The 54,894-nt window shown below is 71.4% G+C and carries 59 protein-coding genes, 1 pseudogene and 1 riboswitch (1 of these 61 cut by a window edge); of the genes and pseudogenes, 26 read left to right on the plus strand and 34 right to left on the minus strand.

The window, feature by feature from the left end:
* Positions 1-173: the final stretch of an MFS transporter gene (locus AB0G10_RS39570; protein ID WP_360934374.1), read on the plus strand. It extends 931 nt beyond the left edge of the window; only the last 173 of its 1,104 coding nucleotides appear in the window; its start codon lies off the left edge, out of view; it ends in the stop codon at positions 171-173.
* Here AB0G10_RS39570 and AB0G10_RS39575 read toward each other — a convergent pair.
* The 4 genes from AB0G10_RS39575 to dusB form a co-directional block, all read right to left on the minus strand.
* Positions 165-863: a response regulator transcription factor gene (locus AB0G10_RS39575; protein ID WP_360934377.1), complete on the minus strand. Its 699-nt coding sequence runs from the start codon at positions 861-863 to the stop codon at positions 165-167. The genes AB0G10_RS39570 and AB0G10_RS39575 overlap by 9 nt on opposite strands.
* Positions 860-1,996 (minus strand): histidine kinase, encoded by a 1,137-nt coding sequence (locus AB0G10_RS39580; protein ID WP_360934380.1) that lies wholly within the window; start codon positions 1,994-1,996, stop codon positions 860-862. Before AB0G10_RS39580 ends, AB0G10_RS39575 begins: the two co-directional genes overlap by 4 nt.
* Complete coding sequence (locus AB0G10_RS39585) at positions 1,993-2,232, minus strand: hypothetical protein (RefSeq protein WP_360934383.1); 240 nt, start codon at positions 2,230-2,232, stop codon at positions 1,993-1,995. Before AB0G10_RS39585 ends, AB0G10_RS39580 begins: the two co-directional genes overlap by 4 nt.
* 66 nt (positions 2,233-2,298) lie before the next feature.
* Positions 2,299-3,432 carry a tRNA dihydrouridine synthase DusB gene (gene dusB / locus AB0G10_RS39590; RefSeq protein ID WP_360934386.1) on the minus strand — a complete coding sequence of 378 codons (1,134 nt, stop codon included), beginning with the start codon at positions 3,430-3,432 and terminating at the stop codon, positions 2,299-2,301.
* A gap of 19 nt (positions 3,433-3,451) precedes the next feature.
* Here dusB and AB0G10_RS39595 point away from each other — a divergent pair, with 19 nt between their 5' ends.
* Together AB0G10_RS39595 and AB0G10_RS39600 are read left to right on the plus strand one after the other, a co-directional pair.
* Positions 3,452-3,940 carry an XdhC family protein gene (locus AB0G10_RS39595; protein WP_360934389.1) on the plus strand — a complete coding sequence of 163 codons (489 nt, stop codon included), beginning with the start codon at positions 3,452-3,454 and terminating at the stop codon, positions 3,938-3,940.
* Positions 3,941-4,038: 98 nt separating this feature from the next.
* Positions 4,039-5,310 carry a vanadium-dependent haloperoxidase gene (locus tag AB0G10_RS39600; RefSeq protein ID WP_360934392.1) on the plus strand — a complete coding sequence of 424 codons (1,272 nt, stop codon included), beginning with the start codon at positions 4,039-4,041 and terminating at the stop codon, positions 5,308-5,310.
* Positions 5,311-5,367: 57 nt separating this feature from the next.
* On the opposite strand, the gene AB0G10_RS39605 is transcribed toward AB0G10_RS39600, so the two are convergent.
* The 3 genes from AB0G10_RS39605 to AB0G10_RS39615 form a co-directional block, all read right to left on the minus strand.
* On the minus strand, positions 5,368-6,747 hold the full coding sequence (locus AB0G10_RS39605; RefSeq protein WP_360934395.1) for a glycine--tRNA ligase: 1,380 nt from the start codon (positions 6,745-6,747) through the stop codon (positions 5,368-5,370).
* Positions 6,748-6,817: 70 nt separating this feature from the next.
* Positions 6,818-7,312 (minus strand): hypothetical protein, encoded by a 495-nt coding sequence (locus tag AB0G10_RS39610; protein WP_360934398.1) that lies wholly within the window; start codon positions 7,310-7,312, stop codon positions 6,818-6,820.
* A gap of 16 nt (positions 7,313-7,328) precedes the next feature.
* Positions 7,329-7,670, minus strand: coding sequence for an antibiotic biosynthesis monooxygenase family protein (locus AB0G10_RS39615; protein ID WP_360934401.1), 342 nt, complete (start codon positions 7,668-7,670; stop codon positions 7,329-7,331).
* A gap of 33 nt (positions 7,671-7,703) precedes the next feature.
* Here AB0G10_RS39615 and AB0G10_RS39620 point away from each other — a divergent pair, with 33 nt between their 5' ends.
* The 7 genes from AB0G10_RS39620 to AB0G10_RS39650 are packed head-to-tail and all read left to right on the plus strand — an operon-like array spanning position 7,704 to position 11,952.
* On the plus strand, positions 7,704-7,964 hold the full coding sequence (locus AB0G10_RS39620) for a DUF6703 family protein (RefSeq protein ID WP_360934404.1): 261 nt from the start codon (positions 7,704-7,706) through the stop codon (positions 7,962-7,964).
* Between the two features lie 33 nt (positions 7,965-7,997).
* On the plus strand, positions 7,998-8,921 hold the full coding sequence (locus AB0G10_RS39625; protein ID WP_360934407.1) for a metal ABC transporter substrate-binding protein: 924 nt from the start codon (positions 7,998-8,000) through the stop codon (positions 8,919-8,921).
* Entirely contained in the window at positions 8,918-9,703 is a 786-nt protein-coding gene (locus AB0G10_RS39630; protein ID WP_360934409.1) for a metal ABC transporter ATP-binding protein, read from the plus strand. The genes AB0G10_RS39625 and AB0G10_RS39630 overlap by 4 nt, the downstream gene beginning before the upstream one ends.
* Positions 9,703-10,566 (plus strand): metal ABC transporter permease, encoded by an 864-nt coding sequence (locus AB0G10_RS39635; protein WP_360934412.1) that lies wholly within the window; start codon positions 9,703-9,705, stop codon positions 10,564-10,566. The genes AB0G10_RS39630 and AB0G10_RS39635 overlap by 1 nt, the downstream gene beginning before the upstream one ends.
* A gap of 30 nt (positions 10,567-10,596) precedes the next feature.
* Positions 10,597-10,896 (plus strand): metalloregulator ArsR/SmtB family transcription factor, encoded by a 300-nt coding sequence (locus AB0G10_RS39640; RefSeq protein WP_127547046.1) that lies wholly within the window; start codon positions 10,597-10,599, stop codon positions 10,894-10,896.
* A complete protein-coding gene (locus AB0G10_RS39645) occupies positions 10,893-11,294 on the plus strand; it encodes a transcriptional repressor (protein WP_360934417.1) in 402 nt (133 codons plus the stop codon). Before AB0G10_RS39640 ends, AB0G10_RS39645 begins: the two co-directional genes overlap by 4 nt.
* 16 nt (positions 11,295-11,310) lie before the next feature.
* Positions 11,311-11,952 (plus strand): hypothetical protein, encoded by a 642-nt coding sequence (locus tag AB0G10_RS39650; protein ID WP_360934420.1) that lies wholly within the window; start codon positions 11,311-11,313, stop codon positions 11,950-11,952.
* Here the strand turns inward: AB0G10_RS39650 and AB0G10_RS39655 are convergent.
* Both AB0G10_RS39655 and AB0G10_RS39660 read right to left on the minus strand, forming a co-directional pair.
* On the minus strand, positions 11,885-12,394 hold the full coding sequence (locus tag AB0G10_RS39655) for a DUF6328 family protein (protein WP_360934424.1): 510 nt from the start codon (positions 12,392-12,394) through the stop codon (positions 11,885-11,887). The genes AB0G10_RS39650 and AB0G10_RS39655 overlap by 68 nt on opposite strands.
* Positions 12,395-12,425: 31 nt before the next feature.
* Positions 12,426-13,259: an alpha/beta hydrolase gene (locus AB0G10_RS39660; RefSeq protein WP_360934427.1), complete on the minus strand. Its 834-nt coding sequence runs from the start codon at positions 13,257-13,259 to the stop codon at positions 12,426-12,428.
* 10 nt (positions 13,260-13,269) lie between these two features.
* A riboswitch (TPP riboswitch) is annotated at positions 13,270-13,375 on the plus strand.
* A gap of 36 nt (positions 13,376-13,411) precedes the next feature.
* On the opposite strand from AB0G10_RS39660, the gene AB0G10_RS39665 reads away from it, so the two are divergent.
* From AB0G10_RS39665 to AB0G10_RS39690, 6 genes are all read left to right on the plus strand, one after another.
* A complete protein-coding gene (locus AB0G10_RS39665) occupies positions 13,412-14,002 on the plus strand; it encodes an ECF transporter S component (RefSeq protein ID WP_360934430.1) in 591 nt (196 codons plus the stop codon).
* A 3-nt stretch (positions 14,003-14,005) separates the two neighbouring features.
* On the plus strand, positions 14,006-15,436 hold the full coding sequence (locus AB0G10_RS39670) for an ABC transporter ATP-binding protein (protein ID WP_360934433.1): 1,431 nt from the start codon (positions 14,006-14,008) through the stop codon (positions 15,434-15,436).
* A 37-nt stretch (positions 15,437-15,473) separates the two neighbouring features.
* Positions 15,474-16,277, plus strand: a complete 804-nt coding sequence (locus AB0G10_RS39675) for an energy-coupling factor transporter transmembrane component T (protein ID WP_360934436.1) — start codon at positions 15,474-15,476, stop codon at positions 16,275-16,277.
* Positions 16,278-16,371: 94 nt separating this feature from the next.
* Complete coding sequence (locus AB0G10_RS39680; protein ID WP_360934439.1) at positions 16,372-18,078, plus strand: PHP domain-containing protein; 1,707 nt, start codon at positions 16,372-16,374, stop codon at positions 18,076-18,078.
* Positions 18,075-18,587 carry a hypothetical protein gene (locus AB0G10_RS39685; protein ID WP_360934442.1) on the plus strand — a complete coding sequence of 171 codons (513 nt, stop codon included), beginning with the start codon at positions 18,075-18,077 and terminating at the stop codon, positions 18,585-18,587. The genes AB0G10_RS39680 and AB0G10_RS39685 overlap by 4 nt, the downstream gene beginning before the upstream one ends.
* Positions 18,588-18,611: 24 nt before the next feature.
* A complete protein-coding gene (locus AB0G10_RS39690; protein ID WP_360934445.1) occupies positions 18,612-19,535 on the plus strand; it encodes a 5,10-methylenetetrahydrofolate reductase in 924 nt (307 codons plus the stop codon).
* A gap of 37 nt (positions 19,536-19,572) precedes the next feature.
* On the opposite strand, the gene AB0G10_RS39695 is transcribed toward AB0G10_RS39690, so the two are convergent.
* Complete coding sequence (locus tag AB0G10_RS39695) at positions 19,573-19,995, minus strand: PIN domain-containing protein (RefSeq protein ID WP_360934448.1); 423 nt, start codon at positions 19,993-19,995, stop codon at positions 19,573-19,575.
* Positions 19,992-20,219, minus strand: a complete 228-nt coding sequence (locus AB0G10_RS39700) for a type II toxin-antitoxin system VapB family antitoxin (RefSeq protein WP_360934451.1) — start codon at positions 20,217-20,219, stop codon at positions 19,992-19,994. Before AB0G10_RS39700 ends, AB0G10_RS39695 begins: the two co-directional genes overlap by 4 nt.
* Positions 20,220-20,330: 111 nt before the next feature.
* Between AB0G10_RS39700 and AB0G10_RS39705 the strand changes: the two genes are divergently transcribed.
* Both AB0G10_RS39705 and AB0G10_RS39710 read left to right on the plus strand, forming a co-directional pair.
* On the plus strand, positions 20,331-20,627 hold the full coding sequence (locus AB0G10_RS39705; protein ID WP_360934454.1) for an MTH1187 family thiamine-binding protein: 297 nt from the start codon (positions 20,331-20,333) through the stop codon (positions 20,625-20,627).
* Positions 20,624-21,448 carry an HAD family hydrolase gene (locus tag AB0G10_RS39710; protein ID WP_360934457.1) on the plus strand — a complete coding sequence of 275 codons (825 nt, stop codon included), beginning with the start codon at positions 20,624-20,626 and terminating at the stop codon, positions 21,446-21,448. Before AB0G10_RS39705 ends, AB0G10_RS39710 begins: the two co-directional genes overlap by 4 nt.
* Here AB0G10_RS39710 and AB0G10_RS39715 read toward each other — a convergent pair.
* From AB0G10_RS39715 to recO, 3 genes are read right to left on the minus strand one after another with little or no spacing between them, the layout of a single operon-like run.
* Complete coding sequence (locus tag AB0G10_RS39715) at positions 21,417-21,941, minus strand: phosphoglycerate mutase family protein (protein WP_360934460.1); 525 nt, start codon at positions 21,939-21,941, stop codon at positions 21,417-21,419. The genes AB0G10_RS39710 and AB0G10_RS39715 overlap by 32 nt on opposite strands.
* Positions 21,942-21,959: 18 nt before the next feature.
* Positions 21,960-22,742, minus strand: coding sequence for an isoprenyl transferase (locus AB0G10_RS39720; protein WP_360934463.1), 783 nt, complete (start codon positions 22,740-22,742; stop codon positions 21,960-21,962).
* On the minus strand, positions 22,739-23,515 hold the full coding sequence (recO, locus tag AB0G10_RS39725) for a DNA repair protein RecO (protein WP_360934466.1): 777 nt from the start codon (positions 23,513-23,515) through the stop codon (positions 22,739-22,741). The genes AB0G10_RS39720 and recO overlap by 4 nt, the downstream gene beginning before the upstream one ends.
* A gap of 107 nt (positions 23,516-23,622) precedes the next feature.
* Here recO and AB0G10_RS39730 point away from each other — a divergent pair, with 107 nt between their 5' ends.
* On the plus strand, positions 23,623-24,387 hold the full coding sequence (locus tag AB0G10_RS39730) for a DUF4097 family beta strand repeat-containing protein (RefSeq protein WP_360934469.1): 765 nt from the start codon (positions 23,623-23,625) through the stop codon (positions 24,385-24,387).
* Here the strand turns inward: AB0G10_RS39730 and AB0G10_RS39735 are convergent.
* From AB0G10_RS39735 to AB0G10_RS39770, 8 genes are all read right to left on the minus strand, one after another.
* A complete protein-coding gene (locus AB0G10_RS39735) occupies positions 24,346-25,404 on the minus strand; it encodes an acyltransferase family protein (RefSeq protein WP_360934472.1) in 1,059 nt (352 codons plus the stop codon). The two genes, AB0G10_RS39730 and AB0G10_RS39735, sit on opposite strands and share 42 nt — an antisense overlap.
* A gap of 83 nt (positions 25,405-25,487) precedes the next feature.
* Positions 25,488-26,408 (minus strand): GTPase Era, encoded by a 921-nt coding sequence (gene era / locus AB0G10_RS39740; protein WP_360934625.1) that lies wholly within the window; start codon positions 26,406-26,408, stop codon positions 25,488-25,490.
* Between the two features lie 398 nt (positions 26,409-26,806).
* Entirely contained in the window at positions 26,807-27,187 is a 381-nt protein-coding gene (locus tag AB0G10_RS39745; protein WP_360934475.1) for a cytidine deaminase, read from the minus strand.
* Positions 27,180-28,550: a hemolysin family protein gene (locus AB0G10_RS39750; RefSeq protein ID WP_360934478.1), complete on the minus strand. Its 1,371-nt coding sequence runs from the start codon at positions 28,548-28,550 to the stop codon at positions 27,180-27,182. Before AB0G10_RS39750 ends, AB0G10_RS39745 begins: the two co-directional genes overlap by 8 nt.
* A gap of 1 nt (position 28,551) precedes the next feature.
* Complete coding sequence (ybeY, locus tag AB0G10_RS39755) at positions 28,552-29,022, minus strand: rRNA maturation RNase YbeY (RefSeq protein ID WP_360934481.1); 471 nt, start codon at positions 29,020-29,022, stop codon at positions 28,552-28,554.
* Between the two features lie 24 nt (positions 29,023-29,046).
* Entirely contained in the window at positions 29,047-30,123 is a 1,077-nt protein-coding gene (locus tag AB0G10_RS39760; RefSeq protein ID WP_360934483.1) for a PhoH family protein, read from the minus strand.
* 127 nt (positions 30,124-30,250) lie between these two features.
* Positions 30,251-31,627, minus strand: coding sequence for a serine hydrolase domain-containing protein (locus AB0G10_RS39765; protein ID WP_360934486.1), 1,377 nt, complete (start codon positions 31,625-31,627; stop codon positions 30,251-30,253).
* Positions 31,624-31,971 carry an HIT domain-containing protein gene (locus AB0G10_RS39770; RefSeq protein ID WP_360934489.1) on the minus strand — a complete coding sequence of 116 codons (348 nt, stop codon included), beginning with the start codon at positions 31,969-31,971 and terminating at the stop codon, positions 31,624-31,626. The genes AB0G10_RS39765 and AB0G10_RS39770 overlap by 4 nt, the downstream gene beginning before the upstream one ends.
* A gap of 69 nt (positions 31,972-32,040) precedes the next feature.
* Between AB0G10_RS39770 and AB0G10_RS39775 the strand changes: the two genes are divergently transcribed.
* Positions 32,041-34,407, plus strand: coding sequence for a glycoside hydrolase family 3 C-terminal domain-containing protein (locus tag AB0G10_RS39775; protein WP_360934492.1), 2,367 nt, complete (start codon positions 32,041-32,043; stop codon positions 34,405-34,407).
* Here AB0G10_RS39775 and AB0G10_RS39780 read toward each other — a convergent pair.
* From AB0G10_RS39780 to hrcA, 3 genes are all read right to left on the minus strand, one after another.
* On the minus strand, positions 34,393-35,121 hold the full coding sequence (locus tag AB0G10_RS39780; protein WP_360934495.1) for a 16S rRNA (uracil(1498)-N(3))-methyltransferase: 729 nt from the start codon (positions 35,119-35,121) through the stop codon (positions 34,393-34,395). The two genes, AB0G10_RS39775 and AB0G10_RS39780, sit on opposite strands and share 15 nt — an antisense overlap.
* 193 nt (positions 35,122-35,314) lie before the next feature.
* Positions 35,315-36,451, minus strand: coding sequence for a molecular chaperone DnaJ (gene dnaJ, locus AB0G10_RS39785; RefSeq protein WP_360934498.1), 1,137 nt, complete (start codon positions 36,449-36,451; stop codon positions 35,315-35,317).
* A gap of 34 nt (positions 36,452-36,485) precedes the next feature.
* A complete protein-coding gene (hrcA, locus tag AB0G10_RS39790) occupies positions 36,486-37,508 on the minus strand; it encodes a heat-inducible transcriptional repressor HrcA (protein WP_360934501.1) in 1,023 nt (340 codons plus the stop codon).
* Positions 37,509-37,648: 140 nt separating this feature from the next.
* Between hrcA and AB0G10_RS39795 the strand changes: the two genes are divergently transcribed.
* On the plus strand, positions 37,649-38,149 hold the full coding sequence (locus AB0G10_RS39795) for a DUF4870 domain-containing protein (protein WP_360934504.1): 501 nt from the start codon (positions 37,649-37,651) through the stop codon (positions 38,147-38,149).
* Here AB0G10_RS39795 and hemW read toward each other — a convergent pair.
* Positions 38,142-39,341: a radical SAM family heme chaperone HemW gene (gene hemW, locus AB0G10_RS39800; protein ID WP_360934507.1), complete on the minus strand. Its 1,200-nt coding sequence runs from the start codon at positions 39,339-39,341 to the stop codon at positions 38,142-38,144. The genes AB0G10_RS39795 and hemW overlap by 8 nt on opposite strands.
* A gap of 26 nt (positions 39,342-39,367) precedes the next feature.
* Between hemW and AB0G10_RS39805 the strand changes: the two genes are divergently transcribed.
* The 3 genes from AB0G10_RS39805 (at position 39,368) to AB0G10_RS39815 (ending at position 42,763) form a co-directional block, all read left to right on the plus strand.
* On the plus strand, positions 39,368-40,114 hold the full coding sequence (locus tag AB0G10_RS39805) for an enoyl-CoA hydratase-related protein (RefSeq protein ID WP_360934510.1): 747 nt from the start codon (positions 39,368-39,370) through the stop codon (positions 40,112-40,114).
* 94 nt (positions 40,115-40,208) lie between these two features.
* Positions 40,209-41,009: a hypothetical protein gene (locus AB0G10_RS39810; RefSeq protein ID WP_360934628.1), complete on the plus strand. Its 801-nt coding sequence runs from the start codon at positions 40,209-40,211 to the stop codon at positions 41,007-41,009.
* A 113-nt stretch (positions 41,010-41,122) separates the two neighbouring features.
* Complete coding sequence (locus AB0G10_RS39815) at positions 41,123-42,763, plus strand: PAS domain S-box protein (protein ID WP_360934513.1); 1,641 nt, start codon at positions 41,123-41,125, stop codon at positions 42,761-42,763.
* A 60-nt stretch (positions 42,764-42,823) separates the two neighbouring features.
* Here the strand turns inward: AB0G10_RS39815 and AB0G10_RS39820 are convergent, their stop codons facing one another.
* The 4 genes from AB0G10_RS39820 to AB0G10_RS39835 all read right to left on the minus strand — a co-directional run bounded on the left by AB0G10_RS39820 (position 42,824) and on the right by AB0G10_RS39835 (position 47,004).
* Positions 42,824-43,105: a GlsB/YeaQ/YmgE family stress response membrane protein gene (locus AB0G10_RS39820; protein WP_127546993.1), complete on the minus strand. Its 282-nt coding sequence runs from the start codon at positions 43,103-43,105 to the stop codon at positions 42,824-42,826.
* 81 nt (positions 43,106-43,186) lie between these two features.
* Positions 43,187-45,067 (minus strand): translation elongation factor 4, encoded by a 1,881-nt coding sequence (gene lepA / locus AB0G10_RS39825; RefSeq protein ID WP_360934517.1) that lies wholly within the window; start codon positions 45,065-45,067, stop codon positions 43,187-43,189.
* 469 nt (positions 45,068-45,536) lie between these two features.
* Entirely contained in the window at positions 45,537-46,415 is an 879-nt protein-coding gene (locus AB0G10_RS39830) for a transcription elongation factor (RefSeq protein ID WP_360934520.1), read from the minus strand.
* 52 nt (positions 46,416-46,467) lie between these two features.
* The gene (locus AB0G10_RS39835; protein ID WP_360934523.1) at positions 46,468-47,004 is read right to left on the minus strand and encodes a DUF4240 domain-containing protein; all 537 of its coding nucleotides are present in this window, start codon (positions 47,002-47,004) and stop codon (positions 46,468-46,470) included.
* A 36-nt stretch (positions 47,005-47,040) separates the two neighbouring features.
* Between AB0G10_RS39835 and AB0G10_RS39840 the strand changes: the two genes are divergently transcribed.
* Both AB0G10_RS39840 and rpsT read left to right on the plus strand, forming a co-directional pair.
* Positions 47,041-48,021 carry a phosphotransferase gene (locus AB0G10_RS39840; protein ID WP_360934526.1) on the plus strand — a complete coding sequence of 327 codons (981 nt, stop codon included), beginning with the start codon at positions 47,041-47,043 and terminating at the stop codon, positions 48,019-48,021.
* Between the two features lie 327 nt (positions 48,022-48,348).
* Entirely contained in the window at positions 48,349-48,615 is a 267-nt protein-coding gene (gene rpsT, locus AB0G10_RS39845) for a 30S ribosomal protein S20 (protein WP_014441280.1), read from the plus strand.
* 1,166 nt (positions 48,616-49,781) lie between these two features.
* Here the strand turns inward: rpsT and AB0G10_RS39850 are convergent.
* From AB0G10_RS39850 to AB0G10_RS39865, 4 genes and pseudogenes are all read right to left on the minus strand, one after another.
* Positions 49,782-50,012 (minus strand): annotated as a pseudogene (locus AB0G10_RS39850) (hypothetical protein); the annotation flags it as partial.
* Positions 50,009-50,992, minus strand: coding sequence for a DNA polymerase III subunit delta (gene holA, locus AB0G10_RS39855; RefSeq protein ID WP_360934529.1), 984 nt, complete (start codon positions 50,990-50,992; stop codon positions 50,009-50,011). The pseudogene AB0G10_RS39850 and the gene holA, both read right to left, overlap by 4 nt.
* 335 nt (positions 50,993-51,327) lie before the next feature.
* Positions 51,328-53,808 carry a ComEC/Rec2 family competence protein gene (locus AB0G10_RS39860; protein ID WP_360934532.1) on the minus strand — a complete coding sequence of 827 codons (2,481 nt, stop codon included), beginning with the start codon at positions 53,806-53,808 and terminating at the stop codon, positions 51,328-51,330.
* A complete protein-coding gene (locus AB0G10_RS39865; protein ID WP_360934631.1) occupies positions 53,808-54,467 on the minus strand; it encodes a ComEA family DNA-binding protein in 660 nt (219 codons plus the stop codon). Before AB0G10_RS39865 ends, AB0G10_RS39860 begins: the two co-directional genes overlap by 1 nt.
* Positions 54,468-54,894 lie beyond the last annotated feature (427 nt).

Below are 54,894 nucleotides of genomic sequence, written 5' to 3' on the forward strand. Positions count from 1 at the left end.
GCGGTTCCCGCACCACCGTCCTGTCGGTCGCGGGCTTCGGCGCCGAGGTGTTCGCGGTCCTGCTCTACGCGGGGTTCGCCCTGCCGCTGCCCCTGCCCGTGCTCTTCGCCACGGCGGCCGTCCCGCTGTTCCTGACGGTCCCGCTCACCGCCCGCCGCCGCGGCTCACGCTAGGCCCCGGCGCAGGGCGTAGGCGGCGGCCTCGGCCCGATTCCGGGCGCCGATCTTCGCGAAGGCGTTGTTGATGTGGGTCTTGATGGTCGCCTCGGCCACGAACAGGTCGGCGGCGATCTCGGCATTCGTCCGCCCCTGACCGATCCGGCCCAGCACCTCAGCCTCCCGCCGAGTAAGGCCATCCGGCAGATGTTCCCGGGAGAGACGCCCCGCGGAGGAAAGACCCGCAGCGGAGGAAGTGCCCGCGGCGGGCGACGGAATCGGGCGGCTCATCGCCTCCGCCAGACGCGCCGACACCTCGGGCGCGAACAGCGAATGCCCCGCCGCCGCGGCCCGCAGCGCCATCGCGATCTCCGCCCGCCCGGCGTCCTTCGTGAGGTAACCGCGCGCCCCGGCCGCGAGCGCCCCCGCGATCGAGTCGTCGTCGGCGTACGTCGTCAGCACCACCACGGCGACCTCGGGGAACCGCGAGCTCACGTGCGCCGTCGCGGCCACCCCGTCGAGGACCGGCATGCGCAGGTCCATCAGCACGACGTCCGGCCGCAGGTCCGCGATCAGCTCGAGGGCCCGGGCGCCGTCGCCGGCCGCGCCGACCACCGTCACCCCCTCGGTGAGTTCGAGGAGGGCGGTCAGGCCTTCCCGGACCAGCTGCTGATCGTCGACGACGAGGACGCGGAGGGGATCGCTCACGCCGGCACCTCCGCGGTCACGACCCATTCACCGTCGACGATTCCCGCCTCCAGGGTTCCACCGATCAGCGCGACCCGCTCCCGAGCCCCGACGAGCCCCAGCCCACCCGGCGAGGGATCACCGGTGGCCGGATTGGACACCACCAGCCTCGCGCCTCCCGCCGGGAGATAGCCGAGGGTCATCGTCACCGGCCGGGCGGGCGCGTGCCGGGCCGCGTTGGTGAGCGCCTCGCGAGCGATCCGGAGCAGCGACACTTCGGCGCCCGGTGACAGAGGGCGACGGTCACCTTCGATGCCCAGCGTGACCGCGGCGTCGTGGGCCACTTCATGAGCGTCGATCAGCCCGGTCAGGGCTTCCGGGAGCGGGGGTACGTCGTCCCGGAGCGCCCGCACCGCGGAACGGGCTTCGGCCAGGCCGTCGGCGGCGAGACGCCGGGCCTGCCGGATTCGGGCGGCGGCGGCCTCGGTATCGCCTTTCTCGGTCAGCTGCGCCTCGGCCACCTCCAGCTGGACGCCGAGCGCTCCGAGCGAGTGCGCGAGCACATCGTGCAGCTCACGGGCGATCCGGGCGCGTTCGTCGAGGGCCGCCGCGCGTGCCTGGGCGGCCCTGGCGCGCGTGGTCTGTTCCAGCAGCAGGGCGGTCTGCTCGGCGCGCAGCCGGTATTCCCGCCGGTGCAGGCTGAACAGGACGAGGACGGCGATCAGGGCGGGCTGGGTGAGCATCGCCGCCGGTCCCCGCCCCGCCAGCCACAGGCCGGTCAGCAGCACGGCCAGCACGACCGCGGTGAGTGACAGGATGGCCCACATCGGCATCCGTGGTAACAGCACGAATGTGAACAGCGCGGCGTACAGATAAAGAAGTGACGATGCGTCCTCGGGCCGGCTCGCCGCAATCGCGGGCAACACCGCCGCCAGAGCCAGCGCCGGCCGGGCCAGGAGCGGCCGGCGGTGATCGGTGAAGACGAAAAGGAACCAGCCCGCGAGGGCGGCGGCGAGCACCGGGCGGACACCCGGGCTCGCCGGACCGGCCGTCAGGAACGCCCAGGTCAGCAGGGCGCTCAGCACGATTCGGACCAGCCAGCCGGTCTCCGGGTCGTCGGCCCGGAGCCGGCGCACGCCCTCACGCAGGGTCAACCACGTTCTCCCACCAGGTTGAGAATCAGGTCGATCATCAACAGACGGTAGGCGACGAACGCGAGGCCCGCGACGCCCAGAACCACGAGGCCGGCGACGATCACCCGGCCGGTGATCCGGCCACCGTCCCGTTCGACGACGCGTCCGAGCACCTCACCGACGAGGCGGGTGCTGCGGTTCCCCTCGGTCTTCCCGGTCAGCAGATAGTTGGTGGCGCGACGCTTGTTGTCGGTCATGGGACGAAAGATAGGGGCGTCGATGGGTGGAGTAGGACCACCCGGGGGTGGAGATCGGGGTGGAGATCAGCCCCCGGACTCCTCGGTCTCGGCGCCCTCCGGGACCGTGTCGTCGTCGCGGCTGTCCAGCCAGCCGTGCGGCAGCGAGACCTTGCCGGGCGCGTTGACCCGCCCGCGCGGCTGGCCCAGCGCCTCGGCCGGGAACGGGATCGACGGGTCGAGCTTCGCGAGCAGGTCGTCGAGCTCGGCCAGCGACGAGATCATCGCGAGGCTGCGGCGGAGCTCGCCGCCGACCGGGAAGCCCTTGAGGTACCACGCGACGTGCTTGCGGAAGTCGGCGCAGCCGTGCTTCTCGTCCTCCAGCGCCTCGACCAGCAGCTGCGCGTGCCGAGCGAGGATCTTGGCGACCTCGCCGAGGGTGGGCAGCACCGGCCGGTAGCCGGCGCCCTGCGTGAACGCGGCCTCCAGGTCGGCGAAGAGCCACGGCCGGCCCAGGCAGCCGCGGCCGACCACGACGCCGTCGACGCCGGTGTGCTCGACCATCCGCAGCGCGTCCGAGCCCTCCCAGATGTCGCCGTTGCCGAGAACGGGCACGTCGAGGGCCTGCTTCAGGGTGGCGATGGCGTCCCAGTCGGCCTTGCCGGAGTAGCGCTGCTCGGCGGTGCGGGCGTGCAGCGCCACGGCGGCCACGCCCGCCTCCTGCGCGGCGAGGCCGGCTTCGACGTACGTGAGATGGTCCTCGTCGATCCCCTTGCGCATCTTGATCGTCACCGGGATGCCGTAGGGCTTCGCCGCGGCGACCGCCTGCGACACGATCCGGGCGAACAGCCGGCGCCGCCACGGCAGGGCGGAACCCCCGCCGCGCCGGGTCACCTTCGGCACCGGGCATCCGAAGTTGAGGTCGATGTGATCGGCCAGACCATCCTCGCCGATCATGCGTACGGCGGCCGCCGTCACGTCCGGGTCCACGCCGTAGAGCTGGAGGCTGCGAAAACCCTCGTCCTCGGCGAACGTGATCATCTTGAGCGTCTTGGGGATCCGCTCCACCAGGGCCCGCGTCGTGATCATCTCGCAGACGTAGACACCGCCGCCCTGCTCACGGCAGAGCCGCCGGAACGCCACGTTGGTGATCCCCGCCATGGGGGCGAGCACGACGGGCGGGTTGACGGCGTGGTCGCCGAGCAGAAGTGGTGCGGTCACGCGCTCTAGGGTGACACATGTGGGAGACAGTGAATTGAGCCCCCGGCGGCTGGTAGCGGTGTTCGAGTCGCCGGTTTCCGAGGCACTTCAGCGGTTCGCGGTGGAGCTCGGCTTCCACACGGTCCTCGTGGAGCCCGATCCGACCCGGTTGGCCGGCACGCCCCGGCCGCACGGCGACACCTTCGTGGCCGATCTGGCCGCCGCCGGCGTCGACGAGCACACCGACGTGGTGCTGACCGACCATCACCGGCCGGAGATCGGCTCGGTGCTGCGGGAGGCGCTGGCCGGGAAGAGCCGCTGGGTGGGCATCGTCGGCAACCCGCGCAGCGAGGGCCCGCACGTCGAGGCCCTGCGCGAGCTGGGCCTGCCGGACGAGGAGATCGCCCGGGTGCGCCGCCCGATCGGCCTCAACATCGGCAGCCGGACCGGCCCCGAGATCGCGGTGGCGATCCTGGCCGGCCTGATCGCCGACCGGAACGACAAACCCGGCGGCTTCGAGTTCCGGTGACCCCGGGAAAAAGCCGATCGAGCGATGGCGCGGCATCGTCGATGGTCGATGCTTGGGTCTGTTGCGAACGGACCGTCGATCCGGCTCACGGGGGATCCATGACAGCACGTCGTGTTCCATTCCGCAGACTTCTGGGCGCCGCGCTGACGACCGCGCTGGCCGTCACCGCACCCGCGGTGATCGCTTCGCCGGCGCGGGCGGCCGCCGCGCCGAACGCCGTCCTCACCTGGAACGTCCACGCGCAGACCGCCATCTACGAGGTGGCACGCCAGTCCCCGACCGCGGGCGCCCGCAGCTTCGCGATGGTGCAGGGCGCCGTGTACGACGCCGTCAACGCGATCGCCGGGACGCCGTACGAGCCGTACCTGGTGGCGCCACCGAGCCGCCGGGGCGACTCGACACCGGCGGCCGTGGCGACGGCGGCTCACCGCGTCCTGCTGTCGCTCTTCCCGGCCCAGGCCGACGCGCTGCGGGCACAGTACGACGAAGCCCTCGCCGCCATCCCGGACGGCCGCTCGGAGCGCGGCGGCGTCCGCGTCGGTGCGGCCGCCGCGGCCGCGATGATCGAGGCCCGCCGCGACGACGGCGCCTTCTCCGACGCGACGTGGCCGGTGGGCACCGAGGCCGGCCGGTACCGCCTCACCCCGCCCGGTTTCGTGCAGGCCGGCGCCTGGTACGCGTTCCTGCGGCCGTTCGCGGTGAAGGACCCTGCCGCTTACCGGGTGACCGGGCCACCCCCGCTGTCCAGCGCCGCCTACGCCCGCCAGCTCGAGGAGGTGAGGTCGCTCGGCTCGGCCACCAGCACGACCCGCTCGCCCGCGCGGACCGAGGCGGCGATCTGGTGGGACGACCTGCGCCAGGTGGAGTGGTACATCAAGCGCGATCTCGCGGCCGGCCACCGGCTCAGCGACCTGGAGTCGGCCCGCATGCTCGCGATGGTCGACGTGTCCACCGCCGACACCCTGATCTCCTGCTACCGGGAGAAACGGCACTGGAGCTTCTGGCGGCCGGTGACCGCGATCCCGCTGGCCGACGCCGACGGCAACCCGCTCACCACCGCCGACCCGGCGTGGACGCCGCTGCGCGTCACGGCGCCGTCGCCGGAGTGGCCGTCCGGGCACGCCTGCTACACCGGAGCCATCATGACGGCGCTGCGGGCGTACTTCGGCCGGGACGACCTCACCTTCAGCGCGTACAGCGCCGAGTCCGGGACCACCCGCGGTTTCCACAGCCTGGCCGCGGCCCGCACCGACCTCATCGGGGCACGGATCTGGGCCGGGGTGCACTACCGCGGCGCCACGGTCGAGGGCGACCGGCTCGGCACCGAGGTCACCCGCGAGGTGCTGAAGCGCGAGTTCCGGCGCCGGTGATCACCCGGGGCGCCGCGCGGCATGGGGGCGTGGACGCGTCCACGCCCCCATCGACGATCAGCAGCCGGGGAGGCGCTTGATCAGGTAGTCCTCGATCTGGTCGAGGGAGACGCGCTCCTGCTTCATCGTGTCGCGGTCGCGCACCGTCACCGCGTTGTCGGTGAGGGTGTCGAAGTCGACGGTGACGCAGAACGGCGTACCGATCTCGTCCTGACGCCGGTAGCGGCGGCCGATCGCCTGCGAGTCGTCGAACTCGACGATCCAGCGCTTGCGGAGGTTCGCCGAGAGCTCCTTCGCCTTCGGCGACAGCTCCGGGTTGCGCGACAGCGGCAGGACGGCGACCTTGACCGGCGCGAGCCGCGGGTCGAAGCGCATGACCGTACGCTTGTCGACCCCGCCCTTGGTGTTCGGCGCCTCGTCCTCGTCGTACGCCTCGAGCAGGAACGCCAGGACGGCGCGGGTCAGGCCGGCCGCGGGCTCGATGACGTACGGAACCCAGCGCTCGCCCTTCTCCTGGTCGAAGTAGGAGAGGTCGACGCCGGAGTGCTTCGAGTGCGTCGACAGGTCGAAGTCGGTACGGTTCGCGACGCCCTCGAGCTCGGCGAACTCGGTCCCGCCGAACTGGAAGCGGTACTCGATGTCGACGGTCCGCTTCGAGTAGTGCGAGAGCTTCTCCTTGGGGTGCTCGTAGAAGCGCAGGTTGCTCTCCGAGAGGCCCAGGTCGCGGTACCAGTCCCAGCGCTGCTGGAGCCAGTAGTCGTGCCACTCCTCGTCACTGCCGGGCGCGACGAAGAACTCCATCTCCATCTGCTCGAACTCCCGCGTACGGAAGATGAAGTTGCCCGGGGTGATCTCGTTCCGGAAGCTCTTGCCGATCTGCGCGATGCCGAACGGCGGCTTCTTGCGGGCCGCCGTCGCCACGTTGTTGTAGTTGACGAAGATGCCCTGGGCGGTCTCCGGGCGCAGGTAGTGGAGACCCTCCGCGCTCTCGGTCGGGCCGAGGTAGGTCTTCATCAGGCCGTTGAACATCTTCGGCTCGGTGAAGGTGCCCTTGTTGCCGCAGTTCGGGCAGTTCAGGTCCTTGAGGGACGACGGCAGCGAGCCGTGCTTCGCCTCGTACGCCTCCTCGAGGTGGTCGGCGCGGAACCGCTTGTGGCAGGACTGGCACTCGGTCAGCGGGTCGACGAACGCGTCGAGGTGGCCCGAGGCGGCCCAGACGTCGCGGGCGAGGATGACGGCGGAGTCCAGGCCGACGATGTCGTCACGCTGCTGGACCATGGTCCGCCACCACTGCCGGCGGACGTTCTCCTTCAACTCCACGCCGAGCGGACCGTAGTCCCACGCCGAGCGGGTTCCTCCGTAGATCTCGCTGGAGGGGAAGACGAATCCCCGGCGCTTGGCCAGGCTGACGACGGAGTCGATACGGTCGGCAGGCATCTGCGGGTTTCCTCCTACGCCGGCTGGGTGTCGGCGGGGAAATCGGTTGTTGACAGGACGAACAGCGAGATTACTCTCCGAGCCCGCACACCTCGAACGCGCCCGTCGACGTGTTCTGGGCGAGTTCGGCCTGAACAACGACGCTGTCGCCGTCGGCGTAGGTGATGTCGACGGGCACGGTCCCGTACGTCAGATCGACGTCACCCACGTAGTAGGACGCCACCTGCTCGCTCGCGGTCATCCTGGTGACGTAGTCGTCGCGGCTCTCCTGGTTGCGCGAGTCCTGGCAGAGCAGCCCGTACGCCTTGGTGAACTCGCGGTCCTGCACGGCCTCCATGTAGCGGCCCACGACCACGTCGACCTGCTCGTTGATGGCGTTGTCCATGGCGTTGGCCAGGCCGAAGACGGCCACCGCGCCACCGCCGCAGACCAGCGCCAGGATGCCGCCGGCGATGCCGAGGCCCATCCCGATCCGCCGGCCGCGTCCCTCGACCGGGGGCGCGGGGAACGGCGGGTGGACGCCGGGGCCGGCGGGTGGAGGCGAGACGTACGGCGCCGTGCTCATGTTTCCAGCCTAGTTGTCAGCGCCACGGATCGGCGGCCCGGTCGCTGGCGGTGATCGCGACGTCCTCGCCGGGGCCGGCCGCCGCGAGGGTCTCGTACGCGGACGGCTCGTCGAGCGAGGAGGCGAGCAGCGGGGTGGCGTGCACCTTGACCTCGAAACCGCCGAGCGCGCGCCGGTAGGCTCCGACGGACTCCCATTCGGTCACCAGGGTCCAGGCGGCGGTGTCCTCCAGCGCCCGGGCCAGGCGGCCGGACCGGTAGCCCGGGCTCTTCGCGAGGGCGGCGAGGGCGGCGTGCGCACGCTCGACGAAGCCGTCCTGCGTTTCCGGTGGGACGTGGAAGCGGTTGAGCACCAGCATGTGACGAGGGTACGCACGCCGAAGGAGCCGACGATGACGCCGTCCGACCACCTGCTGCGCCGGATCGCCCGGGTCAACCCGACCGTGGCGTTCCTCGTGGCGCTCGTAGTCCTGCTGGCCGGGCTCTTCCTGCCGGGCATCGTCGGCGCCCTGCTGCTCGCCGTGATCGCCATCGGCCTGGGGGCGCTGACGTTCACGACGTGGCCGGTGCAGTCGCCGATCACCCGGACGGTGCGCCTCGTACTCCTCGCGCTGCTGGTGGCCGCCGTCGCGGCCAAACTCATGCGCTTTTGACAATCATTGTCATTGTCGACGACAGTTGATGGCATGATGCGCCGCCTCGCCCCCGCCCTGCTCCTCCTGGTCGCCCTGACCGGCTGCGGACAACAAGAAGCCGGGGGCGGCGGGAAGCTTTCCGTCGTCACCGCGTTCTACCCGCTGCAGTTCGTCAGCGAGCGGGTCGGAGGTGACGTGGTCAGCGTCAGCAATCTCACCAAGCCGGGCGCCGAGCCGCACGACGTCGAGCTCAACGCCCGCCAGGTGGGCGAGATCACCGATGCCGACCTGGTGGTCTACCTGAGCGGCTTCCAGCCGGCCGTGGACGACGCGGTCAAGCAGAACGGCGGCGACCACGCGTTCGACGCGGCGTCGTCGATCAAGCTGCTGGCGGCGTCGGAGGCCGACGAGCACGCCCACGAGGGCGAGGCGGAGCACGCCGAGGAGAGCGCGAGCGGCACCGACCCGCACTTCTGGCTCGACCCGACCCGGCTCGCCACGGTGGCCGAGGCGGTCGCCGCGAAGCTGGGCGAGGCCGATCCGGCGAACAAGGACGCCTTCACCACCCGCGCCGCCGCCCTCAGCACCGAGCTGAAGACCCTGGACGGCGAGTTCACCAGCGGCCTCGAGAGCTGCGAGCGCCATGAGCTCGTCACCAGCCACACCGCCTTCCACTACCTGGCCGACCGCTACGGCCTCACCCAGATCGGCATCACCGGCATCGACCCGGAGGCCGAGCCGTCGCCGCAGCGGCTCGCCGCGGTCGCCGAGGAGGCCAAGGAGCACGGCGCCACCACGATCTTCTTCGAGACGCTGGTCAGCCCGAAGGTCGCCGAGACCCTGGCCCGCGAAGTCGGGGCGCAGACGGCGGTGCTCGACCCGCTCGAGGGCCTGACCGACGAGAATGCGGACTACTTCTCGGTGATGCGGGCCAACCTGACGGCGCTCACCACAGCACTCGGATGTGACTCATGACGAACGTGGTCGAGGTACGGCACGCGGCGGCCGGCTACGACGGCCGGGAGATCCTCAGTGACGTCTCGCTGAGCGTCGCCGCCGGTGACGTGGTGGCGGTGCTCGGCGCCAACGGATCCGGCAAGTCCACGCTGATCCGTACCGTCCTCGGCCTGGTGCCCCTCCGGCGCGGCGAGATCGACCTCTTCGGGACGCCGCAGCGCCGGTTCCGGCAGTGGGAGCGCATCGGGTACGTGCCTCAGCGTCTCGGCGCCGGCAGCGGGGTGCCCGCGACCGTCGGTGAGGTGGTGGCGTCCGGCCGGCTGGCCCGTCGCGGGATCTTCCGCTTCCCCGGCGCGGCCGACAAGGCCGCCGTCCGCGAGGCGCTCGGCGACGTCGGCCTGCTGGACCGGATCGGCGACCCGGTGTCCACCCTCTCCGGCGGCCAGCAGCAGCGCACGCTGATCGCCCGGGCGCTGGCCGGCAAGCCGGATCTGCTGGTGCTGGACGAGCCGACGGCGGGCGTCGACGCGGCGAGCCAGGAGGCCTTCGCGGCGGCGCTCACCCGCTTCGCCGCCTCCGGCGGCTCGATCATGCTGGTCCTGCACGAGCTGGGACCCCTGCGGCCCCTGATCGGGCGCGGGGTGGTCGTCCATGACGGCCGCATCGCGTACGAGGGAACGCCTCCCGAACCGGCCGGGCACCACGCCGAACCGGGGCACGACCACGTCCATCCGCACGCCGACGAGGTCAAGGCCGGGATCTGCGAGTGGGCGCCCACCGAGGGGACGAAGGCGTACTGATGGAGCTCTTGACCTATCCCTTCATGCTGCGTGCCCTGGCCGGCGCCCTGATCATCGGCCTGGTCGCCCCGGCGCTCGGGATCTATCTGGTGCAGCGCCGGCTGTCCCTGATCGGCGACGGCATCGGTCACGTGGCGCTCACCGGCGTCGGGGTCGGGCTGCTCACGAACAACTCGCCGGTGCTGGCCGCCGTGGTGGTCGCCACGATCGGCGCGGTCGGCGTCGAGCTGATCCGCGAGCGCGGCCGCACCTCCGGCGACCTGGCGCTGGCCCTGCTCTTCTACGGCGGCATCGCCGGCGGCGTGGTCCTGGTGGGCCTCTCCGACAACGGCAACTCGAACCTGATGCAGTACCTCTTCGGGTCGCTGCTCACCACCTCGCCGCAGGACCTCGTGGTGATCGGCGGGCTCGGCGCGGCCGTGCTGGTCGCCATGCTCGCGCTGCGGCCGGCCCTCTTCGCGCTCTGCAACGACGAGGAGTACGCGCGGGTCAGCGGCCTCCCGGTGCGGACCCTGAACATCCTGCTCGCGGTGGTGACCGCGGTGACCGTGACGATCGCGATGCGTACGGTGGGCCTGCTGCTCGTCTCGGCCCTGATGGTGGTGCCGGTCGCGGCCGCCCAGCAGGTCACCCGCGGTTTCCGCACGACCATGGCGGCCGCCATGCTGATCGGCGTGGCCGCGGCCGGCGCCGGCATCGTGGTCTCGGCCGAGGCGGACACCGCCCCCGGCGCCACCACGGTGCTCCTCGCCCTGGTCGCCTTCCTCGGCGCGACACTCGCCGCGGCGGTGCGGCGGGCCCTCATCCGGCGATCCCACCCGCCGGTGGCCGCGGAACCTCCGGACGTCGTGTTGCATGGTTGAGCCGGAGACCGCTGTACGGTGGTCGCAGCCATGACGACCACCGGTTATGAAGCGTACGAGTCGGCGGGGGCGCTGTTGCGGGCCCTCTCCGCGCCCATCCGTGTGGCCATCGTGGTCGAACTTGGCGCCGGCGAGCGCTGCGTGCACGACCTCGTGGAGAAACTGGGCGCCCCTCAGCCCCTGGTCTCCCAGCACCTGCGGGTCCTGCGCGGCGCGGGCGTGGTGCGGGGTGTCCGGCAGGGCCGGGAGATCGCATACTCCCTGGTGGACGAACACGTCGCCCACATCGTCGCCGACGCGGTCAGCCATGCCAGGGAGAGCCGACTGTGAACCCCGAAACGACCCAGCGAAACACCAAGCAGCGCAGCGCCGTCAGCGCCGTCCTCGCCGAGACCGAGGGCTTCCACAGCGCACAGGATCTGCACGCGATGCTGCGTGACCGGGGCGAGCGGGTCGGGCTGACCACGGTGTACCGGACACTGCAGGGCCTCGCCGACGCCGGCGAGATCGACGTGATGCGCCCGCCGGGCGGGGAGCACCTCTACCGCCGCTGCAGCCAGGGACACCACCACCACCTGGTGTGCCGGTCGTGCGGCCGGACCGTCGAGGTGGCCGGCCCGGCCGTGGAGTCCTGGGCCGAGAAGGTGGCGGGCCAGCACGGCTTCGTGGACGTGTCGCACACGTTGGAGATCTTCGGGACGTGCGAGGAATGCGCCAAGAAGGGGTAGCTGCCAAGCTTCCCCTGTGAAGCTCTACGCCGACCGGCTCCCCACCGCGATCCGCCAGCTCCTCACCGACATCCTCGTCGTCCTCTGGATCTATCTCTGGATCCGCGTCGCCCTCTGGATCCACGACACCGTGGAGAAGCTGGCCGTCCCCGGTCAGAAGCTGGAGAGCGCCGGCGCCGGCATCGCCGACAACCTGGCCGACGCGGGCGGCAAGGTGGGCCGGGTGCCGGTCGTCGGCGACGACCTGACGAAGCCGTTCACCGGCGCCGCCGACGCGGCCCGCTCGATCGCCGACGCCGGCCAGCAGCAGCAGGATCTGGTCGGCCAGCTCGCGATGATCCTCCCGGCCATCGCGATCTCGGTGCCGATCGCCCTGGTCCTGCTCCTCTGGCTGCCGCTGCGCCTGCGCTGGATGCGGCGGGCCGGCGTGGCCGCCGCGGTCCGCGACGACCCGGCCGGCCGTGACCTGCTGGCGCTGCGCGCTCTCGCCGGCCGGCCGCTCAGCGAGCTGACCAGGCTGGGCCCGGACATCGCGCAGAGCTGGCGGGCCGGCGACGACGAAGCGGTGGATGCGCTGGCCGAGCTGGAGCTCAGGAGTCTCGGGCTTCGGCGGACTCCTCGTCCTCGCCCCAGTCGCGGTGCGCCAGCGGCAGGATGACCCAGAGCGACAGGAACCAGAGACCGGTGATCACGGTGAGCGGGATCGCCCACTTCCAGTCCAGCACGTAGTCGGTGATCAGCAGGACGCTGCTGACCATCGAGATGAGCATGAAGCCGAGGCCGCCGCTGGCCATCCGGTGCGCGTACCGGACCAGCTCGGGCTTGCGGCCCTGCCGGAACAGCGCACGGTGGAACGCCACCGGCGAGATGATCATCGCGGTGGCGAAGGCGGCGCTGATCAGGGCGACGATGTACGTGTCGCGCTGGAACTCGGTGGCCTTCGGGAATCCGTTGCTGAACGGGAGGGTGAGCAGGAAGGCGAAGAGGATCTGCACGCCGGTCTGAGCGACGCGCAGTTCCTGGAGCAGGTCCGCGAAGTTGCGGTCCCAGCGCTCCTTCTCGGACTCTTTTTTGCGAGGGGATGGTGTATCGACCGCCATGACGCGCCAGCGTTCCCACTGGCGGGCATGGTCAAACGCCGATACGTGCCAGGACCGCGTCGGCGAGCTCACGCGGCGCCTCCTCCGGAACCCAGTGGCTGACGCCCCGCATCGCCCAGAGCTGGTAGTCGGCGGAGACCCAGTCGGCGGTCCGCAACGCCGCGGTGAGCCCGACCACGCCGTCCCTGTCGCTCCACACATAGGTGGTCGGCACGGTGATCACCCCGGTCTTCGCGATCTGATCCGAGGAGAACGCCCGGTACCAGTTGAGGCCTCCGGTCAGCCGGCCCGGCTCGCGGGCGGCGTCGACGTACCGCTGCACCCGCTCGGCCACGAGCGGCCGCAGCATCCAGCGCAGCACCATGGCGTCCCGGGCCAGCAGCAGGCGCTCGGCCCGCGCCGAGCGGAACACCTCGAAGTACGCGAGGCGCGCCTTCTGCGAGGTCCGCACCCGCAGGGCGAGCAGCAGCGCGCGGGGGTGCGGCACGGAGACGGCGGTGAGCGTCCGCAGGCGCTCCGGGTGATTCGCCGCGAGCAGCCAGCCGACCTGCGCGCCCCAGTCGTGGCCGACCACGTGGGCGCGCTCGACGCCGAGCTCGTCGAGGACCGCGAGCGCGTCGGCGACCGCTTCCCGCAGCCGGTAGGCCTCGACGTCCCGCGGCCGGGCGCCGGGTGAGTAGCCGCGCTGATTGAGCGCGTAGGTGCGCAGTCCCGCCTCATTCAGAATCGGGATGATCCGCTCGAATTCCCGATTGTCCTGAGGAAAACCGTGCAGCAGAAGGACGGGCTCACCGTCAGCGGGTCCGCTCTCGGAGATCTCGAAGGTCAGCCCACGAGCCTTGATTTCCGTCCGTGTTAGGTTCATCCGAGCAAATGTAATCCGACAGGGGAGCGCACAGCGCTGAGAGTGCGGCGAAAAGCCGCAGACCCTAGTACCTGATCTGGGTAATGCCAGCGCAGGAAGCTCGGTCTCTTCTCTATGCACGCGTCTCTTCCCGGTGACCGCTGGGAGGCGTCATGAAAAACGACAACAACCACCGCTGGCGCACGATAGACATCGTGATCGCCTCCGTCATCGCCGTGGCCTTCGGCGTGATCTTCTGGGCCTGGGGCACGGTCTGGAGCGTCACCGAGAGCGCGTTCGCGTTCTTCCCGCCGGCCCAGGCGATCCTCTACGGCATCTGGCTGATGCCGGCCGTCCTCTCCGGGCTGATCATCCGCAAGCCCGGCGCGTCCCTCTACACCGAGACCGTCGCGGCGATCATCTCGGCGCTGCTCGGCAACCAGTGGGGCGGCACGGTCATCGTCCAGGGCCTCTGCCAGGGGCTCGGCGCCGAGCTGGCGTTCGCGGCCCTGCGCTACCACTCCTGGAAGCTGCCGGCCGCCCTGCTCGCCGGCGCGCTGACCGGCCTGAGCGCGGCGATCTTCGACTTCGTCGTCTGGAACTCGGAGTACGCGCTCGGCAGCTACCGCATCCCCTACGCCGCCTTCACCGTGGTGAGCAGCGTGATCATCGCGGGCCTGGGCAGCTGGGCACTGGTCCGGGCGCTCGCGCCGACCGGCGTCCTGGACCGGTTCGGAGCGGGCCGCGACAGGGCACTCATCTGAGCTATGAGTGAGGTTCAGCTCCGCGGATTCGGGTGGCGGCACGCCGGGCGCCGCGCCTGGGCGGTCCGCGGGCTCGACCTGCACGTCCGGCACGGCGAGCGGGTGCTGCTGCTCGGTCCCTCGGGGGCCGGCAAGAGCACCCTGCTCGCCGCGCTGGCTGGCCTGCTGCCGTCCGATTCTGGTCAGTCCGAGGGCACCATCGAGATCGACGGGCTCGACCCGGCGAAGGCCCGGGACGCGGTCGGCATCGTCTTCCAGGATCCGCAGACCCAGCTCGTGATGGCCCGCAGCGGCGACGACGTGGCGTTCGGCCTGGAGAACCGGGGTGTGCCGGCCGCCGAGATCTGGCCCCGGGTCAGCGACGTGCTCGATCGCGTCGGCTTCCCGTACCCGATCAATCGCTCCACGGCGGCGCTCTCCGGCGGTGAGGCGCAGCGCCTCGCGCTCGCCGGCGTGCTGGCCCTGCGCCCCGGCCTGCTGCTCCTCGACGAGCCCACCGCCAACCTCGATCCGGCCGGCGCGGACCTCGTCCGGGAGGGGATCACGAACGCCACGGGTCCGGAAACGACCATGATTGTCGTGGAGCACCGGGTCGCCGAGGCGCTGCCGCTCGTCGATCGGGTCGTGGTTCTGGAGCCGGGTGGCGGGGTGCGCGCCGACGGCACTCCCGAGCTGGTCTTCGCCGCCTACGGCGACAAACTGGCGGAGGAGGGGGTCTGGGTGCCGGGCTTCAGCTTCGCGCCGGTCAAGGCCACTTCACGGTCAAGTTCTTCTTTCGTACGGGCGGAGCACGTGGCTGTCCAAGGCCGCCTCCGACCGGTTTCGATCGCCGCGGGCGAGGCCGAGGTGCTGGCCGTGACCGGGCCCAACGGCGCCGGCAAGTCCACCCTCGCGCTGCTGCTGGGCGGGCTGCTCGCGCCCACCTCCGGGCGGATCATGGCGTTCGGCGACAAGCGGCCGCCGCACCGGTGGCGGGCCGCCACGCTGACCCAGCGGATCGGGTCGGTCTTCCAGAACCCGGAGCACCAGTTCGTCACCGGCCGGGTCGCCGACGAGCTCGCGCTCGGGCCCCGCCGGATCGGCCGGTCCCCCGCCGAGATCCGGGCCATCGTCGACGAGCTGCTGCAACGCCTGCGGCTCGACCGGCTCGCGGAGGCCAACCCCTACACGCTCTCCGGCGGTGAGGCACGCCGCCTCAGCGTCGCGACGGCCCTCGCCACCGCGCCCCGGCTGCTCGTGCTGGACGAGCCGACGTTCGGCCAGGACCGGCGTACGTGGCTGGAACTGATCACTCTGCTGGCGGAGCTGCGCACGGCCGGCCACGGCATCGTCGCGGTCACCCACGACGACGCGTTCGTGCGTACCCTCGCCGATCGCACCGTCCCCCTCGGCGAGCCCGACCCCGACCCGCTCCCCCGGAGGGTCCGCCCGTGACCCGGCTCCCTCTCCTCTCCGCTCCCGGGACGTGCGCATGACCCTCGCCCTGGAGCCGATCGCCGACCCCTCGGCGCCGCTGGCCCGCCGCAACCCGGTCGCGAAGCTCGGCGCCGCGCTGCTCTTCTCGCTGCCGCTGATCGCCACGGTCGACCCGTTCACCCCGGCCGTGGCGCTGCTGGTCGAACTGGTCCTGCTGCCGTTCTTCGGCGTGCGCTTCCGGCACCTCGCCAAGCGGGCCGCGCCGCTGCTCTTCGCGGCCGCCGGCGTGCTCGTCGCGATGACCATGTTCGCGGCCGACCGCAGCGGCGCCCTGCTCTTCTCGGCCGGCCCGTTCGACGTGACGACCGGGGTGCTCGCCGGCGCGACCGGCCTGATCCTGCGCCTCTTCGCGGTGGCACTGCCCGGCATCGTCGTCTTCGCCACGACCGACCCCACCGACCTGGCCGACGCGCTCGTGCAGAACGCGAAGGCCCCGGCCCGGTTCGCGATCGGCGCGCTCGCCGCGTTCCGGCTGCTCCCGCTGCTCGCCGACGAGTGGCGGACGCTCACCCTGGCCCGCCGGGCACGCGGCGTCGACGCGGGCCGCAACCCGGTCGCGAAGCTGCGGCTCTTCGTCTCGACGGCGTTCGCGCTGGTCGTCGGCGCGCTGCGGCGCGGCGTCCGGCTCGCCGTCGCGATGGACGCCCGCGGGTTCGACGCGGCCACGCCCCGGACGTACGCCCGCCGCCAGCACTTCACCGGGGCCGACACCGCCCTGGTGGTGGCCGCGATCGCCGCCTCCGCCGCGATCCTGACCGCGTCCGTGCTGCTCGGCTTCTTCGAGCCGGTTGTCGGCTGACCGTTCCACCGGCCGTCACGAGATCGACAACGGAAGTTGTCCTGATCGGACGAGGGTGAGGTGCACTCAACGATCTTTCGTAGGAGTTCACCACATGGGTCACGGCCACGACCACACTCATTCTTCCGACGCGACCAGGGCTGACGTCCCCGAGGCGCTCGACCTGAGCGTTCCGGAGTCCGAACTCTCCCCCGGCGACGCCACCCGCCGCCGGTTCCTGCTCGGCGCGGGCCTGCTCGGCGCCGGCGCGGCCGCCTCCGTCCTCGCCCACCCGGGCGCCGCTGCCGCCGCCGGCCTGCCGCACACGCACGCCCCGAAGGGCGGCGGAACCGGTAAGGGCTCGTTCCAGTGGCTCGCGGGCGACCACCACATCCACACCCAGTACAGCTCGGACGCCCAGTACCGGGTGCTCGACCAGGCGCAGAAGGGCCACGCGTACGGCCTGGACTGGCTGGTCATCACCGACCACGGCAGCGCCGCCCACGCCAAGATCGGTGTGGAGAAGGTCAACCCGGACATCCGGAAGACCCGGGAGCAGCTCAAGGGGCTGCTCACCTTCCAGGGTCTGGAGTGGAACATCCCGGCCGCCGAGCACGCGACCGTCTTCGTGACGCCCTCGAAGAACGAGGTCGAGGTTCTCAAGCAGTTCGAGAACGCGTACGACGGCACGTTCGTCCCGGCCACCAACACCGCCGCCCAGAACGAGGCGCTGGCGATCGCCGGCATCAAGTTCCTCGGCGAGCAGGTGAAGAAGCGCAAGATCGACGGCGCGCTGTTCTTCGCGAACCACCCGGCGCGGCGCGGCATCGACTCGCCGCACGAGATCCGCGGCTGGCGCGACGCCGACCCGACCGTCGCGGTCGGCTTCGAGGGCGCCCCCGGTCACCAGGCCGCCGGCATCCCGGCCCCGAACGGCCGTGGCGGCGCCCGCGGCTACTACGACAACAACCCGTCGGCCGCGTCGTTCCCGCTCTACCCGCTGGAGAGCTACCGCACCTGGGGCGGCTTCGACTGGATGACCGCCACGGTCGGCGGCCTCTGGGACAGCCTGCTCGCCGAGGGCAAGGCGTGGTGGATCACCGTGAACTCGGACAGCCACGTCAACTACCTGGACCAGACCGAGCGCGGCCCGGGCAGCGACTTCAACGCCAACGGCAAGTACAACGACCCGGTCTACACCGGCACGGTCAACACCCAGGCCGGCGACTTCTGGCCGGGCTTCTACGGCCGGACCAACGTGGGCGCGTCGTCGTTCGCCTACAAGGCCGTCGTCGACGGTCTGCGCGCCGGCCGCGTCTGGGTCGACCACGGCCGTCTCATCAAGGGCCTGGACGCCCAGGTCCGGGTGGCCGGCGACCGCCGCGGGCACACCGGCACCCCGCTCGGTGGCGTGCTCCAGGTCAAGCGCGGCACCGCGACCGAGCTGACCCTCGAGATCGACCTCCAGGACATCCCGAACTGGGCCGGCTTCATCCCGGTCCTGAAGCGGGTCGACGTCATCGCCGGCACGGTCACCGGGCCGGTCTCGGACCGGGACACCTTCACCACCCCGAACACCAGGGTGGTCAAGTCGTTCGAGATCTCCAAGACCAGCGGCAAGGTGTCCTTCACCTACCACCTGGGGCGCCTCGACAAGCCGTTCTACCTCCGGGTGCGCGGCACCGACGGCAACCGCACCCAGCCCGGTCTCATGGGCACCGCTGTCGACCCGTACGGTCCCCAGCTCGACGTGGTCGGCTCGGCCGACCCCTGGGGTGACCTGTGGTTCTACACCAACCCCATCTGGGTCCTGCCCCGATGACATCCTCCGTAGCGCCGGCCGCCTCGGCGGCCGGCGCCGCTCGCATCGTCGGGGTTAGCTTCGGCCATGCGACGCTCGCCGAGGCCGACCACTGGATCGGCGGGCTCTCGCCGGCCCCGGTCCTGGCCTGCACCCACCTGGTCGCCACCCCGTTCCCGCACGTCGCGATCAGCCTGCTCACGGTCACCGCGGTCGCGACCGCGCCCGATCTGCGGCCGGCCGCCGACGCCGCCGCGGCCGGGCAGACCGGCCGGGCCGTGCGCTTCCCCGGCGTCGAGCGCCTGACCGGCGAGCTCACGGTCAGCGAGATCCTCCAGCGCAGCTCCATCTCCCGGGTCGAGGTCCTCGGCAGCGGCCCCGCCGATCCGGACACCCTGGTCGACACGTGCGATTTCGTCCGCCCCCAGTTCCGCGGCGGCGAACTCGTCCTGGTCACCACCCCGGCGGCCGGCGGCAGGCTGGTGCCGTTCGAAAGGCGGGATCCGACCCCCTGTTGTGCCGGGCACTGATCCGCGGTTCCCTAATGTGGGGGTATGACTCGCCCCCGCCTGCCCCACCTGCTGGCCGAGACGCGCAGCGGCGTGCTGCTCTTCAGCATCACGCCGCCCCGGCGCAGCACCGCCGAGGAGCGGGTCGCCGAGATCGCCAAGGTCACCCTGGACCGCCTGAGCGGCCTCGACCTGGACGGCCTGATCCTCTACGACATCGACGACGAGTCGGACCGCAACCCGGACGAGCGCCCGTTCCCGTTCTCGGAGACCCTCGACCCGGCCCGCTACTACGCCGACCACCTGACCGGCTGGAACAAGCCGGTCGTCATCTACCGCTGCGTCGGCAAGTATTCCGCCGACGACCTCCGCGCCTGGATGTCGGGCGTCGACGACCAGGTCCTCAGCGTCTTCGTCGGTGCCTCCTCCGGAGGCAAGACCGTGCGAACCAACCTGCGCGAGGCCCAAGCTCTGCGAGCAGAGGTACGACCTGAGCTGCCCCTCGGCGCCGTGGTGATCGGCGAACGCAACGACGAGCACCTCCGCATGCTCGCGAAGCAGGAGCGCGGCGCCGGCTTCTTCGTCTCCCAGGTCGTCTACCACGTCAACGAGACCAAGAACCTGCTGTCGGACTACTACTACGCCTGCCGCCAACTGGGCGTGGAACCGAGGACGGTCATCTTCACCCTCTCCCTCTGCGGCTCCCTCAAGACCCTCGAGTTCCTGGCCTGGCTGGGCGTGGACGTCCCCCGCTGGCTGCAGAACTCCCTCCGCCACGCCGAGGACCCGCTGGCCGAGTCGTACCGCCAGTGCATCGCGATAGCCCGGGACCTCATCGACTTCTGCGAGCACCTGGGCATCCCCTACGGCTTCAACGTGGAGAACGTCTCCATCCGCAAAACCGAGATCGAAGCCACAACCGACCTGGCAGCCGAGATAGCCGAGCTGCTCCACCACCGCCGCCACTGATCCGCCAGGATCCGGCCACCCCGGATCCTCTCATCCGTCAGTCGACGCTCCCCGGATCGGCGACCCAACAGGTCGGCTGCCCGGTGACCGCGGAGACCTGCAAAAAATCACGGTCATAGTGCAGAATCGTCAACCCGAGGGCCTCTGCAGTCGCGGCCAGCAGCAGATCGATGACGCCGGCGGAACGGTGCGCGCCTCTCTCGGTCAGGAGTTCTTGGACCTCCCTGGCGCGCGCGAAAACGACATCGGGAACCAGCGTCCAGGCATACCTGCCCAGCATCATGATTTCGAGGTCTCTCCGGTCGTGGAGCGATCTCGCGGTATAGAAGATCTCCAGCTCGGTGATCGGGCAGACAGACAGAACTCCGGCTGCCATCCGACCACGCCACCTGTCGTGGAGATCCTGGTCGCGGGCGAGCCGAACCAAGGCGCTGGTGTCCACGAGATATCGCTCGGTCATGGCCGCGGCCGATAGTTCTGCTTGTCCAGCAACTCATCGAACTGGCCGGCACGACCCTTCTCAGCGAGCCGATCGAATGCCTCGAGCCGTCGCTGAACCGCGACGACCTCGCGCAACGCGGCGTTGACCGTGTCGCTGGCAGTCTTCGTGCCGAGCACCTGCGCAGCCTCGAGCAAAGCCTGGCTGTCGATCTCGATCGGGCTCTCCATCACGGTGGCCTCCATGCGCTCACGCTCCCTTCCAGGATAAGAATCTCGCGCGGGACAACTTGCCTCACGCCTGGGGTAGTCGCGTGCATAGATCGACTCAAGGGGATGACCTGAGAGGATGGCGGCATGCTCGTAGCCTTCTCCGTCACCCCGATCGGGACCGGTGACTCCGTGGGGGACGCCGTCGCCGAGGCGGTCCGGGTCGTCCGGGCCTCGGGGCTGCCCCATCGGACCGATGCCATGTTCACCACGATCGAGGGCGAGTGGGACGAGGTGATGGCCGTCGTGAAGGAGGCCGTCGACGCCGTCGCGGCCGTTTCGCCCCGGGTCAGCCTGTCGCTGAAGGCCGACGTCCGGCCCGGCGTCACCGGCGCGCTCACCGCGAAGGTCGAGCACATCGAGCGGGTGCTGGGTCAAGCATGAAGCGGCTGGTCATGTGGGACGTCGACTACACGTTGCTGCGCGGCGGCGGGGTGGCGGCGCGCAGCTGGAGGGCCGCCTTCACCGAGCTGACCGGGGTGCCCTGGCGGGAGACTCCGATCTTCGGCGGGCGGACCGATCTGGACATCTGCGCCGAGACGTTCGCGACGCACGGCGTCACCGACTGCACGCCCGAGCGATTCTTCGCCAGATATACCGAATTAGTCCTGGAAGTCAGGCACGAGTTCGCCGAACAGGGCGCGCTCATGCCCGGCGTCCGCGAGGTGCTGAACCGCCTCGGCGACGACCCCGGGGTCGTGCAGACGCTGGTGACCGGCAACGTGCCCGCCGTCGCCCGGGCCAAGGTGACCGCCTTCGGACTGGACGACGCGTTCGACGCCGAGGTGGGCGGGTACGGCACCGACGACAGCGTCCGGGCCGACCTGGTACGCCGCAGCCTGGAGCGGGCCGAGGCGAAGTACGGCGAGAGATTCCACCCGGTCGTCATCGGCGACACGGTCAACGACGTCACGGCGGCGCTCGCCAACGGCGCCGTGGCGGTGGCCGTCGCGACCGGGTCGACCCCGGCCGCCGACCTGATCGCCGCGGGCGCGCACACCGTCCTGCCCGACCTCAGCGACGCCGAAAAAGCGATCCGAGCCCTGACCGGCCTCAGCGACGCCGGGAAGACGATCCGAGGCCTCAGCGACGCCGGAAAGACGATCCGAGGGCTCAGCGACGCCGGGAAGACGATCCGAGGACTCAGCGACACCGGGAAAGCGACCCGAGGGCTCAGGGACGCAGCTCCGGCGGAAAACCCGTGAACCGCAACTCCACCGGCAGGTGCGACACGTCGTTCACCAGGATGACGCGGGGCACCTGCCCGGCCGGGTAGCGGATCAGCGTCAGCCCGCCGTTGCACTGGTTCACCACGCGGAACCGCTCGGGCGGAGCAGCGTACGCATCACGCAGGAACCAACCCACCTGGAAGTTGTGGGTGATCACCAGCTCGTGACTCTCCTCGGCCACGGGACCGGTGAATCGGGTGATCATCGCGGCCGCGGTGGCCCGATCGTCGGTGGGCACCCGGTCGTCGAGCTCCGGCGCCTCCCGGACCGGCACGTCGGGGAAGCGCCGGGCCAGGATCTGCGCGGTCCGCACGGCCCTCGGTCTCGGGCTGTGGCTGATCGCCTCGAGCGGCACCCCGGCCAGCCGCAGGCCGGCCAGTTCCGCCTGCTGCCGGCCGGCCGTCGTGAGGTCGGACTGGTCGGGCACGGCCTCACCGTGCCGCATGAGCCACAGATGCCTGACGGCCACGACGACCTCCCGGAAGGGTCAGGTGGGACTGACCGGGTTCGGCAGCGCACCCCCGAACCGGCGGTCCCGTTGCGCGTACAACTCGCACGCATACCAAAGGTGCCGCCGATCGAAGTCGGGCCACAAGGTGTCGAGGTAGACCATCTCGGCGTAGGCCGACTGCCAGAGCAGGAAGTTGGAGGTCCGCTGCTCGCCGGAGGGGCGCAGGAACATGTCCACGTCCGGGATCTCCGGGTGGTAGAGGTAGCGCGCGATGGTCTTCTCGTTGACCTTGTCGGCCTTGAGCTTGCCGGCCGCCACGTCACGGGCGATCGCCGCGGCGGCGTCCGCGATCTCGGCCTGGCCGCCGTAGTTGACGCAGAACTGCAGGGTGAGCGTCGAGTTTCCCCGGCTCATCTCCTCGGCGGTCTGCAGCTCGGAGATGACGCTCTTCCACAGCCGGCCGGCCCGGCCGGACCAGACCACCCGGACGCCGAGGTCGACCAGCTGGTCACGGCGGCGGCGGATGACGTCGCGGTTGAAGCCCATCAGGAAGCGCACCTCCTCGGGCGAGCGCTTCCAGTTCTCGGTGGAGAAGGCATAGGCCGAGAGGTACGGGATACCGAGCTCGATGGCGCCCTCGATCGTGTCGAACAGGCTGTATTCGCCCTGCTCGTGTCCCTTGGTCCGGGACAGCCCCCGCTCCTTGGCCCAGCGGCCGTTGCCGTCCATGACGATCGCCACGTGTTTCGGCAGGGCGGCGGCCGGCAGCCGGGGTGGCCGGGCGCCGGAGATGTGCGGAGTGGGCGGACGCGGGCTCAAGGGTTCAACTCCCGTCGATCGACGAGCGGCAGCGATCGCAGCGCTCGTTCCATGTGCCATTGCAGGTGGGCGGCGACCAGGCCGCTGCACTCCCGGCGCACCGAGGGCGCGGACGAGTCGGCGATCACCCAGTCGCCGGAGGTCAGCGCGGACATCAGGCCCAGCGTGTCGGGGCTGGGGTGGGCCGCGCCGGGCGGGCGGCAGTCGGGGCAGACGGCGCCGCCGGCCGGGACCGCGAAGGCGGCGTGCCGCCCCGGGTCGCCGCAGACGGCGCACTCGTCGACGGCGGGCGCCCAGCCGGCGAAGGCCATGGCGCGCAGCAGGTAGGCGTCGAGGACCAGGCTGCCGGCGTGCTCCCCGGCGCCGAGGGCCTTGAGCGCGCCGAGGGTGAGCTGGAACAGCCGCAGCGAGGGCTCCCGCTCGACCGGGGTGAGGCGCTCCGCGGTCTCGCAGATGGCCGAGGCCGCGGTGTAGCGCGGGTAGTCGCCCAGAAGCTTCTTGCCGCACAGATCGATGGCCTCGACCTGGCTGACCGAGTGCAGCGACGAGCCCACCCCCTCGGGCGAGCCGGCAAGCTGGAGGTCGATGTGGCCGAACGGCTCGAGCCGCGCCCCGAAGCGCGACGAGGTGCGCCGGACGCCGCGGGCCACCGCGCGCAGCCGGCCGTGCCGGCGGGTCAGCAGGGTGACGATCCGGTCGCTCTCGCCGAGTTTCTGCACACGCAGGACCACCGCGTCGTCGCGGTAGAGGTGGCGTCGGTATCCGGCAGGCACCCCGCCATTCTGCCCGGTGCCTACGACAAACCCTGACCCGGATCTCAGGGTCGCCTCCGGGGGTGGACTGATGGCGTCCTCAAAAAAGGAGAAATAGCGTCAGGGGCATGAGCCGAAGAGTTGCCCTAGTCCTCGCCACCGCCTCGGTGGCCGCTCTGGCCGGCTGTGACGGCGTGGTCGGCGCGACCATGACCTTCAACGACACCGAGCGGGCGAAGATCACCGACGTCGTCCTCTCCGGCACCAGCGGTGACGTGGTGCTGACCTCGGGCAGCTCCACCGAGACCCGGATCAAGCGGGTGGTCCGCGGCTCGAGCAACCCCGGCCCGTCCTACACGGTCACCGGCACGACGCTGAACATCGCGACCGACTGCGGCCGCAACTGCCACGTCTCCTACGAGATCGCCGCGCCGGCCGGGGTCGGCGTCCGGGGCAACCTGACCTCCGGCGACCTGAACTTCTCCGGGACCGGCGCCGTCGAGCTGAAGATGACCTCGGGCGACCTCGTGGTGGAGAGCGCCACCGGCCCGGTGAAGATCGAGGCGACCTCGGGCGACATCATGGTGACCGACGCGCCGGCCCTCACGGTCGAGCTGACCTCGGGCAACGTGGTCGGCCAGCGGATCGCCGGCCCGATCCAGGCGAAGGCCACCTCCGGCGACATGAACTTCGACCTCAGCAAGCCGGCCTCGGTGACCGCCTCGGTGCACAGCGGCAACCTCGACCTGATGGTGCCGGAGGGCGCCTACCAGGTGCACACCCAGACCGGCAGCGGCGACGCGGTCGCCGAGAACATCAAGAACGACCCGGCCGCCACGAACGTCCTGGACCTAAGGACGCGAAGCGGCGACCTGTTCGTGACCACCAGATAGGGCCGGCGCGGGGGCGGGGGACACCGGCACCGGCATCCTGGTCCGGCGGCCGGGCACGAGCTGCGGCCGCCGGCCGGCCGCCACGTCCTCCACCCAGCCGGCCGCCGCGAGCACGAGGCCGAGCAGCACCAGGACGACAGCGGCCCGCCAGGTGATGCCGACCCAGCCGCCGACCGGCAGGCCGTGCGCCTCGCCGACCTGGGTGACCGCCACGATGACCGGGATGTGCCAGAGGTAGATGGTGAGCGCCCGCGCGTTCAGGAAGGTCAGCGCGCGGTGCTCCCGGACCATCGGCGACGAGCCGAGCGCCACCAGGATGAACGCGGCGGACCAGAGCGCGTTGCCGATCGGGATGTCGTTGAGGTCGTACCCCCGCGGTCCCGGATGCGTGATCGTCCAGGCCGCGCCCGGCACGGCCAGCGCCGCGGCGATGATCAGAATCTTCCGCCGGCCGAGCCGCCGCAGGTGGCCGTCGTGGTGCGCGAAGCCGAGCAGCCACGCGCCGCCGTACAGCGCCAGATCATGCGGAACCGCGGGCATCCGCACATCGAAGATCTCAAAACCGATCAGAGCGAGATAGGGAATGAGAATCGAGACGAGAGGAATTCTCCGGAACAGCGGTAACAGCAGCGGCGACAGCAGCACGAACCACAGAAAGTCCCGCAGATACCACGCGTGACTCAGCGACTGCATCCACCAACCCGTGGCCTCCGGATCCACCAGCGGAAAACCCCAGAGCAGCAGATGTACGTCGAAAGGGGTGCCGGCGATCAGCATCGCCGGCACCGCGATCAACAGGCCGAGCACCCACAGGGACGGCAGCAGACGCCGCAGCCGGCGCTCCACCGCCCAGACGCCGAAGCGGTCCAGTGACGCCGCCATCAGCGACCCGGCCAGGGCGAACATCACCGACATCGCCGGGAAGACCACCGTCAGCGCCGCCCACCCGGTGAGGTGGTAGACCACGACCCGCACGGTCGCGACAGCGCGCAGCAGGTCCAGGTACCGGTTCCGCATGACCGAAGGTGTTACCCGCGCTCGGCCGAAAAGCGCAAATCCCGGTGAATTATCCCATAGTCAGAGAATGTCTAATTATCGATTCAAAAGCCCAGCTTACGAAGCTGCTTCGGATCCCGCTGCCACTCTTTGGCGACCCGCACGTGAAGATCGAGATAAACCTTCCTGCCCAGAAGCTCCTCGATGTGAACGCGGGCTTGTGAGCCGACCTGCTTGAGCCGCTCGCCCCGGGTCCCGATCACGATCGACTTCTGGCTCGGCCGTTCCACGTACAGATCGGCATAGATCTTCGTGGTCTTGCCTTCGACCTGCATCTCCTCGACCAGCACGGCGATCGAGTGCGGCAGCTCGTCACGCACACCCTCGAGCGCCGCCTCGCGGATCAGCTCGGCGATCAGCACCTGCTCCGGCTCGTCGGTGAGCACGTCGTCCGGATAGAGCTGCGGCGACTCCGGCAGATGCTTGACGATCACGTCGGTCAGCGTCTCCACCTGGTGCCCGGAGACCGCGCTGACCGGGATGATCTCCGCGAAGTCGTGCAGCTGCGCGACCGCGAGCAGCCGCTCGGCCAGCACCTGCGGGCTGACCAGGTCGACCTTGGTGACCACGGCGATCACGGTCGCCTTGAGCTCGGCCATCTCCGAGGAGATGAACCGGTCGCCGCGCCCGACCGGCTCGTCCGCCGGGAAGCAGATGCCGATCACGTCGACCTCGCTCCACGTCTCGCGGACCAGGTCGTTGAGCCGCTCGCCGAGCAACGTGCGCGGCCGGTGCAGACCGGGGGTGTCGACCAGCACGAGCTGCCCGTCCTCGCGGTGCAGGATGCCGCGGATGACGTGCCGGGTGGTCTGCGGCTTGTTCGACGTGATCGCGATCTTCTGACCGACGATCGCGTTAGTCAGCGTCGACTTGCCGGCGTTGGGCCTTCCGACGAAACAGGCGAAACCGGCACGATAAACCCCGTCCTCCCGCTTATCGGGACGCGCGGCCTTGTGGCGGTGCACTCTCTGCGGAGCAAACTGCGGGGTACGGGCCTCCGGCCGCTGATCAGAAGCGGACGGCCGTCCACGGCGTACCGAAGCGGGCCGCTCCCCCGACGAAGCGCCCCGCGCCCCGCCCGGCTTGCGCCCGTCCCGGCTCGCGCCACGCTGTTCCTGCTGCTCCTGGCGCTTCGCCCGCTGCCGCTCCTGGCGACGCTGGGCATTGCGCTCGCCCGGGGTGAGCCGGCGGTCGTCAGCCTTGGCCGTCTCGGCCCGGTTCTCAGCCTGACCCTTTTCGGCCTGGCGCGGCTTCTCGGCCTGGCGCGGCTTCTCGGCCTGGCGCTGCTTGTCGGACGGGCGCTGCCTGTCGGACGGGCGCTGCTTCGCGTGGCGCGGCTTCTTCTCCGGCTGGGACTGGGTCATCACTGGACCGTGCCGACCAGCACGCCGTCGGTGCCGGCCACGTGGATCGGAGCGTCGGCCGCCAGATCGCGGACCGCCGCGTGGCCGGCGCCGTCCAGCTTCGACGCCTCGGTCACCACGGCGGCCGCCTCGAGCTTCGTCGCGCCGGACGCCGCCGCCAGGGCCACCGCCAGCTGGAGGGCGGTCACGGCGAGGTTCGGCAGCGCCACCGACGCCGCCGCGTAGGTGCGGCCGTCCTGGTCGCGGACCGCCGCGCCCTCGACCGCGCCGATCCGGGCGCGCGAGCTGCGCGCCAGGGTGACCAGCTTGGCGTCCTCGGCACTCAGCGGGGCGCCGTCCGTGCCGGGAACGGCGACGGCGGCGAAGGTCTGCTCAGGCATCTGCGGGTTGTCTTTCCTCTGCTTCGGTGGCGTTCTCGTCGTTCCGGCCGGCGGGCGGTTCGGGCTCGGACCGGCGCACCAGCACCGAGTCGATCCGGTTCCGCCGGCCGGCGGTGCCCTCGGCGACCAGGTGGAGGCCGCCCACGTCGACGGCCGCCCCCGGAATGGGCACCCGGCCCAGCGTCTGCGCGAGCAGGCCGCCGACCGTCTCCACCTCGTCGGTGGGCAGTTCGACCCCGAACACGTCGCCCAGGTCCTCGATCGGCACGCGGGCGGCCACCCGCACCGCGCCGTCCTCGAGGTGTTCGATGGGCGGGCGCTCGACATCGTATTCGTCGGTGATCTCGCCGACGATCTCCTCGAGGATGTCCTCGATGGTGACCAGGCCGGCCGTGCCGCCGTATTCGTCCACCACGATCACCAGGTGGGTGCGGGCCGCCTGCATCTCGGAGAGCAGGTCGTCGACTGCCTTCGACTCGGGCACGAAGGTCGCCGGGCGCATCGCGTCGGCCACCGCCTGCGCGGCCGCGGCCGGGTCGCCGTCCTGGGTGCGGCGGATCACGTCTTTCAGGTAGAGCACGCCCAGCACGTCGTCGACGCTCTCGCCGATCACCGGGATCCGGGAGAACCCGGACCGCAGGAAGAGGAAGAGCGCCTGCTGGAGCGTTTTCGGCGCCTCGATCCACACCATCTCGGTGCGCGGCACCATCACCTCGCGGGCGATCGTGTCGCCGAGCGCGAAGACCGAGTGGATCATCTCGCGCTCGCCGTGCTCCACGACGCCGCGCTGCTCGGCCAGGTCGACCAGCTCGCGCAGCTCCACCTGGCTGCCGAACGGCCCCTCCGGGAAGCCCTTGCCGGGCGTCACCGCGTTGCCGATCAGGATCAGCAGCTGGGCGAGCGGGTTGAGCACCTTGCCGAGCCAGCGCACCAGCGGCGCGGTGGCCTGGCCGACCGCGTAGGCGTGCTGGCGCCCCACGGTGCGCGGCGCGACCCCGATCACCACGAAGCTGACCAGCGTCATCGTCCCGGCCGCCACCAGCGCGGCCTGCCAGCCGACGCCCCAGGTGTCCACCGCCACGAGCGCCACCAGCGTGGTCGCGGTCAGCTCGCAGAGCAGGCGCAGCAGCAGGAGGAGGTTGACGTAGCGCACCACGTCACCGGCCACGGCGGCCAGGGCCGAGGCGCCCCGCTTCCCCTCCCGGGCCAGCTCACCGGCGCGGGCCTGGCTCACCGTCGCCAGCGCCGCGTCGGTCATCGACGCGAGGCCGGCGAGCAGGACCAGGCCCACCGCGAAAATGATCAGTTGCACGTCCGGCAGGCCCGCCGAGGCGGACGCTGCCAGCAGAGAGGGGGGCTCCATGTCAGCCGGCCTTGCGCGTCGCGCGCCAGCTCTGCAGGAGCTTGTTCTGGAGCGCGAACATCTCCCGCTCCTCCTCCGGCTCGGCGTGGTCGTAGCCGAGCAGGTGCAGCACGCCGTGCACGGTGAGCAGGTGGAGCTCGTCGGCGGCCGAGTGGCCGGCGACGGCCGCCTGTTTCGCGGCCACCTCCGGCGCCAGCACGATGTCGCCGAGCAGCGCCGGCTCGCCGATCCCGGACTCGCCGGGGCCGTGGTCGACGCTGCCCTCGTCCATCGGGAAGGCGAGCACGTCGGTCGGGCCGTCGCTGCCCATCCAGCGATGGTTCAGCTCGGCCATGTAGTCGATGTCGACGAGCAGGATGGACAGCTCGGCGAGGGGGTTGACCCCCATCTCGTCCAGGGCGTGCCGGGCAACCGCGAGGATCGCGTCGGTGTCGACCTCGACTCCCGACTCGTTGGCGATCTCGATGGACATAGTGGTGCGATTACCCCTTGCGAATCAGCGCCGGCGTCCGGCACGGCCACCGCTGGCGGCGCGTCCCGGCACGGCGTGGACGGATTGTGCGGCCTGCTGTTCCTGATCGGCGTCGAACCGCGCGTAGGCGTCGACGATCTCGGCGACCAGGCGGTGGCGCACCACGTCGGAGCTGGACAGCTCCGCGAAGTGCACGTCCTCCACGTCGCGCAGGATCTCCCGCACGATCCGGAGGCCGCTGGTGGTGCCGCCCGGCAGGTCGACCTGGGTGACGTCACCGGTCACCACGATCTTCGAGCCGAAGCCGAGCCGGGTCAGGAACATCTTCATCTGCTCGGGCGTGGTGTTCTGCGCCTCGTCGAGGATGATGAACGCGTTGTTGAGGGTCCGGCCGCGCATGTAGGCGAGCGGCGCGACCTCGATCGTGCCGGCCGCCATGAGCCGCGGGATGGACTCCGGGTCGAGCATGTCGTGCAGCGCGTCGTAGAGCGGGCGCAGGTAAGGGTCGATCTTCTCGGTGAGCGTGCCCGGCAGGAAGCCGAGACGCTCACCGGCCTCGACGGCCGGCCGGGTCAGGATGATCCGGCTGATCTCCTTGGCCTGGAGCGCCTGCACCGCTTTCGCCATGGCGAGGTACGTCTTGCCGGTACCGGCCGGGCCGATCCCGAAGACGATCGTGTTCTCGTCGATGGCGTCGACGTAGCGCTTCTGGCCCAGCGTCTTCGGGCGGATCGTCCGCCCGCGCCGGGACAGGATGTTGAGGGTGAGCACCTCGGCGGGTCGCTCCGTGGTGTTCGCCTCGAGCATCGCCAGGGTGCGGCGGACCGCGTCCACGCTCAGCGTCTCGCCCTTCTCGATGAGCTCGACGAGCTCGGAGAAGAGACGCTCTGCGGTGGCGTTCTCGGCCGGTTCCCCGGTGATCGTGATCTCGTTACCGCGAACATGCACGTCACTGGCGAGAGACCGCTCGATGAGGCGGAGGATCTCGTCCTTGGCGCCGAGCAGGTTCACCATGATCTTCGGATCGCTCACCGAGATCTTGGACTGCGCCCGCACCGGGCTGGACGAGCCCGTGCTGGAAGTGTTCGGCGTACCGGTCATAGGGCGGCCCTGCGGGCCTCCGCCACCTGCTCTCTGTCTCGGCGCCCGGTCGGGGGCGGCGTGCTCAAGGATCGTGCCATCCTATCCGCTCGCCCGCTCCCCCGCCGATGCCATTATCGCCGGTCCGCTATTCGTGACCATCCGACGCGCGTCCCCCGTCGAAGCCCTCCTGCCAGCGGGTGAACCGGTAGGTCGCCCAGTGCATCCGTACCACCGCGCCGCTGTCGTCCCGGGTCAGCCGCAGCTGCTCGCCCGCCTCCCGGCCGGAGATCGTGCGCAGCACGTCGGGCCGGTCCGGCAGCGGCCGGAACACCGCGGGCGGCCGGTCCGCGGGCGCCTCGGCGAGCCGGGCCTCGAGCCGGCCGTCGTGCCAGGCGAAGACGAACTCCGAGCCCTCGCTCCACCAGCGGCCGAGCACCGACCGGTACGCCTTCGGCGCGGGCGGCGCGATCCGCCACGGCCTGATCTCGGCGGGGTCCAGCTCGACTGCGAGCCGGAGCAGCTCGTGCACCAGCTCGTTGGTCTGCCCGGCGGTCCCCGAGGAGCCGAGCACGGCGCAGGCCAGCGCGCCCGGGTTGCCCTCGCCGCCGCGGCGGCCGTAGACAGCGGCCAGGAAGCCGGGCATCGCGCCGTCGTGGCCCACGTGCACGACCCGCCGGCCCTCCGGCACCAGGATCAGCCCGAGGCCGAAGCCGGTGCCCCAGAGCGTCTCGTCGGTGGTGGTGAGCGGCCAGCGCATCTCGTCGACGGTGCCGGCCGCGAGCACCCGGCCGTCCGGGTCGATCAGCTCCGGGCTGGTCAGGAACGCGGCCCACTTCGCCATGTCCGAGGCGGTGCTCCAGAGCTGGGCGGCGGGCCCGACACCCTCGAGGGCGACCGGCGGCTCGGGGCGGGCCGCGTCCGAGTAGGCGTCCACCACGTAGCCGACGGCGGCCTGCGGCGGGGCCTGCACCGTGGTCGCGTTCAGGCCGAGCGGGGTGAGGATGCGCTCCTGGAGGATCTGCTCCCAGGTGCCGCCGCGGACCTTCGCGACGAGCTGGCCGAGGACGGCGAGGCCGAGGTTGGAGTAGTGGAACCGGCGCGCGTTCGGCAGCACCCGCTCGGCGCGGTCCAGCTCCTCGATCAGCTTCGCGGCGTCCGGGCTGATCAGGGTGTCCCACACGTCGCCGTACGGCTCGCGCTGGAAGCCCGCCGTGTGCGAGAGCAGCCGGCGCGGCGTGGCGTCGCCGTGCGCCGGCACGTCGAGGTACGCGCCGACCGGCTGATCGAGGTCGATCAGGCCCTCGTCGCGGGCCTGCATCACCAGCACCGCGGTGAACGTCTTGGTGACCGAGCCGATCCGGAAGCGGGTGTCCGGGCCGAGCGGGTGGGCCGGGTTGCCGGACTCGCCGAGGGTGAGGACCCAGGGCTCGCGGTCGGCGCGGTGCAGCGCCACCGAGAGGGCCGGTATCCGGCCGTCGGCCTGGGCCCGGCGGGCGACCCGCTCGTACCGGGACGTCGTCATCGGCCCGCCAGCATCGGCCCGAGTGGCTCGCCGCCGAGGACGTGCGCGTGCACGTGGAAGACCTCCTGGCCGCCGTGCGGGCCGGTGTTGAAGATCAGCCGGAAGCCGTCCTCCAGCCCCTCCTGCTCGGCGACCGCGGCCGCGGCGGCGAGCACGTCGGCGGCGGCGGACGGGTCGGCGGCGAGGGCCAGGACGTCGGCGTGGTGCGCGACCGGGATCACCAGGACGTGGGTCGGCGCCTTCGGGTCGATGTCCCGGAACGCCAGGGTCGTCTCGGTGCGGTGCACGACGGTCGCCGGGATCTCGCCCGCGACGATGCGGCAGAAGAGGCAGCTGTTTTCCACCTGTCGGATCTTATGTGGTGAGCTGTGATCGATCACCGGATCCTTGTCGCCGCCCGTGGGAGCGCTCTCATGAATGAACTGTTGCAACAGCTCACGCTCGAGGAGAAGGTCTCCCTTCTCACCGGGCAGGACTTCTGGTCGCTCCCGGCGATCCCGCGCATCGGCCTCGCGTCGCTGGTCATGTCGGACGGGCCGGTCGGGGTCCGCGGCACCGGGTACGCCCCGGACGACCCCTCGATCGCCCTGCCCAGCCCCACGGCGCTCGCCGCCACCTGGGACGTCGCCCTCGCCGAGCGGGCCGGCCGGCTGCTCGGCCAGGAGTCCCGGCGCAAGGGCGTGCACGTGCTGCTCGGGCCGACCGTGAACCTGCACCGCACCCCGCTCGGCGGCCGGCACTTCGAGTGCTACTCCGAGGACCCGCTGCTCACCGGGGAGATCGCGGCCGGCTTCGTGGCCGGGGTGCAGAGCCACGGCGTCGGCACCACGGTGAAGCATCTCGTCGGGAACGACTTCGAGACCGAGCGGATGACCGTGGACGTCCGGATCCCGCCGCGCGCCCTGCGGGAGATCTACCTGGCCCCGTTCGAGCGGGTCGTGGCCGCCGGCGGGTGGGGCGTCATGAGCGCCTACAACGGCGTGAACGGCTCGCCGATGGCCTCCCACGGCGGCCTCCAGGACGAGGTGCTGAAGCGGGAGTGGGGCTTCGACGGCGTCGTCGTCTCGGACTGGCGGGCCGCCCGGGACACCGTGGCCGCGGCGACCGGCGGGCTCGACATCGCGATGCCGGCCATGGACAACCCGTGGGGCGCCAAGCTCGTCGAGGCGGTCCGGGCCGGCAAGGTGGCCGAGGAGCTGATCGACGACAAGGTGCTGCGGGTGCTGCGGCTGGCGGCGCGGACCGGCGCGCTCGACGGCCACCGGCTTCCCGACCCGCCGCTCGACGAGGACGGCACGGCGGTCGCCCACGAGGTGGCGGCCCGCTCCTTCGTGCTCGCGGCGAACGACGGCGTCCTGCCGCTGACCGGGAACGACCTCACCCGGGTCGCCGTGATCGGCGCGCTCGCCACCGACGCGCGGGTGCTCGGCGGCGGCAGCGCGCAGGTCACCCCGCCGCACGTGATCTCGCCGCTGGACGGCCTGCGCGCGGCACTGCCGGGCGTGGACGTGGCGTACGCGATCGGCGCCGACCCGCGCCCCTTCCTGCCCGCCGCCTCCGGGCCGTCCTGGGGTGCGTTCGAGCTCGACCTGGACGGCTACGACTTCACGGTCCCGACCGGAACCGTCCGCTGGATCGGCGATCTCCCCGGCGGCTGCGACGTCGCACGGGTCACCTCGATGACGCTGCGGACCACCCTCCACCCCGACATTTCCGGGCAGCATGTGCTGGCGATCTCCGGGTTCGGGTCGTTCGAGCTGACCGTCGGTGACGAGAAGCTCTACGAGGGCTCACTGCACCCGCCCGGCACCGGCCGCGCCGACCTCCTCCTGCACCCACGGGAGCAGCGCTTCGAGGTGACCCTCGAGGCCGGGGTGACGGTTCCGGTCGTGCTCCGGCAGACCTTCGAGCCCGGCATGGCCCACTCGGTCGCGACCACGCTCGGTCACCGCGCGCCCGGCCCCGACGACGAGGGCCTGATCGCCGAGGCGGTCGCCCTGGCGGCCCGCTCGGACGTGGCGGTCGTCGTGGTCGGCACCACCGAACAGGTCGAGTCGGAGGGCTTCGACCGAACCTCGCTGGCCCTCCCGGGACGCCAGGACGAGCTCGTCTCCCGGGTCGCCGCCGCGAACCCGCGCACCATCGTGGTCGTCAACGCCGGCTCCCCGGTGCTGCTGCCCTGGTCCGACGAGGCGGCCGCGGTGCTGCTCACCTGGTTCCCCGGCCAGGAGGCGGGCGCCGCCCTGGCCGACGTGCTCCTCGGCGTGTCCGAGCCGGGCGGGCGCCTGCCCACCACCTGGCCGCGGCGCGAGGAGGACTGCCCGGTCCTCGACGTGCGGGTCACCGACGGCGCGCTCACCTACGAGGAGGACATCTTCGTCGGCTACCGCGGGTGGTTGCGGTCCGGGGCGAGCCCCCTCTTCGCGTTCGGTCACGGTCTGGGTTACACCACCTTCGCGTACGAGGACCTGCAGGTAGCCGGCACCGGCGTACGGGTGACCGTCACCAACACGGGCGAGCGCCCCGGACGCGAGGTCGTGCAGATCTACCTGAGCTCCGCCGCGGACGCCGGCCGCCCACCGCTCTGGCTGGCCGGCTTCGCCTCGGTGACAGCCGTGCCGGGCGAGAAGGTGACCGTCGAGATCCCGCTCCCGGAACGGGCCTTCCAGATCTGGGACGAGAGCTGGCGGACGATTCCCGGCGACTACACGGTGACCGCCGCGCACGCCCTCGACGACCCGCGCCTCACGACCTCGCTGACCGTGTCACCAACGGCCTAGACGAACGGAGAGGACGGAGAGGGCCGCCACTCCGGCCGTCGAGGTGCGGAGGACGGCGTCGCCCAGCTTGACCGGGGTGGCGTCGGTGAACGCCGATAGCTCGGCGTCGCCGATGCCACCCTCCGGGCCCACCACCAGGACGATCTCGCCGTGGGAGGGCAGCGGGACCGTGGTCAGCCGCTCGGTGGCCTCCTCGTGCAGCACGAACGCGGCCTCGGCGCCGGCCAGGCGGGCCGCCACCTGTTTGGTGGAGCAGTCCGGGTCGCCGCCGATCAGCGGCAGCCAGGAGCGGCGCGCCTGTTTGGCCGCCTCGCGCGCGGTGGCCGCCCACTTGTCGCGGGCCTTGTGGCCGCGGTCGCCGCGCCACTGCGCCACCGAGCGGGAGGCGGCCCACGGGACGATCTCGTCGACGCCGGTCTCGGTCATCGCCTGGACGGCGAGTTCGCCGCGGTCGCCCTTGGCGATGCCCTGCACCACGACGAGGCGCGGGTCGGCGGCCGGCTCGGTGGTGCGTTCGCCGATCGCCAGGTCGACGCTGCCCCGGCCGACCGCGGTGACCTCGGCCCTCGCGGTGCCGCCCCGGCCGTCGGCGAGGATCAGCTCCTCGCCGGCCCGGAGCCGCTGCACGGTGGCGGCGTGGTGACCTTCCGGCCCGTCGAGCGTGAACGACGGGCCGGCGGGCAGGCTGTCGACGAGAAACAGGGGTGCGGACACCCGCTGCACGCTACCCGGGACTGATAGGAGAGGAGCGCAACCCCTCACTCAGGTCGCCGGGCGCGGGAGCGCAGCGACTCCGCGCCCGGCCCTCGGCGTGAGCGGCGGTCTGCACCCCATCCAACCGCCCCACCCGCCGCCCTGAAAAGGACTGAAGACTGCCTATCTGCGCTACGACATCTGCCTTTCGTCTTTAATGCCCGTTGAAAGCGTCCCGCATCCGGGAGAAGAAGCCGCCCTGCTTGGAGAGCTCGGCCACGTCCTCGCCGCGGGTCTTCGCGAAGTCGCGGAGCATGCGCTCCTGGTCGGCCGTGAGCTTCGTCGGCGTCTTCACGTCGAGGTGGACGAAGAGGTCGCCGCGGCCCTGGCCCCGCAGGTGCGGGACGCCCTTGGTGCGGATGCGCAGCGTGCTGGCGGGCTGGGTGCCGGCCTTGACCTCGATGTTCTCCTCGCCGTCGAGGGTCTTGATGGTCATCCGGGTGCCCAGCGCGGCGGCCGTCATCGGGAGCGTCACGCGGCAGTGCAGATCGTCGCCCTTGCGCGAGTAGACATCGTGCGGGCGCTCGTGGATCTCGACGTAGAGGTCGCCGGCCGTGCCGCCGCCGGGGCCGACCTCGCCCTGCTGCGCGAGACGGATGCGCATGCCGTCCTCGACACCCGCCGGGATCTTGACGGTGAGGGACCGCCGTGTCCTTATCCGGCCGTCGCCGGCGCAGGTCGGGCACGGGGTCGGGATGACCGTGCCGTGGCCCTGGCAGTTGGCGCAGGGGCGGGACGAGACGACCTGGCCGAGGAAGGTGCGCTGCACCGACTGGACCTCGCCGCGGCCGGAGCAGACCTCACAGGTGGCGAGGTGGGTGCCGGGCGCGGTGCCGGCGCCGGAGCACTGGGTGCAGAGGACCGCGGTGTCGACGGTGATCGGCGCCTCGACGCCGAAGGCGGTCTCGACCAGGTCGAGCTCGAGGCGGAGGATCGCGTCGGCGCCGGGACGGGTGCGCGGGCGCGGGCCACGGGAGCCGCCGCCGGCCGCCGTGCCGAAGAACGCGTCCATGATGTCCTGGAAACCGACGAAAGGTCCGGCTCCGCCGGGGCCGGGAGCGCCGCCGCCACCGGGGGCGAGCGGGTCACCGCCCAGGTCGACGATCTGACGCTTCTGGTCGTCCGAGAGAACCTCGTAGGCCGCGTTGATCTCTTTGAACTTCTCGTGCGCCTCGGGATCCGGGTTGACGTCGGGGTGGTACTGCCGAGCCAGTTTGCGGTAGGCGCGCTTGATCTCGTCGTCGGTGGCTTCCCGGCTCACGCCGAGAATTCCGTAGTAGTCCTTGGCCACGGGGTTTGGAGTCCTCAATGTCTGCGCGAATCCGTCAATTCTGTGCCAACAGGTCGCCAACGTACCGTGCCACTGCACGAACAGTAGCGATGGTGCCCGGGTAATCCATGCGGGTGGGTCCGAGAACACCGAGCCCACCAACGATCGTCGCACCTGGCCCGTAACCGCTGCTCACCACGGACGCGGACCGCAGGTTGTCGATCTCGTTCTCGTCGCCGATCCGGACCCGGGTGGTGCTCGGTTCCAGGTCGCCGATCAGCTTCAGGAGGATGACCTCCTCCTCGAGGGCTTCGAGGACGGGTCGTAGCGTGCCCTGGAAGTCCAGCACACCACCGCGGGTCAAATTGGCGGTACCGGCGAGGGCGAGGCGCTCCTCACTGCGCTCGACGAGGGTCTCGAGCAGGACCGAGGCGAGACAGGCCATGGTCGGGCGGCGCTCCGGCGCGGTCTCGTCGACGAGTTTCTGCACCAGAGACGGGGTGTCCGCGAGTTTCTGACCGGCCAGTTTCTCGTTCACCCGGCGGCGCATCTCCCACACGTCGTCGGGCGGGATCGGGCCGGGCATCTCGACGAGCCGCTGCTCGACCCGGCCGGTGTCGGTGATCATCACGAGGGTGAGCCGGGTCGTGGAGATCGGCACCAGCTCGAGATGGCGGACCGCGGACCGGGACAGGCTCGGGTACTGCACCACGGCGACCTGCCGGGTGAGCTGCGCGAGCAGCCGGACCGTGCGGTGCACGACGTCGTCCAGGTCGACGACGCCGATCATGAAGCGCTCGATCGCCCGCTTCTCGGCGGGGCTGAGCGGCTTGATCCGGGTGAGCCGGTCGACGAACAGCCGGTAACCCGCGTCGGTGGGGACCCGGCCGGCGCTGGTGTGCGGCTGCCGGATGTAGCCCTCCTCCTCGAGGACGGCCATGTCGTTGCGGACGGTGGCCGGGGACACGCCCAGCTGGTGCCGCTCGACGAGAGCCTTGCTGCCCACCGGCTCGCGGGTCTCGACGTAGTCCTGGACGATCGCCCGGAGCACCTCGAGCTTGCGGTCATCAAGACTCATATGACCCCTCCCCCTCGCGGCACTCGCTTGGCACTCCCGATGACAGAGTGCCAGTCTACGTCGCCCGGGGCGCTAACGCGATGATCGAAAGTAAGCAGGGTGGCCACGACCGGCTCGATCACCAGCCTTAGCGTGGACACATGACCGAACCTCCCCGTCCGCCCGAGGGTGGATACGACCCATACGGCCAGCAGCCCCCGCCCGGTTATCAGCCCCCGCCGGGATATCAGCCCCCGCCGGGATACCAACCCGGTTATCCCCCGCCGCCCGGCTATGGATACGGCCAGTACCAGGGTCCGTCCGGCGAGGACCGCACCTGGATCGTGCTGACCCACTTCATCAGCGCCCTGGTCGCGTTCCTGAGCAGCGGCACGCTCGGCTGGATCATGCCGCTCGTCACCCTGCTCTCCCAGGGCTCCCGGTCGCCGCAGGTGCGCGCCGAGGCGGTGCAGGCGCTGAACTTCCAGATCCTCTGGTCGATCCTGACCGTGGTGGGATACATCCTGGTCTGCGTGCTGATCGGCTGGATCGTGGTGCTCGCCACCTGGCTGATCGCCTGGATCGTGCCGCTGATCGCGGGCATCAAGGCCACCAACGGGCAGCCGTACCGCTACCCGATGAACGTATCGATGATCAAATAACGTCTCTGATCACCGCGTCGGCCAGAAGCCGGCCCCGCAGGGTCAGCGCCAGCCGCCCCTCCGCGTAGGCGCCCTCGTCGAGAAGCCCGTCGGCGAGGGCGCGTGCCGCGGCCGCCTCGTCGACCCGCTTCAGCGGGATGCCCTCGGCCAGCCGCACCCGGAGCATCACGTCCTCCATGTGACGGTCCTCCCCGGTGAGGATCTCCCGGGCCAGGCCGGGCGATTCGCCGGCGGCCAATCTGGCCGCGTACGAGGACGGATGCTTCACGTTCCACCAGCGCACCCCGCCGACGTGGCTGTGCGCCCCGGGACCCAGCCCCCACCAGTCGGCGCCCGTCCAATACAGCATGTTGTGCCGGCACTCCCCGCCCTTCTTCGCCCAGTTGGAGACCTCGTACCAGGCGAAGCCGGCGGCCGTGAGCCTCTCCTCGGCGGCCAGGTAGCGGTCGGCCGCGACGTCGTCCTCGGGGTAGGGCAGCTCGCCGCGGCGCATCCGGGTCGCCATCCGGGTGCCGTCCTCGACGATCAGGGCGTAGGCGCTGACGTGGTCGACCCCGGCGTCGATGACGGTCCGCAGCGAGCGGTCGAAGTCGTCCGGGGTCTCGCCCGGCGTGCCGTAGATCAGGTCGAGGTTGACGTGCTCGAAGCCGGCCTCCCGGGCCTCCAGGGCGGCCTGCGGCGCCCGGCCGGCGGTGTGCCTGCGGTCGAGGACGCGGAGGACGTTGTCGGCGGCGGACTGCATGCCGAGCGAGATCCGGGTGAAGCCGGCGGCCCGGAGCTTCCCGAGATAGGACAGATCCACCGATTCGGGATTCGCCTCCGTCGTCACCTCGGCGTCCGGCGCCAGGCCCCAGGTGCGGTCGACGCCCTCCAGGATCCGGGCCAGATCGTCGGCCGGCAGCAGCGTGGGCGTGCCGCCGCCGACGAAGACGGTGTCCACCTGCTTCGGCTGGATCACCTTCGCGGCCAGCGACAACTCGCTCAGCACGGTGCCGGCGTATTCGTCGCGGCCGGCCCCGCCGCCCAGCTCGGAGGCCGTGTACGTGTTGAAGTCGCAGTACCCGCAGCGGCTGGCACAGAAGGGAACGTGAACGTAGACGGCGAACCCGTTCGCACCCACCCGCTCGGTCGCTTCGCGGGGAAGTGAGCCGTCGGTGGGTACCGGTTCGCCGTCGGGGAGTGCGCCTGCCATCCGTCAAGCGTAGTTATCGTTCCGGCATGGATCCGGTCCGCACCCTGACTCTGGACAACCCCGCCAGCCGCAACGCGCTCTCCACCGCGGTGCTGCGCGGCATGCTCGGCGACCTGGCCGCGGCCGCCGCCGATCCGGCGTGCCGCCTCGTCGTCCTCACCCACACCGGCCCGGTCTTCTGCTCGGGCGTCGACCTGCGGGAGACCGCCGCGGCCCAGCCCGGCGACAAGTTGCCCGCCGAGTGGCTCGCCGACGTGCTCGCCGTGCTCTGGGAGTTCCCCAAGCCGGTGGTGGCGCGGATCGGCGGGCCGGCCCGCGCCGGCGGCCTCGGCCTGATCGGGGCGGCCGACATCGCGGTCTGCGGCCGCTCGGCCACGTTCGCCTTCACCGAGGTACGGCTCGGCGTGATCCCCGCGGTGATCAGCTCGACGGTGCTGCCCCGGCTCGCCCCGCGCGCCGCCGCCGAGCTCTATCTGACCGGCGACGTCTTCGGCGGCGAGCGGGCCGCGGAGATCGGCCTGGTGACGGCCGCCGTGCCGGACGAGGAGCTGGACGCCGCGGTGGAGAAGTTCTGCGCGTCGCTGCTGCGCGGCGGCCCGCTCGCGCTCGCCGGCACGAAACAGCTGCTCCGGCGTACGCGGAACGAGTCGATCCGTGCCGAACTGGCAGATCTGGCGGACCGCTCGGCCGGATACTTCAAGTCCGCGGAAGGTCGCGAGGGCGTCGCGGCGTCCCGCGAGAAGCGGGATCCGAATTGGGTGGGCGGTCGTTGATTAGTCTTGGCGTCCTTCGAACGAGGAGGTGTGGGTGCGTAAGAAGCCGATCGTGGGCGGGGTAGCCCTGCTGGCCCTCCTTGGCGCGCTCGGCGTGTTCGTGGTGCTGCGCTCGGTGGTGAGCAACATCAAGCTGCCGCAGCTGGGCCCGGAGTGCACGGTCAGCGCCGACGGTGAGGTGACCCTCGACTCGCAGCAGATGGCGAACGCCGCGACGATCACCGCGGTCGGCGTCCGGCGCGGGCTGCCCGAGCAGGCCGTCGTGGTGGCGCTCGCCACCGCCTTCCAGGAGTCGAAGCTGGAGAACCTGGACGACGGCGACCGGGACTCGGTCGGCCTCTTCCAGCAGCGCCCCAGCCAGGGCTGGGGCACCTTCGAGCAGATCAAGGACCCCCGGTACGCGGCGGGGAAGTTCTACTCGGCGCTGAAGAAGGTCAAGGGCTGGCAGGAGATGCGGGTCACCGACGCGGCGCAGAAGGTGCAGCGGTCGGCGTACCCCGAGGCGTACGAGAAGTGGGCCGACGAGTCGAAGGTGCTCGCCGCGGCGCTCACCGGCCGGGCCACCGGCGCGGTCGAGTGCCGGTACACCGGAACCCCCGCGATCCGCGGCGCCGAGGCGGCCACGGCCCTGCTCGCCAACCTGAAGCTGGACTGGGGCAAGAAGCTGCCGAACAAGGCGGCGGCCACCGACACGGCCGGCCTGACCGTGGACGTGCCGAGCGCCGACACCGGCTGGCGCTATGCCCACTGGCTCGTCTCGCACGCCTCGGTGAGCGGCCTCGAACGGGTACGTTTCGCCGACCTGGAATGGCACGCGCCCGAGGGGAAGTGGCAGCCGGTCACGGACGGCAGCGGGACGACCACGGCGCGAGTCGTCGCCGAGGTGTTCCGATGAGCGCGGGCGCAACTTTCGGTGACGGGACGTAATGTTTGGACGCCGAACATGCGGGTTGCGCTGCGTATACATCGACATGGACAGTCCGCAACCGCCCTGGTACTAAGTAGAGCGTGCTGAGGGCGATCGGTTGGATCCTGCTGGGCACGGGCAGCGTCGCCGCCATCCTCTACGGGGTGCACCGCAACCGCCCGGCCCAGCGCTCGCCGTGGCTGCTGCTCGCCGGGGCGGTGGCGGCGCTCTGCGTCGGCGACGTGCTCTACGAATACGAGCTGATGGACCTGGCCGAGGTGTTCTACCTCGCCATGTACCCGCTCGTGGTGATCAGCCTGCTGCGGTTCACCCGGGACGGCTCGCTGCTCGCCGACCGGGCCCGGCTCATCGACCTGCTCGCGTTCTCCTGCTCGACGCTGCTCGTCGTCTGGGCGTTCGTGATCGGCTCGTCGGGCCAGTTCGGCGCGGTCAGCGCGGCCGACGTGATCGGCGGCCTGCTGCTGGTCGGCGTGGCGATCCGGCTGATCGTCGCGGACCGGCGCAACGTCGCTGCGTACCTGCTGCTCACCGGTTCGCTCGGCCTGCTCGCCGGGGACGTCTTCTACCCGCTCACCGGGGGCTCCCCGGTCGCCGAGTCGGCGTTCGTGGTGCTCTACCTGGGCTGGGGGCTGTCCGCCCTGCACCCCTCGATGGTCCGGCTCACCGAGCCCCGGCCCCCCGAGCCCACCCCGTTCCGCCTGCACTGGACGCTGCTGCTCGCCGCGTCCGCCGCCACTCCCCCGGCCGTGCTGCTCATCGAGGCGCTCTCCGGGGAGGTCCGGGACGGCGTGGTGATCGCCGTGACCGGCGCGGTCACGCTGCTGCTCTGCATCACCCGGCTGGCCGACGCGATCCGGCAGCACAGCGCCGCGCTCAGCCGCGAGCGAGGGCTGCGCACCGCCAACACCGCCCTGGTGGCGGCCGCCGACCTGCCGGCCGTCGACACGGCCGTGCGCACCGCGATCGCCCGGCTGCTGCCACCCGGCACGGTACGCCGGATCGTGCTCGCCACCGACGACGGCAAGCTGGCCGCCGCGTCGGTGCCGCCCGCGCCCGCCGGCGCCGGATCACGCAGCTGGTTCGCCCCGGCCGACGACCGCGACGAATGCGTCCTGGTCTGCCCGCTGCGGCTGGAACCGCTCGCGGTGGCCCGGCCCAGCGGCGGCGCGCTCATCCTCACCGGCGCCAAGGAGGCGCTCATGGCCGGCCGGGATTCGCTCGAGGTGCTGGCCGGCGAGGCCGCCCTCGCCCTCGACCGGATCACCCTGGTCGAGGCGGTCGGCCGCCGCGACAGCGACCTCTACCTGCGCGCGGTCATCCGGAACACCGCCGAGATCATGGCGGTCGTCGACTCCGACCACCGCATCCGGTACGCCAGCCCGGGTCTGCGCGACCTGATCGGCGGCGAGGAGCTGCCCCCGCTCACCGCGCTCGACGATCTGGTCCACCCCGACGATCAGGCGCTGGTCCGGGTCAAGCTCCGGGCCGAGGGCGACGGCCGGGTCTTCTGCGCGCTGCGCCGCAAGGACGAGACGCAGGCCTTCGTCGAGATGACCTACCGGGATCTCCGCGAGGATCGCCTCGTCCAGGGTCTCGTCGTGACGATCCGGGACGTCACCGACCGGCACGACCCGCTCGAGGGGATGCCGTACGCGGACCATGCGGGCGACATGCCCGCCTGGGTGAACCGGCGGAGCGCGCAGCACAAATTCCGCTATTAAAAGTCTTTGCCACACGGGAAAGGCCGGGCCCGAGGGCCCGGCCTTTTCACGTTTTCGGTATTACCGGGTCAGGCGGCGACGGCCACCGACACCGGCGACCAGCGCGACACCGATCGCGGCGAGAACGACCTGGAAGAAGAACTCGATCCAGTCGAAACCGGCGGTGTCAGCAACACCGGCAGCACGCGCGATCACGGTGCCCAGCAGGGCGGCGACCACACCGACCACCATGGTCAGCCAGATCGGGATGTTCTGCTTGCCGGGTACCACGAGACGGCCCAGGGCGCCGATGACCAGGCCGACGATCAGAGCGACGATGATGCCGGTGAGCGTGAACTCCATGGGATTCCTCCTCGGGGGGTGGAGCATTGGTTGCGTCCGTCGAGCACCAGAGTTCCCGACCCCCCGAAAAACCAAACCGCCTTATTTTTTGGTTGTCCCCTTGGTGTCACCGGCGTCCGATGTCGACAGGGCGGCGATGAAGGCCTCCTGCGGGACCTCCACCCGGCCGACCATCTTCATCCGCTTCTTGCCTTCCTTCTGCTTCTCGAGCAGCTTGCGCTTCCGGCTGATGTCACCGCCGTAGCACTTCGCGAGCACGTCCTTGCGGATCGCGCGGATCGTCTCGCGGGCGATGATCCGGCTGCCGATGGCGGCCTGGATCGGCACCTCGAACTGCTGCCTCGGGATCAGTTTCTGCAGCTTGGCCGCGATCGTCGTGCCGTACGAATAGGCCTTGTCCTTGTGCACGATCGCACTGAAGGCGTCCACCGGCTCACCGTGCAGCAGGATGTCCACCTTCACCAGGTCGGCCGTCTGCTCACCGGAGGGCTCGTAGTCGAGGGACGCGTACCCCTTGGTCTTGCTCTTCAACTGGTCGAAGAAGTCGAAGATGATCTCGGCGAGCGGCAGGGTGTAGCGGAGTTCCACCCGTTCGGTGGAGATGTACTCCATGCCGAGCAGCATGCCCCGGCGGCTCTGGCACAGCTCCATCACGGCGCCGACGAACTCGTTCGGCACCAGGACCGTGGCGCGCACCACCGGCTCCTGGATCTCGGCGATCTTGCCGGCCGGGAACTCGCTCGGGTTCGTGACCGTGCGGACCTCGCCGTCCTCGGTCATCACCTGGTAGACCACGTTCGGCGCCGTGGAGATCAGGTCGAGGCCGAACTCGCGCTCCAGCCGCTCGCCGATGATCTCCAGGTGCAGCAGGCCGAGGTAGCCGACGCGGAACCCGAAACCGAGCGCCGCCGACGTCTCCGGCTCGTAGGTGAGCGCCGCGTCGTTGAGCTTCAGCTTGTCGAGCGCGTCCCGCAGCGCCGGGTAGTCCGAGCCGTCGATCGGGTAGAGGCCCGAGTAGACCATCGGCTTCGGATCCTTGTAGCCGCCGAGAGGCTCCTGGGCCGGCCGGTTGTTGCCGGTCACGGTGTCACCCACCCGGGACTGGCGGACGTCCTTCACGCCGGTGATCAGGTAGCCGACCTCGCCGACGCCGAGCGCTGTCGCCTTCTCCATCTCGGGCGAGACGACGCCGATCTCCAGCAGCTCGTGCACGGCGCCGGTGGACATCATCTTGATCCGGTCACGCGCCTCGATCCGGCCGTCGATCACCCGGACGTACGTGACGACGCCCCGGTAGACGTCGTACACCGAGTCGAAGATCATCGCGCGGGCCGGGCCGTCCGCGTCGCCGACCGGCGCCTTGAACTGCCGGACGATCTCGTCGAGCAGGTGATCCACACCGACGCCGGTCTTGCCGGACACCTTCAGCACGTCGGACGGCTCACAGCCGATCAGCTTGGCGAGCTCCTCCGCGTACTTCTCCGGCTGCGCCGCCGGCAGGTCGATCTTGTTCAGCACCGGGATGATGTGCAGGTCGTTCTCCATCGCCAGGTACAGGTTGGCGAGGGTCTGCGCCTCGATCCCCTGCGCGGCGTCGACCAGCAGGACGGCGCCCTCACAGGCGGCCAGGCTGCGGGAGACCTCGTACGTGAAGTCGACGTGCCCCGGAGTGTCGATCATGTTGAGGACGGCCTGCTCGCCCTGCTGGCCGCCCTCCCGGACGGTCCAGGGCATGCGCACGGCCTGCGACTTGATGGTGATGCCGCGCTCGCGCTCGATGTCCATCCGGTCGAGGTACTGAGCGCGCATCTGACGCGGGTCGACCACCCCGGTGATCTGCAGCATCCGGTCGGCCAGCGTCGACTTGCCGTGGTCGATGTGCGCGATGATGCAGAAGTTGCGGATGCGGCCGGGATCGGTCGATCCGATCACGTTCACGCCGGGGTCGAGCGGTCCAGGCACGGTCTTCCGTTCTTCTCGAGCTTGGTGTCGCAATCTGGGGAGGCCGGCTCACACCGGCGTCCCCTATCGTCCCACGTCCGCGAGCGCAGCTCCGATCACACCCGTGCGCCGGCCGCCCCGGCATCCGGCCGACCGCCCACTCACTCCCGATCCCGCCCTGCTTGCCCGGCCAGCTTGCCCGGTTGCCCGGCCCGCTTGCCCGGCCCGCTTGCCCGGTTGCCCGGCCCGCTTGCCCGGCCGGCCCCGAGCCACCCAGCCTGTCGGCCCGCTTCGCCCGGCCGGCCCGAGCCACCCTCAGGCCGGATCGCCGCCCAGCCCAGCCACCGCGCAGGCCCAACCACCGCCCAGCCCAGCCACCGCCCAGCCCAGCCACCGCGCAGGCCCAACCACCGCCCAGCCCCAGCCACCGCGCAGGCCCAACCACCGCCCAGCCCCAGCCACCGCGCAGGCCGAACCACCGCGCAGGCCGTCAGATCTTCTCCAGGGCCCCGCGCGGCTCCGGCGGCAGCTCCACCTCGACCGAGTCGCCCGGCCGGACCGTCCCACCCCGCAGCACGACCGCCATCACCCCGGCCTTGCGCACGACGTTGCCCTGATCGTCCTGCCCGAGGACCTCCTTGAGCAGCCCCGACCGGAACCCGTTGATCTGCGCACAGGGGTTCCGCAGCCCGGCCACGACGATCGCCGGCCGCTCATCCCCGCCCGCGACATCCCGCCGGACCGCCTCCGCCACGGCCTCGGCAGCCCGAGCCGTAGCCTCATCGAGCCTCGCCGCAGCGGCAGCCACCAGCACAGCGTCGACAGGATGCCCACCGGCCCCGCCCACGCCCGAAGCCGCGCCATCAGCCGAAGCCGCGCCATCAGCCGAAGCCGCGCCCTCATCCAAAGCCGCGCCCTCAAACGAAGCCGCGCCCTCAAACGAAGCCGCGCCCCCACCCGGAGCCGCGCCGTCATCCACGGCCACACCGCCAGCCGAGGCCGCGCCCTCACCCGAAACCGCCCGGCCGAACCTCAGGATCGTCCCCCGCGGCAGCCCGAGCAGATCGATCCCGCTCGTGGTCACGTTCTCGCCCAGCCCGCCGGCCGGAACCTCGTAGCCCTTCCCCGCCACCTCCTCGAACAACTCCGCGTGGATCAGGTGGACCTGCCGCAGATTGGGCTGCGTCGGATCGGCCCTGACCCGGCTCCGGTGCCGGACGTTGACCCCGGCGTGGATGTCGCCCTCCACGCCGAGCCCGGCGACCAGCACGATCGCGTCCCGGCTCGGCTTGGTGAACGTGTAGGCGTCGTTACGGCTGACAGCGGCGACCGTCCCATGCTCAGCACTCATGCCGCCGAGTCTGGTCACCCCGCGCGAGCCGTCTCGACCCGGTTTCCCACGATTCGATCGAGTCCTCCTCTCAGTCCGGCGGCTCCAGGAACAACTCCGACAAACGGGGCAGACGCCGCATCATCTCGTCCTCGTTGTCGAAGTCCCAGAGATCAGAGACCTCAGGACGGGTACGCGGGCGCGCCTCCGACGCCGGCAGCGGCTCACCGGTCGCCTTCTCATAAGCCCGCGCCGCGATCGTGAGCACCTCCTCGGCCTCGAACACCGCGCCGGTCTCGGCGGCCGCGCGCACGGCGGGCATCCCGGCCAGCACGTCGGGTGACTGCACCGAGGCGGCGACCGCCTTGCGCCCGTGCGCCACGAGCCAGCCCCGGAAGTTGTCGAAGCCCTCCTCGGTGCACCCGCCGTTGATCAGGTAGGCCGCCGCCCACAGATCCTCGGTGCCGGACGCGACGAGCACCTTGTCGAGGTGGCGGCCCCAGGCGACGATCTCCTCCGGATCACGGGTGGCCAGGTCGGCGACGGCCCGCTCGGCGACCTCGGCCGGCGAGGCGGGCCGTTCGGCGGTGGCGCGGTCGATGACCGCCCAGAAATCGTCGGTTCTCATGCCGGAATCCTCGCAGCCGGGTACGACAATTCCCGCATGGAGATCCGCCCGGTCACACTTCCCGAGGTGCCGTACGACGCTACGTCCGTACGCCCGGCCTGGAACGACCTCCCCCGCAGAGTGCGCGAAGCGATCAGCCGGCGCCTCGGCTCCCCCGTCGCCGCGGCGCGCAGCGCAGGCGGCGGCTTCACCCGCGCGTTCGCCGCGGTGCTCACCACCGAGGCCGGGACCAGCGCGTTCGTGAAGGCGGCGCCGCTGCGCGAGCCCACGTCGGAGTGGTACGCCCGGGAGGCCGCGATCACGCACGCCCTCCCCGCGACGATCCGCGCCGCCCGGCCGCTCTGGACGATCGCCGAGGCCGGCTGGTTCGTCCTCGCGCTGGAGACGATCGACGGCCGGATCCCGCCGCTGCCGTGGCCGGCCGCGCACCTGGAGGCCGCCCTGGAGTCGTGGCGCGTGGCGGCGGAGGCGCTGTCGGAGGGCGGAAGCACCGACCTCCCCCGGCTCCCCGACATCCTCCGGCACGAGATGTCCTGGTGGCAGCTGATCGAATCCGGTCACGAACCGATGCCCTCGACGGCCCTCGGAACGATCGCCCCGGCCCGCCTGCACGAGCTTGCCGCCCTGGAACGCCGCCTCCCGGACCTCGCCGCCGGCACCGGGATGTGCCACGGCGACCTGCGCATCGACAACGTCATGATCGACGGTTCGGGGGCGGCCTGGCTCTGCGACTGGACCTGGCCGTGTCTCGGCGCACCCTGGTACGACACGGTCACCCTGCTGATCAGCGCGTTCGCGAGCGGCCTGGACGCCGACGGATACATCCGGAAATGGGACCCGCCGCCCGGCGGCGTCGACGGCGCCCTGGCGGCCCTGGCCGGCTACTGGCTGATCCGCGCCGACGGCGGCCCGAGCAGCGCCTCCCCGCACAGCAGGCAGCACCAACGATTCAGCGGCACCCAAGCCCTGGCCTGGCTGTCCGCCCGCCAAGGCTGGACCGAGGAAGGCCGCCAGTAGAGAACGCGAAAGGCAGCCAGTAGAGACCGCGAAGGCCGCCGGCACAGACCGCGAAAGGCAGCCGACAGAGACCGTGGACGGCCGCCGGTAGCGAAGGACCCGACGCCGGGACGCTAGAATGGCACCGCGGCTGGACCAGACGTCGAGCCGCGACTGGACCGCACGTGGACCGGAGTCGTTTTGGCGGCTCGCAGCCGTGCTGGTAGTCTGGTTCCTCGCGTGTGGTGACACGCTGTTGATGTCTGCCTCCGGCCCCGGCCGGGACAGTCTCTCCAGTGACCACCGCGTGAGACCGTTTTCCGAACCTAGTCAGGACAAGGCTGTCGCGTGGCGAACATCAAGTCCCAGATCAAGCGCAACCGGCAGAACGAGAAGGCCCGTCTGCGCAACAAGTCGGTCAAGTCGTCGCTGAAGACCGTGATCCGCAAGCTGCACGAGGCGGGCGACGCGGGCAACGTCGAGACGGCTACCGCTCTGCTGCGTGACGCCTCGCGTCAGCTCGACAAGGCTGTCAGCAAGGGCGTCATCCACAAGAACCAGGCGGCCAACCGCAAGTCGGCCATCGCTAAGAAGATCGCCTCGCTGTCCGCCTGATCTGCTCGTTCTAGATCAGGTCACGACTGCCCCCGGGCAGTCAGTGACACCGCCCACCTGATCAGTGGGCACGCTTGAGCAAAGCCGGTCACCCTTCCAGGGTGGTCCGGCTTCGCTTTTTTGTACGTCGGAAGCCCCTCCCCCACAACCAGGCACTCCGCAGGCCGCGCCTCAACCGAGACGCCACCCGCCCGGAGCGGTCAGCGCGCCCGACCCCGCCCCTCCAGGGACGACCGGCCCGGAATGCAACGAACCCGGCCCACCCATCCAAGGACGACCGGCCCGGAACGCAACGAACCCGGCCCCCCACCAAGGGGCGACCGGGCTCGAATGCCGAAGCCTCACTCGTAGCGACGAACCGCCGACTGCCGCGCCATCTGCTGCCGGACATCCCCGGGCTCGACCCACTGCCGCCGAGCCGGACCACCGGTAGCCGGAACCCCGCCCCACCCGGACTCGTCACCGTAGTGCGCGGCCGCCTGCCGAGCCGCCCCATATCCACTCTGACCAGCGGCATATCCGGAATCCCCGTAGCCGTCGCCGACATTGCCGACCGCATAGCCGAACCCACCCGAGCCCCCGAACCCGGCCGAGCCCTCAGCGCCGAACCCGGCCGGACCCTCAACGCCGAACCCAGCCGGACCCTCAACGCCGAACCCGGCCGGACCCTCAACGCCGAACCCAGCCGGCTCGAACCCGGCCGGCTCGAAGCCCGCCAACTCATAGCCCTGCGAACCGAACGCCCGCGGCTGCCCGCCCTCGAACGCCGCCCCACCATAGGACCCGAACCCGTCGTTGGACCCGAACCCGTCATTGGAGCTGAACCCGTCGTTGGAGCTGAACACCGTCTCGTTCCGCCGCGAACCCGCCAGGTCGTAGCCCTCCTGCTCGGACCCCGGGAACCCGAACACCGACCCCGCCCGCGACGACCCCGCCGCCGCGAACCCGAAGCCCGGCCCGGTCATCCGCTGCTCAACCGCCGGCGCGGCCCCGGAGAACGGCTCCGCCCCGGAAGACAGCTCCGCCGAAGACGACAGCCCCGCGGAGGACGACAACCCCTGCGCGTCGAACTCCCGCGTCTCGGCCTGACTCATCGCGGCCGGCCGCAGCACCGCGGCGCGCGCCGTGGTCGTCTCCGAGGCGACCTGCTGATGGGTGAGCGCCCCGGCGATCAGATCGTTGAACTTCACCATCAGCGCGACGGTCACCGGCAGCACCAGCACGCCCCACCAGCTGACCAGCTCGGCCAGGGCGAGCAGCAGGCCGAGCACCACGGCGCCCTCGAGGAAGACGAAGCAGAGCAGCCCGCTCGGGGCGAGGTGGCGCAGGCGCAGCACTCGAGCGTACAGAGGCTGGTTCGCGATCTCGGCTCGGCGCGATCGAACTGTCCTGGTCATCGAGCACCACCGTTTCGCCGGGCCGCCGCCACCGCGAAGACCGCCTGCTCGAGCGCGTATCCACGATCCTCCGCGCCGCCCTTGACCGCCGCATTGCAGTCGGCGGCGGCACGCATCGCGTCGATCAGTCCATCCGGCGTCCAGCCGCGGCTGCGCTCCTGCGCCCGCTGGATCTTCCACGCCGGCATGCCGAGCGTGGTCGCCAGTTGATAGGGGTTGCCCCGGCCGGCCGAGGCGACCCGCGCCACCGTCCGCACGCCGTCGGCCAGCGCGTCGGCGATCGGAACCGGGTCGACCCCGACGTGCAGCGCCCAGCGCAGCGCTTCCAGCGCGCCCGGCAGGTCGCCCACCATCGCGGCGTCGGCCACCGTGAAGCCGCTCACCTCGGCGCGACCCTTGTAGTAGCGCGCCACCACCGCCTCGGTGATCTTGCCGTCGGTGTCGGCCAGCAGCTGGGAGCAGGCCGCCGCGATCTCGCGCAGGTCGTTGCCGACCGAGGCGAGCAGCGCCGACGCGGCCGCTTCGTCGCATTTCGCGCCGTTGCGCCGGAACTCGTCGCGCACGAACGCGATCCGCTCCCGATCACCTTTCAGCTTCGCCGCCGTGACCACCTCGGCCCCCGCGGCGCGCAGGCCGTCGGCGAACGCCTTGCCTTTCGCACCACCCACGTGGGCGACGATCAGGGTGACGTCGGGGTCGGGGTTCTTCGCGTAGGCCAGGAGCGCCGCGGTGAGATCCTTCCGCGCGTCTTGACCGCTTTTGATCACGAGAACCCGGCGCCCGCCGAACAGCGACGGGCTCAGCATCTCGGCGACCTCACCGGCCGCGAGCGAGCCCGCTTCGTATTCCCGGACGTCGGCGCCGGGGTCGACGGCCCGGGCGGCCTCGACGGCCGCGGCGATGGCACGGGCCGAGAGCAGCTCCTCATCGCCGTGGACGAGCAGCAGAGAGGCGGGTGGCGCGGAATTCACGCTCAACATCGTCGCACGCGCCACCGACACTTCAGCACGCCTCACTCTTCAGCGCATGGACGCTGATCACCGAACGCGAAACCCGACATATCAGCCGACGATGATGCCCCGGGCCTCGTAAAGTCGGTTGCCCAGGCCGAATCGGCCTCGACGGGGAGCGCGGCGTTTAGTCCGTTATTGAGCACTATCATCCGCCCCGTCCCCGAAGTCCATTCCCAGATTCGGGCGTGTCGGTCGCAAACGGACGAGTCGCCACAGACCGAACGGCCACCGGAGCGCGCGACCCGGTCTGATCACGCTGCCTGGTCAGCCGCGCCGGCGCGGCCCCGCACGGCAGCCACGGCTCACCGTGCGGGCGGTTCGCCGCGGGCGGCGACCGCCAACCCCTCGGGCGAGGCCACCGCGGCGATGTCGCCCATCTCATCGGTACGGAGGACCCGCGCACCGCCGCGCGCCAACCGCTCGAGCACAGGCCCGTTCGGATGCCCGTAGTCGTTGTCCCGCCCCACCGAGACCAGCGCCACCGCCGGATCCACCACGTCGAGCAGTTCCACCGACTGCAGAGCGCTCCCGTGATGAGCCACCTTCATGACGTCCGCCCGGAGCCCGCCGCCCCCGAGCCGATGGACCAGTTCCTCCTGCTCCTCGGTCTCCGCATCACCGAGCAACAGCACGCTGCGCCCACCCACCGCGGCCCGCAGGATCAGCGAATTGTTGTTCGGGTCGGAGTTCGTCCCGCGCAGAGGCTCACCGGGGCCGAGGACATCGAGCCGCAAGCCACCGCCGCCGATCGTCCACGTCCAGCCCGGACCCACGGCTCGGATGGCGACCCCGGATGCCGCGGCCTCCGACTCGACCGCCGTCCGGCCGGCCACCGGTTCCGGCCAGTCCGGGGCGATCACGGCCGACACCTTCCGGCCGCGGAACACCCCGCTCACCCCGCCCACATGATCGGCGTGGAAGTGGCTCACCGCGAACAGCGCCACCTCGTCCACGCCGAGGCGGCGCAGGCAGCGGTCGACGGCATCCGGATCCGGGCCGGCGTCGACCACCACGGCACGGCCTCCGCCGGCCGGCAGGACCACGGCATCGCCCTGGCCCACCGCGCAGGAGACGACGAGCCATGCGGGTGGGGGCCAGCCAGGGGCGAGCAGGCGTACCGGAAGGGCTCCTAAGATCGCACACAGCGTGATGATCACGGCAAGCTTGCGCACCGCGGGTCTGCGGGCCGCCACCAGGAACGCCACGGTGAGCACGGCGAGCAGCAGGCCCCCCGTCGCGCCGGCGGGCCAGGGCAGCGCGCCGGCCGGAACCCGGGCGCCCACGTGCGCCACGAGGACCAGCCACTCGGTCGGCCAGTGACCGATCCAGACCAGGAACTCGGCGGCCGCCGGCCAGATCGGTGAGATCACCGCGGCGGCCACCCCGGTGAGCGTCGCGGGTGCGATCGCCGGCACCGCGACGAGGTTGGCCGGCACCGCGATGAGGCTGACCGTTCCGGATAACGCCGCCACCACCGGGCCGCACGCCACCTGCGCGGCCGCCGGGACCGCGAGTGCCTCGGCCGCGCCCGGCGGGCAGCCGCGTCGTCGCAGCCCGTCCCGCCAGACCGGCGCGAGCAGCAGCAGGCCGGCCGTGGCCAGTACGGACAGGGCGAACCCGGCGTCCGCCGCGAGTTCCGGATCGGCGGCGAGCAGCACCGCCGCACCCGCGGCGAGGGCCGGAACCGCGGCCCGGCTGCGCCCGGACGCGAGCGCCAGAAGTCCGATGGCGCCCATCGCCCCGGCCCGGATCACGCTGGGCGAGGGCCGAGCCAGAATGACGAAACCGATCAGCGCGACGACGCACACGAGCGCGGAGAGCAGCGGACCGGCCCGGCCGAGCCGGCGCACCAGGAACAGCACGACGCCGAGCAGGATCGCCACATTGGTGCCCGACACTGCGGTCAGATGGGTCATACCGGTCGTCCGGAAGTCTTCCTCCAGCGCCGGATCGAGCCGGCTAGTGTCGCCGACCACCAGCCCGGGAAGCAGGCCGCCGGAGTCGTCCGGCAGCGGTTCGCAGGCACGCTGCAGCCCCGCACGCAGCACTCCCGCGGCCCGCTGCGCCCACGACGGACGCCCGACGAGCCGCGGCGGCTTGCGCGCCGAGACGACCGCCGCCCGCAGATCACCGGGCCGCGGCGCCATCAGCCGACCGGTAGTGATCACGCGCTGACCGGGCAGCAGCCCCCGCCACCCCTCGTCGGCGCCGAGGACCAGCGCGCGTGCGGCCAGGCGGATCGGCGCGGCGTCGGAGCTTTCAACGGTACGGAGTTCCGCCGCGACCAGATAGGTGGGCGGTCCCGCACCCCGGGGCAGGGGCCGTGGATCGTCCTTCACGACGAGCTCGACGTCGACGCTCTCGCCGGCCGCGACGAGCCTGCTGAGGACGGGCGCCTCGCGTACCGAGATCCGCGCCGCCGTCGACACGGCCCCGCACCCGGCCCCGAGCATCACGGCCACGACAACCCACCGCACCGCGCCGACCCACCCGGGCCGAGGTCCGGCCTCGCCCGGCGGATGAGCAGCCGGCCCGCCCGGCCGGGCCGGGGCACTAGGCCGGGCCGGGGCACAAGGCCGGGCCGGGGCACTCGGCCGGACCGGGGCGCTCGGCATCGCGGCCCGGCGGCGGAGGCTGAGCAGCAGGAACACGCCCGCGGCGATCAGGCCGGTCGCGCCGAGGAGGAGACCACCTCGCGCCGACAGGTGGAGCGCCGCCAGCGACGCGAGCCAGATGCCCACGGTGAAGCCGGCCAGGCGCAGATCGGGCGGGCGCCGGCCCATCAGACCGTCACCAGTTCCTTGAGCTGTTCGTAGCGGGCGTCGCCGATGCCGTCCACCTTCCGCAGATCGGCCACCGCCTTGAACCCGCCCATCTGCTCGCGGGCGTCGAGGATGCGCTGGGCGAGCACGGGACCCACGCCGGGAAGCTCGTCCAGATCCCGGAGCTCGGCGGTGTTGAGGTTGAGCAGGCCGCCCGGCGCCGTGCCGGCTGACGCGCCCGGAACCGTCACCGTCCCGGGCGGCGGCGTCACCCCCACCATGATCAGTTCGCCGTCGACGACCTTCCTGGCGAGGTTGAGGGCGGCGACGTCCACGCCCGGCTCGGCGCCTCCGGCGGCGGTGAGCGCATCGGCGACCCGGGCGCCGGGCGGCAGATGGACGAGGCCGGGCCTGCGAACCTTGCCGCCGACCGCGATCACCACCTCGGAGGCGGGCGCGGAAACCGTTCTGCTGGAGGGGTCGCCGGCCGGCACCGACACGAGTCCCGGGGATCCGGCGCCCAGCTCGTCCACGCGGGGGCGCGCCCGCCAGGCCAGGAACGCCGCCACCACGACGACCACCAGGGCGACGACCGCGAGCGCCTTGACGCCGGGCCGTCCCGGATCGAACGCCCGCACCCACGACCGCCGCTCCCCACCGAACGCCCCGGCCCCGCTCAACCGCCCGCCACCGGCAGCCTCACCCGAGGAATCGACGGGAGCTTCGGGAGAACCGCGCAGGTCCTCCCAGGCATAGGAGGCGATGTCCGGGCCGGCGGCGGCGGAAGGGTCCGGTTCCTCCCAGGGATAGGCCTCCGGCTCGGGCCGGGACAGCGGCCGATCCCACGGATAACCACCGTCAGAGCCGGGAGGGGTCGCCCACGCCGTTCCTGAGGGGTAGCGCCGCGAGTCTCCTTCCGGCGCGCCGCCCGCCCCGGGCGAACCGGCGGCGGGCCGTGACCCGAAAGGGGGATCCTCCCGGGGCAGATCCTCCTCGTCCCAGCCGGGGATGATGTCCGACCAGCTCAGCGGCCCGTCCTCGGCGGGCGGGGCGGCAGGCGCCGGCCGGAGCACGGCCCGGAGCCGCGCCTCGACCACTTCACCGCTA

Origin of the sequence: Actinoplanes sp. NPDC023714 (genome assembly GCF_040639855.1) — a bacterium.
GTDB lineage: Bacteria > Actinomycetota > Actinomycetes > Mycobacteriales > Micromonosporaceae > Actinoplanes.

Coding starts and splice junctions, on each gene's coding strand:
- AB0G10_RS39690 (WP_360934445.1), top strand. CDS start 18,612: ATGACTCGCCCCCGCCTGCCCCACCTGCTGGCCGAGACGCGCAGCGGC.
- AB0G10_RS39820 (WP_127546993.1), bottom strand. CDS start 43,105: ATGGAGTTCACGCTCACCGGCATCATCGTCGCTCTGATCGTCGGCCTG.
- AB0G10_RS39700 (WP_360934451.1), bottom strand. CDS start 20,219: ATGGAGGCCACCGTGATGGAGAGCCCGATCGAGATCGACAGCCAGGCT.
- holA (WP_360934529.1), bottom strand. CDS start 50,992: ATGTTGAGCGTGAATTCCGCGCCACCCGCCTCTCTGCTGCTCGTCCAC.
- AB0G10_RS39775 (WP_360934492.1), top strand. CDS start 32,041: ATGAATGAACTGTTGCAACAGCTCACGCTCGAGGAGAAGGTCTCCCTT.
- AB0G10_RS39695 (WP_360934448.1), bottom strand. CDS start 19,995: ATGACCGAGCGATATCTCGTGGACACCAGCGCCTTGGTTCGGCTCGCC.
- AB0G10_RS39710 (WP_360934457.1), top strand. CDS start 20,624: ATGAAGCGGCTGGTCATGTGGGACGTCGACTACACGTTGCTGCGCGGC.
- hemW (WP_360934507.1), bottom strand. CDS start 39,341: ATGGCAGGCGCACTCCCCGACGGCGAACCGGTACCCACCGACGGCTCA.
- AB0G10_RS39620 (WP_360934404.1), top strand. CDS start 7,704: ATGACGCCGTCCGACCACCTGCTGCGCCGGATCGCCCGGGTCAACCCG.
- AB0G10_RS39745 (WP_360934475.1), bottom strand. CDS start 27,187: ATGCCTGAGCAGACCTTCGCCGCCGTCGCCGTTCCCGGCACGGACGGC.
- AB0G10_RS39600 (WP_360934392.1), top strand. CDS start 4,039: ATGACAGCACGTCGTGTTCCATTCCGCAGACTTCTGGGCGCCGCGCTG.
- AB0G10_RS39625 (WP_360934407.1), top strand. CDS start 7,998: ATGATGCGCCGCCTCGCCCCCGCCCTGCTCCTCCTGGTCGCCCTGACC.
- hrcA (WP_360934501.1), bottom strand. CDS start 37,508: ATGAGTCTTGATGACCGCAAGCTCGAGGTGCTCCGGGCGATCGTCCAG.
- AB0G10_RS39760 (WP_360934483.1), bottom strand. CDS start 30,123: ATGACCGGTACGCCGAACACTTCCAGCACGGGCTCGTCCAGCCCGGTG.
- AB0G10_RS39635 (WP_360934412.1), top strand. CDS start 9,703: ATGGAGCTCTTGACCTATCCCTTCATGCTGCGTGCCCTGGCCGGCGCC.
- AB0G10_RS39640 (WP_127547046.1), top strand. CDS start 10,597: ATGACGACCACCGGTTATGAAGCGTACGAGTCGGCGGGGGCGCTGTTG.
- AB0G10_RS39655 (WP_360934424.1), bottom strand. CDS start 12,394: ATGGCGGTCGATACACCATCCCCTCGCAAAAAAGAGTCCGAGAAGGAG.
- AB0G10_RS39585 (WP_360934383.1), bottom strand. CDS start 2,232: ATGACCGACAACAAGCGTCGCGCCACCAACTATCTGCTGACCGGGAAG.
- AB0G10_RS39840 (WP_360934526.1), top strand. CDS start 47,041: ATGGAGATCCGCCCGGTCACACTTCCCGAGGTGCCGTACGACGCTACG.
- AB0G10_RS39680 (WP_360934439.1), top strand. CDS start 16,372: ATGGGTCACGGCCACGACCACACTCATTCTTCCGACGCGACCAGGGCT.
- AB0G10_RS39705 (WP_360934454.1), top strand. CDS start 20,331: ATGCTCGTAGCCTTCTCCGTCACCCCGATCGGGACCGGTGACTCCGTG.
- AB0G10_RS39860 (WP_360934532.1), bottom strand. CDS start 53,808: ATGGGCCGGCGCCCGCCCGATCTGCGCCTGGCCGGCTTCACCGTGGGC.
- AB0G10_RS39675 (WP_360934436.1), top strand. CDS start 15,474: ATGACCCTCGCCCTGGAGCCGATCGCCGACCCCTCGGCGCCGCTGGCC.
- AB0G10_RS39805 (WP_360934510.1), top strand. CDS start 39,368: ATGGATCCGGTCCGCACCCTGACTCTGGACAACCCCGCCAGCCGCAAC.
- AB0G10_RS39605 (WP_360934395.1), bottom strand. CDS start 6,747: ATGCCTGCCGACCGTATCGACTCCGTCGTCAGCCTGGCCAAGCGCCGG.
- ybeY (WP_360934481.1), bottom strand. CDS start 29,022: ATGTCCATCGAGATCGCCAACGAGTCGGGAGTCGAGGTCGACACCGAC.
- AB0G10_RS39685 (WP_360934442.1), top strand. CDS start 18,075: ATGACATCCTCCGTAGCGCCGGCCGCCTCGGCGGCCGGCGCCGCTCGC.
- AB0G10_RS39615 (WP_360934401.1), bottom strand. CDS start 7,670: ATGCTGGTGCTCAACCGCTTCCACGTCCCACCGGAAACGCAGGACGGC.
- AB0G10_RS39795 (WP_360934504.1), top strand. CDS start 37,649: ATGACCGAACCTCCCCGTCCGCCCGAGGGTGGATACGACCCATACGGC.
- AB0G10_RS39610 (WP_360934398.1), bottom strand. CDS start 7,312: ATGAGCACGGCGCCGTACGTCTCGCCTCCACCCGCCGGCCCCGGCGTC.
- AB0G10_RS39660 (WP_360934427.1), bottom strand. CDS start 13,259: ATGAACCTAACACGGACGGAAATCAAGGCTCGTGGGCTGACCTTCGAG.
- AB0G10_RS39735 (WP_360934472.1), bottom strand. CDS start 25,404: ATGCGGAACCGGTACCTGGACCTGCTGCGCGCTGTCGCGACCGTGCGG.
- AB0G10_RS39670 (WP_360934433.1), top strand. CDS start 14,006: ATGAGTGAGGTTCAGCTCCGCGGATTCGGGTGGCGGCACGCCGGGCGC.
- AB0G10_RS39750 (WP_360934478.1), bottom strand. CDS start 28,550: ATGGAGCCCCCCTCTCTGCTGGCAGCGTCCGCCTCGGCGGGCCTGCCG.
- AB0G10_RS39630 (WP_360934409.1), top strand. CDS start 8,918: ATGACGAACGTGGTCGAGGTACGGCACGCGGCGGCCGGCTACGACGGC.
- AB0G10_RS39765 (WP_360934486.1), bottom strand. CDS start 31,627: ATGACGACGTCCCGGTACGAGCGGGTCGCCCGCCGGGCCCAGGCCGAC.
- AB0G10_RS39835 (WP_360934523.1), bottom strand. CDS start 47,004: ATGAGAACCGACGATTTCTGGGCGGTCATCGACCGCGCCACCGCCGAA.
- AB0G10_RS39665 (WP_360934430.1), top strand. CDS start 13,412: ATGAAAAACGACAACAACCACCGCTGGCGCACGATAGACATCGTGATC.
- AB0G10_RS39730 (WP_360934469.1), top strand. CDS start 23,623: ATGAGCCGAAGAGTTGCCCTAGTCCTCGCCACCGCCTCGGTGGCCGCT.